This is a genomic window from Sinomicrobium endophyticum (genome assembly GCF_052983315.1).
This window is the reverse complement of the sequence record NZ_JBRKIS010000042.1, coordinates 1-57,671: the sequence shown is the minus strand read 5'-3', so window position 1 is coordinate 57,671 and position 57,671 is coordinate 1. Positions and strand designations below refer to the sequence as shown.

Here is a 57,671-nt window from a genome sequence, read left to right as displayed (position 1 = left end):
AGGAACAGAAACCGGCAACCTTCCGGCGGGGTTATAGTCGCCGAAAAGCACATCGGCAATGGCATTACCACCTTCCTGTCCGGGGTACCACGCATCCAGAATGGCGGGGACATTTTCCGAAGGCCAGTTGAGGAGCAGGGGACGTCCTTTAATGAGAACGAGGATCGTCGGGGTTCCGGTCTTTACAATGGCCCGGAGTAATTCGTTTTGTTTGCCGAGGAGATCGAGGGTAGCCCTGTCATAGCCTTCCCCGCTTTCCATGTCGCTTATAAGGCCTGTGCCTGTGTCCGAATCGATCGTAGCGGCTCCTGTGTCTATGTATTTTGTTTTAAAGTCGCGTGCACTCGAACCACCCAGAACTACTACGGCTACTTCTGCCTGTTTTGCGGCTTGTACGGCACCGGCAATATCCGTTTGCGTGGTATCGCGGATGGCACATCCTTTTACATAAGTGACTTTAGTGGAAGGGGAGACTTTGTTTCTTATACCTTCCAGTACGGTTACGATATTATCTTCTGCCTGTGGCGCCGTATAATCTCCGAGCTGATTGTATATGTTATCGGCATTGGGTCCTATGACAGCTATATTTTTTATGTCTTTGGACAGGGGGAGCAGGTTCTCCTGATTTTTGAGAAGAGTTACGGATTCCCTTGCTACTTTTCGGGCAAGTGCAATATGTTCCGGGCTGCGTACTTCCTTTTCCGCTTTTGCAGGATCTACATAGGGGTTTTCGAACAGTCCCATTTCAAATTTAAGCCGAAGTACGCGGCAAACGGCTTCGTTCAGTGTGTTTTCGGATACTTCTCCGGATTTCAGAGCTTCCAGAAGATATGCTCCGTATCCTTTGCCCCCCAGGTCAGCATCTACTCCGGCATTTATAGCCAGTGCTGCTGCTTCCGGGAAAGTACCTGCGATGTGGTGATTTCCCAAAAGACCTTCTATGCTGCCCAGGTCGGAAACGACAAAACCCCCGAAATTCCATTCGTTGCGAAGGAGGTCGTTTAACAACCAGTGATTGGCAGTACTCGGTACACCGTCAATAGAGCTGTATGCAGTCATTACAGAAAGGGCCCCGGCATTTACCGCAGCCTTAAAAGGAGGGAGGTAACTGTGTTGTAATTCCCGGGTTCCCACATGAACTGCATTGCCGTTATGTCCGCCTTCAGGGACACCGTATGCAGCGAAATGCTTCAGTGTGGAAATAACATTGTATCCGCTTTTCAGGTCATTCCCCTGAAATCCGTGAACCATAGCCTCACCCATTTTACTGTTGAGCACAGGATCTTCGCCATAGGTTTCTTCTACTCGCGACCAACGTGGTTCGCGGGCAAGGTCCAGTACCGGTCCGTAACCGACATGACCGCCCTGGAGGCGTGCTTCTTCGGCAATAACGGCTGCCATTTCTTTGATCAGCTCCGGGTTCCAGGTGCTGCTTTGTCCCATGGAGGTGGGAAATACGGTTGTGCCTATGGCCATGTGGCCGTGGGGACATTCTTCGGAAAGGAGAAGGGGAATGCCAAGTCTTGTTTCCTCTACGGCATATTTTTGTATGGCATTGGTGGCTTTCGCGGCCAGTTCGGGATGGAGTCCCGTTTCCAGTGTTTTCTTTGTCCACGGATCTGCGCGAAGCGTTGCCCACAGCATTCCTATATGTTGTTTTTTTACAGCCTTACGAAAGGCATCGCTTTCCGTGACTTTATTTCTTTTTTTGGTGTACATGTCCCATCCGAGAAGCGTGCTGAGCTGCCCGACTTTTTCCTCGGTGGTCATGCGTTGCAGCAGGTCGTTTACTCTTTGTTCAACGGGAGCCGAACTGTCTTTATAAACGGGAAGAGTAGTATTCTTTTTTTGGGCGGTAACAGGTAAGTGACTTATGAGAAGTGTGATCCATATGGCATGCCGGAGTGCTTTCATTGTCTGTACGGAATTTTTCCAAAATTAATAAGAAAAGAGGTTGTAATTAAAGTAACAACCTCTTTTCGTAGTTAGTAGTTAGGTTATGTGATTCCTTTTTTCATGAGTTAGTCCACATCCCACCACACTCTTGTTGTAAGAACATCCGGGCCTTGAGCTTGTATTACAGCCTCATAATTTTCTCTATTGGTAAGTACTTCTCCCTGAGGATAAGTGAGTCTCCGGGGTATACTGCCATTAGTGACATTACCAGGATAGTTTACCGGAGTTAATTCGGGAAACCCTGTCCTTCGCCAGTTGGCAAAAGCCTCGTATTCGTTGAGGAAGGTTACGATCCAGTATTGTGTGTTGATCTGTTCCAGCGCCTTGTTGGGGTCAAAAGGGTTTTCTGACAGGTATTCTGCAATTTCGGTATTGGAAATAACAGCTTCAGGATCATACATTTCCAGGTATTTCATCGCTGCGGTAACGCCGGCATCGTAATGTGCCTCCACATTTCCTCCGGCAAGCCCCCATCTGAATGCGGCCTCCGCAAGCATAAATTCTACTTCGGCATAGGTCTGGAGGAACATAGGGTCGTTCTCGCCTGTAATATATAAACGATTGGGCTCGGTATATGTATTCAAATTGCTCCCGCCAGGATAGTTCTCTATGGAATTCCCGTCCAGTCCATTAGGTAAACCTTTTTGTGCTGCCGGGTTTAAGCGCGCTTCATTAGTTCTGAGTATATCTTTATCGTCCTCATCTTTTTCACCGGTGTTTTGCGGTAATGCTCCATATATAGTTAACCTTGGATCGTCTTGAAGAAGTGCAACAAAAGTCGTACTTAGTCTTGGACTATTGTCATTGGTAAAGGTTTGGCCGTTACCGTTTTTATTTACTCCGGCCGCAACTTCGTGTGCTACAAAGGCAATATCGTCATTAGATTCCATAACACCACCTTCTATGGCTTTGGTTACCCATTGTTGGGAAGCTGTCGGATCTACTTTAACTAACCTTAGTCCCAGGCGCAGCATCATGGAATATGCATATTTTTTCCATTTGCCCAGATCTCCCTGGAAAATAATATCGGCATTTCCCAGTTCGGAGGTCCCCGTCTCTAATTGCAGTGCAGCTTCTTCAAGTTCCTTCAACATGTCTGCATAGATGTCTTCCTGCCGATCATATTTAGGTCTTACGATTTCTTCTAATACTCCTTTTCCGGCTTCGGTATAAGGGATGTCCCCATATAGATCGGTTAATCTATGATAGATAACCACTCTTAAAATTCTGGCTATGGACATCATTTCTCCCGTATTGCCTTCTTCATTTAGTTGGGCTATGATATCTTCTATACTTTTAACAGCATTAGGGTACATAGCATCGTATAAAGAAGAGGCGTAATCCCGGTTCCAGAAATATTTATCTCCGGACCAATATCCTGCAGTTGTAGCACAATGCTGCATCATAGTGGAGAGATAGATGAGGTTTGCCCTCCAGCTTTCATATTCGTCACCCGAGGTATTAAGCATAGCTGCTGTAAATTTTGGTTCAACAGCTAGGTTTCCCGCTTTTGTGGGGTCTTCATTAAGGTCCTCAAATCCTTTATCACAGGAAGATAACAGGATTGAAACAGATGTAAGTATATATATTATTTTTTTCATGGCCGTTCTTTAGAATTTAATGTTTACACTCAAACCGTAACTTCTGGTTGACGGAACACCAAAACGCTCTAGTCCCTGGGCATTGGAATTGTTAAATGCAGATTCCGGATCTATATTATCGGCATCTCTTTTGATAAAAAACAGGTTTCTGCCTATCAATGAGAAATTGATTGCGGTTAAGAAAGTGTTTTCCAGCATTTCCGACGGTAGGCTGTACCCCAGACTTATTTGGCGAAATTTGATGAAATCCGCACTTTGTATATGTTCTTCTGCGATTTCGTATACTCTTTGGTAGTAATCCTGCAAAGCTATCTCTCCCTCTTCTCCAGCCCGGTCAGGATCGGCGATTGTAGTTGTAAACGCATTTCCCTGCTGATTTACACCAGCAATAGTCAGTCCGTTTTCCCGTCCTTCAAGAGTGTTTTTGCTCAACCCGTTGTATGTAGCCCAGGCACTTGTGCCGGACCATATCTTTCCTCCAAACTTGGCGTCGATTAAAAAATCCAGATTAAAGTTCTTATAGCTAAAACTGTTATTTAATCCCATAGTCCACGGAGGAACACCATCTCCAAGGATATCTCTGTCGCCAACCACAGGTCTGCCGTCATCCTGGTAAATAATCCGATTATTTTCATCCCTGGCATAAGTAGTACCATAGATCTGCCCGTACGGTTTTCCGACTACGTTTCTTACATCGGCAAACCCGTAACCAACTCCCAAAGTAACATCGTTATTGTTTTCGTCGGTTGCTACGACTTTACTTTGATTATATCCCAGATTATAACTTACATTCCATCGTAAGTTCTCATTTCGGACCGGGCTGGCAGTAAGCAGAAGTTCTACTCCTTTATTTTCAAGAACTCCCAGATTCTCCAAGGATTTACGATATCCTGTAGATACAGATCTGTTTACTTCTACAATATCATCTGTAGTCTTGTTATAATACCAGGAAAAGTCTATCCCGATACGATTATTGAAGAATTTTAAGTCAGTCCCTATTTCGTATTCTTCTTTAGTGTAGGGTTTTAAGTATGCATTTGGTATTTGGTCGCCTGATATTTGCCCTATCGGATTTCCCAGGTGATTACCGAAAATTTCATATAACAGACTTAGTCTATAGGGGTCATCAGCTCCGCCTGCTACAGAAGAATAACCTGCCCGGATCTTACCGAAACTGATCCATTCGGGCATTTGAAGCGCATCTGTAAAGACAAAACTGGTATTTGCAGAATAGTAGAAGTCGTTATTCGGTGTTGTCTTGCCAACAGCTGATAGCGTGGAAAACCAATCGTTACGTCCTGTCAGAGTTAAGAACAAAAATTCATCATAAGATAATTCTATCGAAGCATAGAGTGAGTTTATTTTTTTCTCAGTATATTCATAACCCTCATTGGCCGCTACAAGGTTGGCCGTATTACCTATGGTTTCCAGGCCAGGAACTATAAAGTTTTCGCCTCGTCTTTCAAGTTTTTCGAATTTAACCGTATTACTACCTGCACCTAATATGGTATTGGTAGCGATCTTGTCTGTGATATTCTTTTCTATTCCTATCATAAAGTCTGCATCTACCTGGGTAGAATTATATTGGGCTTCACGCATGGCTCCCAATGGTCTGTAAGCTGTACCCCAAGGTTCTACAGTGGTCAGTCGGGTAGTGTAATGGTCCAGACCGGCTCTCCCGGATAAGTATAACCAATCCAGGGCCTGATACCTGAGGGTAGCAGATCCGATGGTCCTGTTTTTTCTATCGTGTGTTTTGAATTTATAAGCGGACCAGTAGGGGTTTTGCTGATAAATGCTTGAGGATATGCGATATTCGGTATCGTCTTCATTATAACCCGGTCGGAAACTTAAAACATCGACGTTTGCCGGTAACAAAGCTACGGAGAAGTTGGCGTTGCCTGGAGCATCTGATAATCTGGGTCTGTTATTTACATCTTCTATGATGTATTTGGCGGAGATATCCGCAGTTAATTTGTCAGCCAGAATGGAACTTGCATTTAAGGAAAATGACTTTCTGTTCATTCCTGAATTTGGTGTGATATCCTTATTGGTCATGTCTGAAGCAGAGAATCGGAAACTTCCCTTTTCTCCTCCACTGCTAATGGCCACAGTATTTATAAAAGTATTTGCAGTCCTGTAAAACCTTTTTACGTTATTGCCTGTATTAGAATATGGCCTGCTGACTCCATCAAACTGAACGACATCCGAGCCGTCCAGTCTGGCGCCCCATGAGGAAAAGGCAGCGTCCAGAGCGGCAGTAGAAGATAAAGGAACCTCTCCTCTTGATCCTTGACCATATTCTTTTTGAAAATCATATATATCGGTGTTTACCGTATCAAAGGTCAGGGAGCTGGAATATTCTACTCCCAGTCCATCCTGGCCTTTTCCGCTCTTAGTGGTTATAATGATCACCCCCCTGGAAGCCCTGGAGCCATATAAAGCACTGGCGGCACCTCCTTTTAAAACACTTACGGATTCAATGTCGTCGGGGTTGATACTGGAAATTCCGTCTCCGAAGTCTGAGCCTCCCCATTCACTGGCAGAACCTATATTGGTATTGTCTATCGGAATACCGTCTATTACATATAAAGGCTGGTTTTCTCCACTCAGTGAACTGGTACCTCTTATAACAACCCTGCTCGACCCAGCTGCTCCACTAGTAGGTGCGGTTACATTTACTCCCGCTACTTTTCCGGCAAGTGAATTTATGGCATTGGTTTGTTTTACCCTGGAAAACTCTTCTCCATCAACTTCGGTAAGGGAATATCCGAGGGCTTTTGCGTCTCTTTTTATCCCCAAGGCAGTTACAACAACTCCTTCCAGTTCTTGTGCATCCGGAGACAGGGCAATATTAATGGTGGTTTTCCCGGCAACGGGTACCTCCTGGGTTGCATATCCCATATTGGAGAAAATCAGAACAGTGTTTTCGGAAACCTGAATGGCAAAATTTCCGTCAAAATCCGTTGAAGCTCCTGTGGTAGTACCTTTAATCACCACATTTACCCCGGGCAATGGCATACCGTCCTCGGCATCCGTAACCACTCCCGTGACCGTCCTGTCCTGGGCAAGCAGTAACTGACTGCAGAGGAGAAGAACAGTAAATACAAAAGTTAATTGTTTTTTACACATTTTAATTTTGAGTTAGTTAAAAATATGGAGCGACCACTTGGGCCACTCCGGAAAATAGTGATTGCCCCTTTCGTTAGAAAAGGGATATAAATGTTATGGTAAAAATGAACATAAGGAAATTTTTTCGACTAATGACAATTCTGAAAAGCCGAAGGAAGTGTTAAGAATGTGTTATTATATTCTTGTAAAAAGGTTGTGTGTAAGAGGTAATTATAAAATGTATGATTTATCTTAAGTGATATTTAATCTTTTTATTTTTTAAATCAACGTGTTTACCTGTGAAAATAAAGGTTGGCCATACGGGGAGATCGTAATAATTAAGCAACTTAATGTAATGATGGTGAAAATAGTAATGAAAAAAGGGTATTAGTGTGGGATGTCTATGGTTTTAACAATAATTAAGGTGCTTTAACTTCTGTGTAACATTAGTGTCCGGATATCCTGTTGAATGGTAAGCACTTTAAAGAGATAATATTTCGAATAAGTATATTTTCCGGTACTGTATATTTAAAAAAAATCACCGGGATAAATTTTGTGTATCCCGGTGATAATAATTTATCTGAATTTTTACCTGTTTATGATTTAGGTCCGGCCCCGTATTCCGGGTTTTCCAGATCGAACCATATCCTTTCCGAGTTTAAGGTGTTCGGATTATTTGTTCCTGTGGTAAAGCCTTGCTCTTGTGCGGCTTTTACCTGGTTTTCGTAATTTTTGCTGTCTTCCGTAGGGGTACCGATTACAAAACGGCGGGGCACGGTAAGTTCAGCTCCCGATGATAGGAAAGGATCCCTCGGAAGGTAAGAGCTACCTGTTCTGGGAATTCCGGAACGGCGAACCAGTGCCCAGAGATCACCGGGTGTACCCGCAAAGTTAACGTATTGTTGAATGTATATTTTTTCCAACGCATCCGTGCCCAGGTCATAGGCCGGTTGTTCCAGCAACTCAGTTATCTCTCCTTCTTTTAATCGGGTGGATGCCCGGGCTGCTTCTGTTTCATCGGTGTAGACCGGGTCTTTTTCATAATAGGGCATGCGGTTATTTGCCGACAAGGCATCCAGTCTTCTTATGGATAATTCCACCCCCCTGTTAAAATATTCCTGGGCGGATTTGGGTAGGTTAGCCCCCAGTAATTTAAACTCGGCCAGATACAGGTTGGTCTCTGCGGAAGATCCCAATATAACATTTAGTCCCGGATAGTTATCTCTTTGTTCAATGACTCTTCCCCCGGGTTTGGTCGGATAGGTGTGGTTGAATCCGGTACGGGTTATCCTTTCGGAATAGCTGGAGGTCGAAGTATAAGTCTTTTCAACCCCACCTATACTTATCCGGTTTAATTCGTTTTGTCTAAAGTACGGATCGTTTGAGGATTCAAACCGGGCATCCGGTGAAAGAGGAGCGCCAAAATACCGTACCCAGGGTTCTCCCGGAGCCTTCCAGGAATCGAAGTCACCGTTTATATCCTTTTCCACATATTGTTCAATATAGGGAGGGAGGTCTTTTCCCGCATCTATAAATGCCTGGATAATTTCGGCATTGAAGTGGTTTTTAGTGAACAGAAAACGGACACGGGGGTCCTTATTGGTTACCAGGAATTCCACAATGTTTTTACCCCCGGTTCCGGGTTGGGTGCCATTGCCGGTGCCGTAGTACAGCACTCCGCGTTTGTAGATAAAATCATCATGGAGGTCGTCCATATAGCCTGCAGGAGAGTTTGCCACATCTTCCGCTATTTGTAAAGCTTTCGGCCTGTCCTTGTTGATAAGTCTTGCGGCTATTTTCAATTTAAGGAGATTACAGAATTTGGCCCATTTGGTATAATTTCCCCCGTAGATAATGTCCTGGGCGTCCATATCGTATTGGTTGGAGGTCATGAGTTCCGGAATAGCATTATCCAGTTCTTCCAGCCAGGTTTCGAACAGACGTTCCTGGTTGTCAAAGACCGGTGTTAAAAGGCGGGGATTGGTATATCCGGCCAGGGCGGCTTCGGTGTAAATACGGGATCCAAGGTTATCGGTTTCTGTAATTGCCGGCTGTATGAGTATGGGATAGGTCATGGCCCTCATCGATCTTCTTACCGCCCTGTTTTCCGCGTCCATAGAATCGATCCTGGCCCGGATATCCCTTACATTCGGAAAAAGGGAAGCGTAAATGTTATGCCCGCCGGAGGGGCCCATTTCTACAAATCTTTCATCGTTTCCAAGTCCCGTGCCGGTAAGCTGGCTCCAGGGAAACGCGTAATCGAAGTTATTGTAAAACCATGTAGTATAATCGTCCTGATACATCTGTTCAATAGATTTGGTAATGGAAAAGCGAAGGTCAGGCTCGATAACGGTTGACGGATCCGTGTTCAAATCGGCAAAATCATCCTTGCTGCATCCTGTTATGGTAAGCAGTAGTACGGATAAATATATAATATGTGATTTTTTCATTGTCATGTCTGTTTACGAATTAAAAATCAATGGCTATAGTCATGGTGTATGACGCAGTATACGGTATAAAACCTCTTTCCCTATAGGAATCACTGCTGCTGGTACCTCTGAAACTTTCGGGGTTTAAGTTGTTGGGCATATTGTTATAGAGATACCCGAGGTTTCTGGCATTGAGTGCGACATAAAAATTACGGGCTCCCAGTTTATCAGAAACTTTTTTGGGAAAATTGTATCCCAGCGAAATATTCCGGAGCGCGATATATTTCACCTCGCTGAACCAATCGTCATTTACAACGCCATTTCCCCACGAATTTTTAAAGTAATGATGAAAACTGGCATGGGTGGGCTCTATATATCCCTGGTCAAAGGCTTCCTGGTAAGTCATTCCCCCGATATCCACGGAAGTTCCGTTCGGAGTGGTTGCCATTTGCCCGGGTGCGAATACCCCTTCGGGAATAACACCGTCATGAAATTGCTGCCCCTGGCTGTCCCCGTATTGAGATGTCCAGCTTAAACCTCCGTATTCCGGGCTTCGTCCTTTCAAAGAAGTGTCGAGCCAGCCATACGCCGTTCCATAGCGATTGGAATAGGAAGCGATATGTCCCCCGAACCTGGCATCCAGGAGTACGGACAGGGAAATCCCTTTGTAAGTAAAGGAATTATTAAGGGAACCTTCGAAATCCGGTTGTATTTTACCTATTCTCTCGGGTTCGTAACTTCTTTCATAAAGAGCACCCCTGCGCGAATCGTTCCAGATTAAAAGATTCATGCCGTTTCTTGGATCGTTGGAGTCATCGGACTGCCATTTTTTAGGATTGCTGTCGGTCATCAGGACGCCGTATTCTCCTCCTTCAAAGGCTACGGAACCTATTCGGAAGTTTCCATATGCAACATCACCTCCAAGGGCTTTGTAAGCGCCGTAATCTTCATGCAGGTCCTTTATCTTGGTCGTATTTTTCCAGTAATTAAAAGTGGCGTTCCATTCGAAATCTTTTGTCTTTACCGGGGTTCCGGTAAGGCTGATCTCCAATCCGTAATTGCTTAAGGTACCGATATTGGTGAATAAGGAGTTGTAACCGGATTCCTGGGGAAGCGGAACTTCGCCGATCTGATTCTTAATGGTTTCGTTATAATATGCCACGTCAAGTCCCAGCCTGCTGTTGAAGAACCGTACATCGGCCCCGATCTCATAGGAGTTTTTCCTTTCGGGCTGGATACTTCTGTCTACAAGAGTTGTGGTAATATCGTTCAGATACACGAATCTTTCTCCGTCCAGTTGATATCTTCCAATTTCATACCCTTTATTAATGGCATAGGGGTCAGTGTCACTACCTACCTGTGCCCAGGATGCCCGGAGTTTCCCGAAGGTGAACCAGTTGGATGTATTCAATGTCTCGGAAAAGAGCCATGAAGTACTTACGGAAGGATAGAAGTAAGAATAATTTCCATTTCCGTTGGAATATACGAGGGAAGAAGACCAGTCGTTCCTCCCGGTTATATCCAGGAAAAGCTGGTCCTTATAGGCAAAACTGGAAAGGAAGTACAGCGAACTGATCTGTTTGGTGCCGTAAATCCTTCCGCTGGATACCGGGACCCGTTTGGAGTTTTCGAGGAAAAATTGTCCCGGAACTATGAGTCCCCCGTCCGTCCGGATATCGGTTTCCGATTTTTCCTGTTTCCAGAACTCTCCGCCCAGGAGCAGTTGTACGGAAAGGTCGGAAGTCAGGTTTTTCCGGAAATTAGCCGTGAGTTTACCGGTATAACTTTTATCGGTATTATTTCTTAACTGGTATTCTCCCCCGTCATTCAGGAATCCGGTCCCCAGATCTTTTCTTTCGTATTTGGTGGTATAGTAATTCATGTTCCCTTCGGCAGTGACCGTAACCCAATCGGCAAGTTCTGCCGTTAAACGAACTACGGGGCGGGTTACCTGTTCGTCACTTTCCGCACTGTTCATGTAATATTGGAACCAGGTATTTGTACTTGGAATAAAGGCGTGTTCATCACCATAGGCATTGGAAGGTGTGCCGCCATGGGAAGCTTGCCAATACTGGCGCTGTTTGTATTTTTTGGGGTCGTACCAGTTTGACCACCCTGCGGTACTTATAAATAATTGGGAAATATCATTTCTGGCATTTCTGGCTCTGGAAGTAGTGAAGGAAATAGATGCATCCGCTTTTAGCCAATTGGCGAGATTGTACGATCCGGAAAACAATAAGGCATCTCTTTTAAAACTATTGTTAGGTAATGTCCCCGTTCTGTCATTATGGGAAAGCGACAGGTAAAAATTTCCCTTTTCGTTTCCTCCCGTAAGGGAAAGGGAAGTGTTGGTGTTCCACCCGGTATCGTAGGCTCTTAATAAATTGTCTTTTACCGGGTCGTACGTTGTCATCTCGCCATCAAGGCCGACAATAGGCCTGCCATCGTACCTGGGGCCAAACCCAAAACCGGCCCACGGATGATTTATTTTTGTCGGTACCCCATCATCATTAGTATAAAACTGGTTTGTGGAAAAACGGTGATAATTTCCATTGGGATCTCTTTCTCCGTAATCCGTATACCCTGCAAGGGCCCCCGGACCGAATTTGTCCTGTATGTCCGGTTGACGATATACATGGTCGACTCCTACGGATTGTTTTACGGAAATTCCCAGTCCCCTGGCCCTGGAACCGTCTTTGCTTTTTATAAGAACCACACCGTTTAATCCTCTGGAACCATACAGGGCTGTGGCAGCGGCTCCTTTCAATACGGAAACACTCTCATAGTCATCCGGATTCAGGTTTTTGAGGATGTTACCATAGTCATTGGCATTTCCGTCCCAGTCCGCACTGGCATTGGATACTTCATTTTCCAGGATCACGCCGTCAATTACAAAAATAGGCTGGTTGTTCTTGGAGTTAAGTGCGGATACCCCGCGTATCTGTATTTTGGAATTCCCGAAAAGTCCGCCGTCGGAAGTTCCGATACTAACCCCTGCCGCCTTTCCTTGCAGGGCCTGGACGGGGTTAACGGTATTTACTTTGGCCAGTTCTTCCCCTTTAACTTCGGTCATGGCGTAGCCCAGTTTTTTGGTTTCTCTTTTAATACCCAGGGCGGTAACCACTACGCCTTCTAATTCCTGGGTGTCGGCAGATAAAGATACATTTATTACCGATTGTCCGTTAACCGGAACTTCCCGCGAAGTATAGGCGATATTGGAAAATATCAAAACAGAATTTTCAGGAACCTCAATGGTGTAATTGCCATCGAAATCGGTGGAGACACCCTTGAAAGTGCCCTTAATTACAATATTTACTCCCGGTAAGGGAATACCATCGTCTGCATCGGTTACCACACCGGTAACGGTCCTTTCCTGTGCCAATACCAATTGACACCAGAAGAAAATTGCAAAAAGCATGTAAGCTGATTTTCTTTTGTACATCATTGTCTTCATTAGTTAGTTAATTACTTGGTTCTAATAATTACGTTATCGAAAACATTTCAAAACAATGAAATTGCCTAAAACGTTTTAGAATCGAATATAAATGTTATGAAAAAGTTAAAATTTAACAATTAAAATCGACGAACGACACTGCTAAAAAGCTAAAGGATTCTTCCGGGACGGTGGCTGATATGAAAAACATATTATGGTCATTATGACCTTTTTGTATTGTGTTTTTAACAATTCTTTTGCATCTTTACGGGCTTAATAAACTATTTATATGTCGGCAAAAAAGAGTTTATGGGGGTTGTTGCTTTTCGTTGTGGTGTCCGCAGGAATAATAAGTTGTTCCGGTGATGATGATAACAAGGGAATGGTCCCGACGGAACCGGATAAAAATTTAAACCGTGAGAAAGTAGGAGATGCTGCGCACGATTTGCTTTCGGCACAGAACTATTCCAGGATTGTTTTAGAATTCATTTATATAGAAGGATACGAACCTTCTTCCCAATCCGTAGAAAACCTCAAGTCCTTTATTGAGGCCCGGATGCATAAACCGGGCGGGATTGTCATTGAAGAAAGGTGGATAGACTCTCCGGGGCTTTCCGAATACAGTGCGGATGCGGTGTTTGAACTGGAAAAGGAGGAGCGGATGCGGTATTCCGATAAAGAAGAAGGAGAAATTACGGTTTTTGCCTTTTTTGCGGATAAAGGATCGGACAAGGACGAAGGAAATAAAGTAGTCCTCGGAGCCGCATATCTGAATACTTCTTTTGTGATCTACGAATCTACGATACGTGAGGTATCGGACAGGGCAGGAGCTCCCAGCAGGGTAACTATGGAAAGCACCGTATTACAACACGAATTCGGACATTTGCTGGGACTGGTTGACCTTGGAACGGAAATGCAGGAAGACCATCTCGACGAAGCGAACGGTCATCACTGCGATGTGGAAGAGTGCCTTATGTTCCACCAGGCGGAATCCGGTGGAAATATTTCCGATCTCATAAGCGGAGGAGAAATTCCGGAACTGGATGCACAATGCCTTGCCGATCTCAGAGCGAACGGCGGAAAATAAAATGTTCAATACAGGATATTACCATGGTTTTGTGCAGGGTAAGGGAGAATATAACCGGGGAAATAGTACTTGGTTGTTCCGTAATTGATTAATTTTGCCGGAGAATCACAATTCAGTATCCATGCACAAAGCAGGTTTTGTAAATATTATAGGGAATCCCAATGTTGGAAAGTCTACCCTGATGAATGCCCTCGTAGGCGAAAAACTATCTATTATCACCTCTAAAGCACAAACTACACGGCACCGGATATTCGGTATTGTGAACGGAGAGGATTTCCAGGTGGTTTTTTCCGATACTCCGGGGGTCATAAAGCCTGCGTATAAATTGCAGGAATCCATGATGGACTTTGTAAAATCCGCTTTTGAAGATGCGGACGTACTTGTCTATATGGTGGAAATAGGCGAGAGGAAACTTAAAGACGAAGCCTTTTTCGCAAAACTCAGTAAAACAAAAATTCCCGTACTGCTATTGCTGAACAAAATAGATACTTCTTCGCAGGAGGAACTGGAAGCCCAGGTAACCTACTGGAAAGAAGAGCTTCCCGGCGTTGAGATATACCCTATTTCGGCCCTGCAGAATTTTAATGTACGGGAAGTGTTCCAACGGATACTGGAATTGCTGCCGGAATCCCCCGCGTTTTATCCCAAGGATATGATAACGGATAAACCGGAACGCTTTTTTGTCAATGAAGCCGTTCGCGAAAAAATACTGCTTTTCTATAAAAAAGAGATCCCGTATTCCGTAGAAGTGGAGACCGAGGAATTCCTGGAAGAAGAAGAGATCATCCGGATACGTTCCGTAATTATGGTAGAACGTGATTCCCAGAAGGGAATTATCATAGGACATAAAGGCAGTGCCCTGAAAAAAGTGGGAATTGAAGCCAGGAAGGACCTTGAAGCCTTTTTTGGCAAGCAGGTGCACCTCGAACTTTTTGTAAAAGTAAACAAAGACTGGAGAAGTAATGACAGGCAGTTGCGCCGGTTCGGGTATAACCGGAAGTAAGGGTAGGGAAATTACATTTTCCGGTCAGTTCAGCAGACTTCGATTGTTCAGAAACTCATAAAAACCGTAAATAAGCGTTTTTCCCTTAGATTTTTTTGACTTCCGGACGACATACAATATTCCCCAGGAGATGATCATCAGGAGGGATAGTGCTGTAATAAGGATATAATCTGTCCCCGTATACCAGTTCAAAAAAGTCCAGGTAATTAATGTGATGGATGCAATACCCGTTGCAAGTTGCAGGTATAGCAGCATGTTCCACAAAGGCGACCGCGGGGCGAACCATCCGGAAAGGACACTTCTGGATTCATCGATCCGGTTTACTTCCAGGTGCAGTTGTGGTGACCACCATTCCTCTTTGCTTTCGGACATGACAATTAGGGTGTCATTGGACCGCGTTACCCTGTAAAGCGGGTTGGAAGTCTGCAAAAAAGCAGATACGACAGAATTTTTGTTCTTGGGGAGTTCGACGGAAAACTGCGGATCAAGGGCAATCTTGTCACCTAGGCTTTTCATTACCTGTTTTTTTAGAATACTAAATATACTCCTTTTTTTAAGAAAAAACACTTTAGTACCTGACAAAAATTAATTTCGTCATACGAGTATGTCTGTGGTCGGGTGTACGTGTTATCCATATCCATCCATATACCCGTATACCCGAATACCAAAGGTCAAGATGCGTTTTGCCTTGTGGCAACACATACGATGTTAATTGAAATAAAAAAATGTCATGTACTGAAAAAAACACCATAAAAGAGCCAAAGGATAAAACTTAGTCGGTCTCTTAAAAAAGGAAGTATTACCTTTGCCCCTTTAAAACTTTTTGCATGAGCAATATAGTAGCGATAGTAGGAAGGCCGAATGTGGGGAAATCAACGCTTTTTAATCGTTTGATCCAGCGCAGGGATGCCATTGTAGATGCCATTAGCGGGGTAACGAGGGACAGGCATTATGGAAAGGCGGACTGGAACGGAAAAGAATTTTCTCTGATAGATACCGGTGGTTATGTCATGGGAAGTGACGATATCTTTGAACAGGAGATCGACAAGCAGGTGGAACTGGCCATAGATGAAGCGGATGCCATTATATTCGTCGTAGATGTGGAGACCGGGGTAACCGGGATGGATGAGGATGTCGCCCAGTTGCTCAGACAAACAGATAAGCCGGTATTGCTGGCCGTCAACAAAGTGGATAATTCCCAACGCGAAGCGGATGCGGTAGAATTCTATTCTCTGGGTCTGGGTGAATATTACACTATTTCGGGGATAAACGGAAGCGGAACAGGTGAATTACTGGATGCCCTGGTAAAAGTCTTACCGGAAAAAGAAGAGGAAGTAGAGGAGGAACTGCCCAGGTTTGCCGTGGTAGGAAGGCCAAATGCGGGGAAATCTTCTTTTATCAATGCCCTTATCGGGGAAGACAGGTATATAGTTACCGACATAGCAGGGACAACCCGCGATAGTAGCGATACCCGTTACAACCGGTTCGGTTTTGAGTTCAGCCTGGTAGATACTGCAGGGATACGACGAAAAGCTAAAGTAAAGGAAGACCTGGAGTTCTATTCGGTGATGCGTTCGGTACGTGCTATTGAACACAGCGATATCTGCCTCCTGCTTGTCGATGCGACCCGGGGATTTGAAGGTCAGGATCAGAATATTTTCTGGCTGGCGGAGCGCAATAGAAAGGGGATTGTTATCCTGGTGAACAAATGGGACCTGGTAGAGAAGGATACTTCCACGACCAAAGAATTTGAGAAGCAAATACGAAAAACGATAGAACCGTTTACCGATGTACCTATTGTCTTTATCTCCGTACTCACCAAACAGCGTATTTTCAAAGCTATAGAAACCGCAGTAGACGTATATAAAAACCGTAGCAAGAGGATATCTACAAGTAAACTCAACGAGGTAATGCTTCCAATAATAGAACATACCCCGCCACCATCGAATAAAGGAAAGTACATAAAGGTCAAGTTTTGTACCCAGCTTCCGACAGCGATACCGCAATTTGTCTTTTTTGCCAATTTGCCGCAATACATCAAAGACCCCTATCGCCGTTTTGTAGAAAACAAACTCAGGGAACACTTTGGGTTTCACGGGGTGCCTATAGATATTTACTTCAGAAAAAAATAAGAAACTGTTTAAATTTATATCCCGGGGCCGGCCCGGCTTCGGGATATAAATTCATGTTTTATTCCATCCGGAAAATAAAATCATAATCTTTCCCTGTCCGAAAGGATTATCGGCGACTTTCTTAGCGCGTATCTGCGATTAAGCCGTGAAGCAAAAAACTACCTGCAAACGTAAATTCTTAATAATTTTTCCTTCTAGGTATTTAAATAGCATTTTTATTGATAAATTAGCATTATTTTGATCCGTTTATTAGTGTTTTGTTGTTTCTGGTATGTTTAAAAATAAGTTAATACCAAGTTAACAGAAGCTTAAACCTCGATTTTTTGCGTGTATTGATTATTTCAATTCATTTGTTCATCCGGTATATTAATAAAAATGAATAGAAAAACTCCCGAACTATCCGACAGAGAATTATTGGCTGAACTCAAAGCGGGAAACAAGTCCGCATTTGAAGAGATATTCAACAGGTATTGGAAGCGCTTGTTTTCCTATGCCTATAAAATCTATGAAGATGAGGTGGTATGTGAGGATATGGTTCAGGAGATTTTTATAAGCCTTTGGGAAAGGTCTGCGGAATTGTCTGTAAATAACCTGGAAGGCTATCTGTTCCGGGCTGTAAAATATAAACTAGCCAATTCTATTCGCAATTTGAAATTTACCGTCCGGCATACGGATGCCCTCTCCGGTCTTCCCGAAATACCACCGGCAACCCGGCAAATGGAATACCAGGAGCTCGAAAAAGAAGTGTTTGTTCTGGTAGACCGGTTGCCACATCGTTGTAAGCAGGTCTTTTGTCTGAGCAGGGTAGACAGTCTCACCAATCCGGAAATCGCTGAAAAACTGGATATTTCCGTTCGCACCGTCGAAACACACATAAGCAATGCTCTCAAGTATCTGAAAATGAATCTTCATATAGCTCACGTATATGCTATTGCTGTTTTTTCCCTCTTCTGATCACTGATTCCTGTTATTTAAAAGAGTATCCTGGTAAAATATAAATGGTAATACTACCCTTTAGGACATTGCCCTTTATGTTATAGTATTCGCCCGTACCATAGCAAATCTCCCTTCCCTGCAAAAAGGATTTTGTGGTGGAAGAAGCTTTGCAATATTTTTTTCTTAACGGAGAAACTGTCTGAGTCTTTCATATGCTTTCTGATGCGTTATGCCTTGTAAAAAGGCTTTGGTTTCGCTTTGTGTTTTGTAATGGAAAATCTAACGTTAGGAAAAGGTTAATACTCTTTCTTCCTTATTACCAAAATATTAAACCCGTGTTTTTTTTCCTTTTCTCTTACGTGTCTGTTGCTTTTTGTGTGACTTGTAGTAAAATGAGTGTCTTGAAAAAACAGGAATTTATAAAACTCGCGGAGAAATATGCCGATGGTCGTTGTACCCAGGAGGAAAGGCAGGTAGTTGAAACTTTTTTCGATATGTTTCAGGAGAAAAAAACGGCGTGGGAATGGAGCGCGGATGAAGAGAGACGCCTGCGAATGCTGATGCGGATCCGAAAAGAGATAGACAGGGGCGATAAAAACAGCGGGATTCCCCGGAACACGCTGCGGTGGTACCGGGTTACCGGTATCGCGGCATCTCTGGTACTTCTGATAGGAGTGGCTTTATTCTACAATGTAAGTTTGGGAGAAAAGTATAAAGAAGAAATAGCTCTGCGCGGAGAGAAGAAAGAAATTACACTGGAAGACGGAACAATGGTTTACCTGAATGCGGAGAGTTCCATACGATATCCACGGCGTTTTTCCGGCGTAAGGGAAGTTACCCTAAAGGGGGAAGCCTTTTTTGAAGTAGCAAAAGATGCCAAAAGACCCTTTATAGTGAGGTCTGGTGATGTGGAAACCAAGGTTTTAGGAACATCTTTTAATATAAATGCATATTCCGGAAAGCAGGTCCGTGTCAGTGTTAACACAGGAAAAGTACAGGTAACCGATACCAGGCCGGAAGGCAAAAAAGCTTTTCTGAAGAGAAATCAGCAGGCACTGTTCCCGGAGAAACCCGGAGAGTTGGAAGTGTCCGGAGCGGATGCCGACAAATACAGGGCCTGGACAGACAATGTTATTGTTATGGAAAACAATACCCTGAAAGAGGTCGGGGATATGCTGGAAAGATGGTACGACGTGGAAATTGTTTTTGCAGATAAAGATCTGGAGAGCAAGACAATTTCGGGTAAATATAAAACCAATGATATCCGGGAAATACTGGAGAGTATCAAGTTCCTGAAACAAGTGGACTACACTTTTACAGCCCCGGGAAAAATACAAATAAGAAATATGTCTAACCAGCAAAAACCAAAGCCCATGTAACAGTTCCCCTAAAAAACAAAACCCATTTCTGTTACAGCAGAAATGGGTGTCTCCTATATCGGTTACAGCCGAAGAACGGAGATTGGACTAATCAAGTAATCACTCCTTACAGGAATTCTGTTTACAGACAGAATCCGTTAAGAAATCCTTTTAGCCAAAAAATGAATACGAAACTACAAAAATTATTATTGAACACGATAAATATCTGTGTTTGCTCTTTAGCATCTCTTTTATCTTGTGTTCAATTGTACGCATTTGCTTCGGAAGTACAGAATCCGAAAGCGATAAATGTCAGCATAAAACTGGAGAATGCCACGATAAAACAGTTGTTTTTCGAAATTGAGAACCAAACCGAATTCACCTTTGTCTATGACGAAAAGGTATTGAACACTACCCGGAAACACACCTTTTTCTATCCGGATAAGAATGTATCGGAAATACTGGAGGACCTGAAATCGAGAGAGAACCTCGTATTTCGGCAAATAAACAATACCATCACCGTCACTTTAATATCCGCTCAGCAAAAAGGTATAGGCGGAATTGTTAAAGATTCGGACGGAACCCCTCTTCCCGGAGCCACCGTAGTGGTGAAAGGAACCAGAAACGGGACGACTTCCGATTTTGACGGGAACTTTCATATCGATGTTCCGGACGGGGCCGAAAGTGTTTTTGTTTCTTTTATCGGGTACAAGACAAAAGAAGTGCCTGTCGGGGGACTTACCTTCCTGGAAATAGTGCTCGAAGAAGATATCAGTTCACTGGATGAAGTAGTTGTTACCGCATTGGGAATTAAACGCGAAGAGAAACAGCTTGGATATGCACAGCAAACCGTCACTTCCGAGCAATTGACCGATGCCAGGCCGAATAACTGGTCGGAGGCCCTGAGAGGGAAAGTACCCGGATTGTCTATAAACGGATTGGGAGGGCCCATAAGTTCGCAACAGATAAAACTACGGGGAGACAGTTCTCTGGATCCTGGTAACAACGGGGCACTTATCGTTATAGACGGGGTGGTGGTACAAAACGAATTCCCCGGTTCCGGAGCTTCCAACGGGTATATGGGGGGAGATGCCTCCAACGATACCCCGGTGGATTTCGGAAATGCCGTTTCCGACCTTAACCCGGAAGACATAGAAAGTATATCCGTACTTAAAGGGGCAGGGGCAGCTGCACTTTATGGATACCAGGCAGCTAACGGTGCCATTATTATCACTACCAAAGCCGGTAAAAAACAAAAGGGACTGGGCGTTACCATAAGTTCCAATACCAAATTCGATGTTATTACCCGCTGGCCCGACTGGCAATACGAATACGGACAGGGAAGCGGTAAAGGAGGATATGTGAAGCCCGGAACAGATGAAAACGGTAACCCGATACCCTATAACGACCGCCTGTATTATACGTATGGGGCATCGGAAGACGGCAACAGTACCGCAGGAAGCAGCAGCGCCTTCGGACCCCGTTTCGACGGACAGTATTATTATCAGTACGATCCGGAAGTAGAAGGGCAATCGCCGGAACGACAGCTCTGGCAACCGTATAAGGATAACAGGAAGTCATTCTGGCGAACCGGAGTTACCAATACGCAAAATATTTCCATCCAGGGCGGTGGAGAAAAAGGCTCTATACGAAGTTCCATTACCCATACCAAAAACGAATGGATCATGCCCAATACCGGCTTTGAACAATTGTCTTTTTCCGTCAACGCCAATTACCAGGTATCCGATCGTATAAAACTCAGCTCCGTAGTAAATTACAGGGATAAGGAGAGCGATAACCTGCCGGGACAGGGATATAACAACCATTCCATCGCATATTTTATGATCTTCCAGAATCCCAATGTAGACCTCGACTGGTACAGACCTATCTGGAAACAGGGGCAGGAACAGGTAGATATGATACGTCCCTACAGTAGTTATATCGATAACCCTTATGCCATGGCCTATGAGATTATCAATACCCTGGACCAGAATGCGGTGACGGGAAACCTGAGAATGGACATAGAGCTCTCTCCCAAATTCAACCTGATGCTCCGCGGAGGGCTGAACATGTACCACAAACGTATGGAACAACGCCGTCCTTATGATATTAACCGCTACGCAAAAGGATATTACAGGAAAACAGGGATCTTTAAAAAAGAAACCAATCTCGATTTTCTGCTGACCTATACCGATACCCTCGGAGAAGACTTTGACATCAGTGTCAATGCCGGGGGAAACACTATGGACTACCAGTATAACCGGCAGGACGGATGGGCCGTAGGATTAGAAATCCCCGGCACATACAATCTAGCCAACGGTTCGGAAACCTTTACCAGTGAATTTGACGGTTACAATAAGGCGAACAGCCTTTACGGAATGATGACACTGGGATGGAAAGACAAGATATACCTGGACCTTACGGCACGTAATGACTGGAACAGCGTACTCCCTAAACACAATTGGTCATTTTTCTATCCTTCGGCCAGTACGGGTATTATTCTCAGCGAGATATTCGAGATGCCCGAAGCGGTTACCTTCGCCAAGTTGAGGGCTTCTGTTGCAGATGTGGGAGGGGCCGGTCAGTATGGCAACCGGTACGGTACCAGAAAATATTACGGAAGAAGCGATTTCGGAGGGTCGGCAGTGGCGCCTACTTCCCTGTACAATATCGATCTCAAACCTGAGCGCACGACCAGTACGGAAATAGGCCTTGACCTTAGGTTCTTCAATAAACGTCTTTCACTGGATGCGGCAGTTTACCAGACGAATAGCCGGAATCAGATTCTCGATATCCCGCTTCCGGAATCTTCAGGATATTACAATGTAACGATCAATGCGGGAGAGGTCCGTAACCAGGGCGTGGAACTGATGCTGAACGCTATCCCTGTAAAATCGAAGAACTGGGAATGGAATACTACCCTGACCTGGTCCAAGAACGAGAGCAAAGTATTGTCCCTTCACGAAAAAATAGAAGGAGGGGAGATGCAGCTATTGAGTTCTTCCGGTGCACGGCTTATGGCAGTAGAAGGTGGCCCGGTGGGCGCCCTTTACGGAAGAGGATTCGAACGCTCTCCCGACGGAGATGTCATTTATGACGACAGTGGCTATCCCGTACTCAGCGATGGCCTTATATACATAGGAGATACACAACCCAAATGGGTAGCCGGTTTTATGAATAGCGTCCGCTTTAAGAATTTCAGGCTCAGTGCGGTTATTGACGGTAAATACGGAGGAACCATATATTCGCACACCCATCACAAACTTACCCAGCAAGGGAAACTGAAACACACGCTTAAAGGAAGAGAAGAAGGAGAACGGGTAGGAAAGGGAGTAGTAGATAATGGTAACGGTACATACTCGCCTAATACCAAGGCAATACCTATAGCAGAATATTACGACACCCATTACCTGCTTGCTAACACCGAAGCTAATTCTTTTGATGCGTCCTTTATAAAACTGAGAGAAGTGACCGTGGAATATAACTTCCCGGCAAAGTTACTGGAAGGTACGTTTTTTAATAAATTCAGCCTTTCTCTGTATGGCAGGAACCTGGCGGTGATCTCCGATTTCCCGATATACGATCCGGAAGTTGCCGGACTGGCAGGCGGCACCAATATGCATCCTGGCGTGGAAGTAGGACAAATGCCCGTACCCACGGAATTCGGGATGAACATTCAACTTGGGTTTTAATTTGAAAAAAATATTTTATGAAAATCTTTAAAGCTTTTGCATTGCTAAGTCTGCTCACCCTGTGGATGAGTTCCTGTACGGGGGATTTTGAGGAGACCAACACGCACCCTAATAATCTGGAAAGTATTACTGCCGGAAGTGTTCTGAACCCGGTGCTATACGAACTGGCCAGCCGGAATGGTATACAGATGCGTAGTGTAGGTGCTCCTTTGACACAGATGTTCTGGGTAACGGACGATTATATCAATTCTCCTTTTTTGTACGATTTTGACGTCAATATAGGAGGGACGACCTGGCGGGATTATTATCGCTGGCTGAATAACCTCAAGGAGATGGAAGCTGCTGCCATTCGCGATGAAATGCATAACTATGAGGCCATTGCCCTGACCTTGAAAGCTTATGCCTTTGCCATGCTTACCGATTGCTTCGGCGATGTGCCATTTGAAGAGGCCCTGCAGGCAGAAGAAGGTATATGGTATGCGGAATTTACTCCCCAGGAAATGATATACGAAACCATACTGAACGATTTGGAGAGGGCCAACACCCTGTATACTCCGGATGAAGGTATGATCTATGTAAGCGATATCCTGTTTAACAATAATCTCAATAAGTGGCGTAAATTTACGAACTCCTTACATCTAAGGCTTTTGCTCCGGGTTTCCGGTCGTGCTGAAACGGATGCTTTCACAAAAATGATAACAATGATCAACAACCCGGCACAATATCCTGTCTTTGAAAGTAATGATGAAGGGGCCGTACTGCATATAGAAGGTGTTGCTCCATTGTTATCTCCCTGGGACCGCCCACAGGATTTCGGTACATTCAGGTATTACAGCGATTTCTTTATAGATAATCTTAAGAATTTTAAAGATCCCCGCCTGTCTCTCTATGCCTCCCAGGCCAAAAACCAGGATACCGATAATGTCGGGTTTATAGGACAACCGGTGGATTTTGAATCGTCCCTGCCCGATAGTATAGCTACACCATCCGGAGTGCGCAACGCTTTGGCCACCGAACCGTTGATTATTCCCTTTATGAGTTACGCCGAAGTGGAGTTTATCAAGGCCGAGCTGGCCCAACGCGGATATATATCCGATGCGGAAGAACATTACGAAAACGGAGTGACCGCCGCCATCGAAATGTGGGGACTGGAGATGCCCGAAGAACGAAATGAAGAAGGAGTGATCATCGATGCCAATGCCTATTTTAATAATGAGTATACTAAATATGACGGTACCCTGGAACGTATTATACTGCAAAAATACTATGCCCTGTTTTTTACGGACTACCAGGCGTGGTTTGAACACCGAAGGACCGGACTTCCTGTGCTGGGGGTGAACTCCCAGATGAGGAACGGGGGAGAAATGCCGTCACGTTTGTATTATCCGTTGAATGAAATAGACAGGAATAACGAAAACTACAAAAAGGTAGTGGAACGAATAGGAGGGGATAAGATCAATGTCAAAGTGTGGTGGGATGTGGATTAAAGTATGAAGTTAGAAGTAAGAAGGATGAAGTAAATAAGCTGATGAAATCATGTGCCAATTCGATAATGAGTTAAAGAATGAGATTTAAAAGATAACTTTCTCCCCCTCAGGGGGAGATACCGAAGGCAGAGGGGGATCACACCTAAAAGCACTAATCACCGAACTACTAACAATAAACCGTAAACAACATATCACAACCATGCAAAACAGAAGAGATTTTCTTAAAAAGGTAGGCCTTGCCACCGGGGGGATTTCCGCTCTCGGCTTTTTCCCCGCCGCGGCATATGGCAATCTGCTGGATCTCGATCTTTACAAGCCGGTAAAGGTTAAGGGAAGAGTGACTTCCGGCAACAAAGGACTGTCCCGCGTAACGGTGACGGATGGTCTGAATGTAGTACAGACCGATTCCGGAGGACACTTTGAATTTATAAGCAATAACGGCAGGAGTTATGTTTATATCAGCCTGCCCTCCGGTTATGGCATAGACCGGATGGAAAACGGTTCGGCCAATTACTTTAAGCCACTTGTAAAGAATAAAGAAAACCAGGAGTTCCATTTTCAGCTCCGGAAATCGGAAACTTCGGATGAAAATCATCACTTTCTTGTTCTGGCTGATACCCAGATACAAAATGAGTACGAGGCGGAGCAATTACTGACCGTATCCACACCTGACCTGGTGAAAACCGTAAAAGAGATTAACGATCCCAACCTGTTCGGAATAGGCTGTGGCGACCTTGTTTTTGACCATCTGGAATTGCTCAAAGATTACAATGCCATGGTAAAACAGACGGACATCCCTTTCTTTCAGGTTATCGGTAACCACGATATGGACCTGGGTGGGCGAAGTGACGAAAGTACAACAGGTACTTTTAACAGCCATTTTGGCCCTACCTATTATTCGTTCAATCGAGGAGAAATTCATTATGTGGTACTTGACGACGTATTTTTTATAGGCAGGAATAAAAAGTATATCGGTTATATCACCGAAGAACAACTGGCCTGGCTGGAAAAGGACCTGAGTTTCGTAGAGCCGGGAACAACTGTGGTGGTATCCCTGCACATACCTACCTACACAGGTTCGGTGAAGCGCTATCCGGATAAAGACCACATAGGCGGAATAGTGAATAACAGAAAACACCTGTACAAACTCCTGGAGCCTTTTACGGCACATATTATGTCCGGGCACACCCACTTTAACGACAATATGAAACTGGCAGATAACCTGTATGAACACTGTCACGGAACCGTATGCGGAGCCTGGTGGAGCGGGCCTGTATGCCATGACGGTACACCGAGCGGATATGGGGTTTACCAGGCGAAAGGTTCCGACCTGTCCTGGCGATATAAGTCCACCGGGATGGATAAAGACTATCAGTTTCGGATATATAAGAAAGGGGAACACCCGGATCACCCGGAAAAATGGGCGGCCAATGTGTGGAACTGGGATGCGGACTGGAATGTAGTTTGGTATGAAGACGGAATGCGCAAAGGGCAACTGGAAAGAGTGACGGCCAGAGACCCGCTCAGCATTAAACTGCACGAAGGCCCCGATCTGCCCGAAAGGAGAAAATGGGTAGAGCCGCAACTTACCGATCATATGTTTTTCTTTGAACCGAATGCTTCGGCTTCAAACATTGTAGTGGAAGCGACAGACCGGTTCGGAAATGTATTTAAAGAAACCGTAAAATAATAAACAAACCAAAAAATTGAGAAACATGAAACCTACTTATCTCATTTCTGCCTTTTTTGCCCTTTCATGCTTTTCCTGTTCCGACCATGATATTACGGAAACGGAAGAAGCTCCTTTAAGCGAGGTCCTTTCCGTCAGCACCCCTGCTGCTGATGTGACGTTTTCCCATACGGATGAAGGCAGCTTCGTCTCCGGATTGTCCTCTTATGGTTTTAAAACACCGGTACAGCTTAATCTCAACCGGACGGCATCCAAAAGCGGTTACAATTCTGTATACGGATTTAACATTCCCGCAAACCGTCAGGTAACAGGGTTTAAGTGGAACAGTGGCGACCAGCAGACCGAAGACTGGAGGCCACAGGGTATTACCGGTTTTCAGTGGGGCGGAAGAAGATTCCTGTTGACCACCTGGTACGGTGTAGGGCCGTCGCAAATACCCGGTGTGGAGAACCAGCACAAAGGTGCCCGGGTGTCACTGGTGGATATTACGGATATGAATAATATTAAATACCGGCATATTCTATTGGTACAGGATAAAAATAACCGGTTTTATAAAGAATCTGATAAATATACCCAGTTGGGTGAATTCGGCCCGGTACGTATTCATGCCGGGGGAGTGGCTTATCACAACCAGAAGATCTATGTTGCCTCCAGTGGTTTGGGAATTCGTGTATTCGACCTTAACAAAATCATCCAGGTATCCGGCGATGCTTCGAAAAGCAGGTTGGGAAAAGAGGCGGACGGCACTCTCAAGGCCTTTAATTACGGATATGTTTTGCCGCAAACCGGGTTTTACGATATCGATGGCGCTTCTCCGTATTCCTGCATCGCACTGGGAGAAGGTACTTCTTCCGAAAGGCGCTTCTGGACAGGGCAGTATATTACATCTTCGGATGGAAGGACCCCAAAGATTTTCGGTTTTCCGGTAAATTCCCAGGGAGAAATAACCCAAAGCCCTTTGCCTGAAGTTATAGAGCCAAAGGATAATGCAACTGGGAATAACGGCCCGGTATTTAATATGCAAGGCGTATACAGAAAGGGGACAACCACTTTAATGGCGGTTACCGGTAAGAGTAAATACGAAGGGTCTACCGCCAGACTGGTGCGTTACCGGGACGGAGATACCTCAGGTGCACGGTACCGATGGCCCCACGGGGCGGAAGACCTGTATTACGAACAAAGTACGGGTTATCTATGGAACCTCACGGAATACGAAACCTCAAAATACGGCAGTGATAACCGCTGTGTTTTTGCCGTCCGGTATTCCGACTACGATTAATTTAATCCCATTAAATGGGTCTTATTCCCCGATGTTCTGTATTGAAATGGGCTAAGGCTTGTTTGTTTGAATACCTCGCAGGCTTGCCCTGAGGTAGTTGATTTTTCTGTGTTTTTTGAATAGCCCCGTAAGCGTTTTAATATGCTTTCGGGGCTTTTTTTGCGATGGATTTAGAAAGAAAACAATCCTGCACGGAACTCCCACATTTTTACAATAAACAATACCAGAAGAACTACAGTCACAACAAGTTTCATAAAAGTTCCGGTAAGAAATCCCAGGAAAGAGCCAAAAGCAGCCCGTAAAGCCGTTTTACTGTCTGCTTTGTTGAACAGTTCCCCGATAAACGCACCGAGAAAGGGTCCGATAAGGATACCAAGAGGAATAGGAGCAATAATACCAACTACCAGCCCTATGGTGGTTCCCCACATTCCGGCCTTACTCCCCCCGAATTTTTTCGTTCCCATAGCGGGAATAATGTAATCCAGAATAGTGATTCCCAAAGCTACAATCAATGTAATGCCAAGAAACCACCAGCTGAGGGTTACGGCTTTGGTGAGGTGGAGTAATAAAAGCCCCACCCAGCTTATGGGCGGTCCGGGGAGTACGGGTAATACACTTCCGGCAATACCGATTATCATACACAGGAGACCGAGAACCGTCAAAGTAACATCCATAGGATTTCTTTTATAATCTAATATTTAGTACATGACAAAAATTGTTTTTGATACCATTTAACCGGAAAATCAGCTTGACCCCTCCCGATAATTATCGGGACTAGAGGGAGCCTGATTTTCCTCTCCCGATATTTATCGGGATCATCCTTTAGGGCCGGGGTCAAAGATTGAGGAGTCATCGAAAGTCAGTTTTTGTCATGTAATTAAAAGCTAATGTAATAAAAAAACACCATTGTACGGATTTTTTGGATCCTGCCGGAAAATTTTTAACTAAAAAATTAGTTTAAACTAAAAGTTTAGTTATATTTGTATTTATAAACTAAAAAATTAGTTCAATAATATGTCGAATATGAAGCAGTTAACCAAGGCCGAAGAAGAGGTCATGCAGATATTATGGGAGCTGGAAAGAGCGAATGTTGCTGCCGTTATAGAACAATATGAAGGTCCTAAACCGGCTTATAATACGGTATCTACCATTGTGCGGATATTGGAAAGCAAAGGTTTTGTAGGGCATGAAAAAGAAGGGAAGGGGTATTTGTATTTTCCGCTGTTGAAAAAATCGGAATACAGTAATCAGACTATCAACAAACTGGTGAACAATTACTTTCAGGGGTCATTTAAAAGTATGGTTTCCTTTTTTATGAAAAAGAATGACATAAGCATGGAAGAACTCGAAGAGATATTAAAAGAAGTTAACGATAAAGAACCGGAAAAATGATACACTATTTATTGCAGACCATCGCATTTCAGTTGTTTTTTCTGATCGTATACGATCTGTTCCTGAAAAAAGAGACGTTTTTTAACTGGAACCGGCTATACTTATGGGTCACGCCGTTGCTGTCCTGTATTATTCCGCTGATTAAGATAGAAAGGCTGGGCAAAGTAATGCCGCAGGAGTATGTCGTGATGCTCCCGGAGGTCATTGTAGGCCCGGGGGCAAATCAGGCGAGGGAGATTGAAGTGACAGCCACGGTCCCTTTCTGGCAGTGGATACTGCTTGCCGGGATAGTGTTGAGCCTGGTGCTGTTCGTAGTGAAAATTGCCAGGGTTTACCGGTTGCGGCATAAAGGAAAAATCATAAGAAAACAGACACATGAAGAGGTGGTACTTCCGGACAGTAACACGGCATTTTCCTTTTTCAGAAGTATTTACCTGGGAGATAAGGTATATCGTAAAGACCATAAACATATCATAGCCCATGAGCTGGTCCATATCCGGGAAAAACACACCATAGACCTTTTGTTCTTTGAGCTGCTTCGCGTCCTGTTCTGGTTTAATCCGCTGGTGTATATTTTCCAGGCCCGTATGGCCGAACTGCATGAATTTATCGCCGATGCCAAAACCGCCGGCCCGGATAAGAAGGAAAGCTACCGGTTGCTTTTACAAGAGGTTTTTAAGACAGAAAAAATATCATTCATCAATCCATTTTTTAAATCATCATTAATCAAAAAACGAATAGTTATGTTACAAAAATCAAAATCCAGAAAAATCTGGCAGTTTAAATACCTCGTACTGGTCCCCCTGGTGATCGGGATGCTGGTGTACAGTTCCTGCGAAAATGAAGAAACCGTAGTTCCGGAGGGCAATGCTTCTATTTCTTCACAGGTACAGCAGTTAAAAGCGGCCATAGCAAAGAAAGGGGATATTACCGAACAGGAAAGAGAAGAGATAATGACACTCAGTGAAATAGTCGTTGTAGGTTATGAAGGAAAGGCTAAAACAAAGATTGAAATAGATTATCCGGATGTGGAATATTCTTCTTCTGATTTAGATGTTCCTTTTGCTGTTGTAGATCAAGTCCCGGTATTCCCCGGTTGTGAGAGTTCTGCCGACCCCAGGGCGTGTTTCCAGGAAAGCATGCAGAAACACATCCGGAAATATTTCCGGTACCCGGAAGAAGCCCAGGACCAGGGTATCCAGGGGAGGGTGGCCATAATGTTTACCATAGATAAAGAAGGGAACATTGTGCATATCCGGAAAAGAGGCCCTTCGCCTATACTGGAACAGGAAGCGGTGCGGATCATAGAGACGCTTCCGAAAATGACTCCCGGAAAACACAGGGGTGAGGCCGTTAATATTCCGTTCTCCATCCCGATAACCTTCAGGCTGGCATCGGATTCCGTGGAAGATAAGAGACATTCCGGTGTTAGTAAAAGTCCGGATAATGGTAAGGTTTTAGCTTCCGGTGATATGACGAAAGGTGACGGGTATGTCTACGGGACCGTGGTAAACAGTTCCATGAGTCTACCCGGGGTCAATGTGGCTGTCAAAGGGACGGGCAGGGGAACGATAACCGATTTTAACGGAAGTTTTAAGATCAAAGCAGCAAAAGGAGATGTTTTACATATGAGTTACATTGGCCTGACCGATGTGGAGTTTACTGTAAATGACCACAATAATTATGAGGTAATGATGTAGTGAGCCTGTATGGTATAATAACACAATATGGAAAGTCAATTATGCAGACAAGGTGTCTTAATAAATTATTTTTGCTGATTTTAGGTTTTTTGGTAAGCACTTTAGTGGCCGGGGCGCAGTCCCCGGCCTTGCACATTGCAGACAGCCTGTATGCCCTGGGTAATTATACCGGGGCTATAAACATGTATGCAAAAGTTCCTTCGGCGAAAAGCAGCCTGCAGATTGCCCGTGCCTATAATGCCATTGGTAATTACGATAAAGCGATGCTGCAATATGAAAACCTGCTTCACGAACATCCGGATATGCTGCTGGCCCGGAATGAACTCGGAAAATTGTATCTCCGGACAAAGCAGTTTGAAAAAGCGAAAACGGTGTTTGGTGAACTCACGGAAAAGGACAATGAAAATGCCGACAATTTCTACTGGTTGGGAAAAAGCTACCAGGGTATAATACCGGAAATGCAGTATGCCCTTCCGAACTTTAAGAAAGCATTCCGGAGCGATGAAACCCATTTGAAAAGTATCTATGAGATCGGGAAATATTACCTGAAACACAGGGAAAAGGATTCCGTATTGAAATATGTGGATAAAGGACTGGAGTTTTATGCCAATTCCGTGGAACTGATCAACCTGAAGGCACTTGTTCTTTTTAACAATGGCAATCATCGGGAAGCCGCCCTGTTATTTGAGCGTCTTGTGGAACTGGGAGAAGAAAAAGCCTATATCTATGAGAGACTGGGAGATTGCTACGTGCGTAAAATCGAATACGAAAAAGCTATTACGGCATACGAAAGCGCCCTGAAGTTAAACGGTATGGAGCCCAACCCGAAAACCTTGCTGGCTTTGAGTAAATCTTATCTCAAACTAAAAAATTACGAAAAAGCGGATGTTTTTGCCAAAGAAGCCATTGCGGTACAGCAGGTAACCTTTGAGAACGAATACGAAATCCTGGCCAATATAGCACTCGAACAAAAAGAGGTGAAGACCGGACTGGATTATTTAAAAAAAGCTTATGAAGAAAACCCCTCCAGCACCCATTTGCACTATAGAATATGTCTTGTCGCCGATAATTATTATGCCGATCCGGAACTGAAACTCCGGTATTATGAAGATTTTTTGGGAAAAATCGGCGATTCCGGTATGGATAGGATGTACAGGGACTTTACTACAAAGCGGATATCTGCCATTAAAAAGGAAATGCATATGAATGCCGGTGTGGAATAACCGCTCGGATCCTCTTCAAAAACAGAGAAACCACAATAAGATTGTTTATTTTTCTCAAAAAGTCGTAATTTTCAGCATTCAACGGGTGTTTTATGCGAAGATCAGAAGGCTTTTTCTTTTGTACGTTTCATATCGGGTTTACTGGCGTTAATTTTTTGCGCATTTTGACGGGTATGATTTTGTTTGTCGTAATGTCTTCGTGTAACAGGGGGAAGGAAGAAAAACCTTCTTCGGACAAACTTGTACAGGATGAGATCAGGAACATCAATTGGAATGAAGTAGACCAGTATCCCTTGTTTGAGACCTGTGATGAAACAGCGGAGAAAATCCGGCAGAAAGCGTGTTTCGAAAAAACGTTTGTCCGGTACCTGTATGCGGGAATAGAGGACCAGCAGGTGGTTATGCACGGTAGTGTGGATGATACCATCTATGTTCGCTTTCTCATTTCCGGGACCGGAAAGATTTCTGTGGCCGAAATAGAGCAAAAAGAAAAATGGGAAAAACACGTTCCCGGCCTGGATAGTATCGTAGCGGTCAGTTTGAAGAAAATGCCGGTACTTCATCCCGCACTAAAACGAAATATTCCGGTAGCCACCAAATACCGGTTACCCGTGGTACTTCAATCAGCAACGGTTTCTTCCCCGGGGCAAACGCATTAAAGAATTATAAATATTTGCAGGTTACAAGTTTCAGGTTGCAGGTTTGGGCGAGCCAAAAGGCACCTGGTTTCCCTTACAATCTCTATCCTCTCATTTCCCAAGCCCCTTACCCCATTCTCACATTCTCACATACTGTACCCCTGATGCGTTTCCCCCCCAGTACTCCATAAAACCCGTTCTATCTTCGTACCTTTGCTCCGAATAGCCTTGTAATTTTTAAAATTTTGGCAGAAGAGAGAATAATATTGGGCATAGATCCGGGAACGACTATCATGGGATTCGGGCTGATCCGGGTTACCGGAAAAAAGATGTCCTTTATGCAACTGAATGAATTGCAGTTACAGAAATACAGCGATCACTATCTGAAACTCAAACTTATTTTTGAGCGTACGGTAGAACTGATAGATACGTACCACCCGGATGAAATAGCCATAGAAGCCCCTTTTTTCGGTAAAAACGTACAATCCATGCTCAAGCTGGGCAGGGCCCAGGGAGTAGCAATGGCGGCAGGATTATCCAGGGAAATACCCATAACCGAATATTCGCCGAAAAAGATAAAGATGGCCATTACCGGAAATGGAAATGCCAGTAAAGAACAGGTGGCCGGAATGTTACAAAATCTCCTGGGACTTAAAGAACTTCCTAAAAACCTCGATTCCACCGACGGACTGGCAGCGGCGGTCTGTCATTTTTTTAATTCCGGAAAAAGCGTGGGGGAAAAGTCATACAACAGCTGGAATGCTTTTGTAAAACAGAACGAGGGACGTATTAAAAAATAGATGCCAGCATTCTTTTTTTTCGGGTGATATTGAACCCGGACAATAACAGTTTAGTTTATTTTGGGAGCCATATACATTCACATACCGTTTTGTAAGCAAGCCTGTCATTATTGCGATTTTCACTTTTCCACTTCCACAGGAAAGAAGGCGGAGATGCTCCTGGCATTGCAAAAGGAGCTGGAACTCCGCAAAGAAGAGTTCCGGGATGAGGTGGTGGAAACCATTTACTTTGGAGGAGGTACCCCCTCCTTACTATCCGTAGATGAATTACACCGTATCATTGAAGCTGTTTATGCCAATTATACGGTAGATGAAAACCCCGAAATTACCCTGGAGGCCAATCCGGACGATCTTTCACAGGACAAGATCATCGGTTTGGACAGTTCACCGATAAACCGGCTGAGTATAGGTGTACAATCGTTCTTTGACCGGGACCTGCAATGGATGAACCGGGCGCATAACGGAGGGGAGGCTCATAAATGTCTGTCAGTCGCCAGGGAGTATTTTGACAATATTACCATAGATCTCATTTATGGTATACCCGGAATGGACCATATACGCTGGAGAAAAAACCTGGATATGGCATTGGAGTATGACATTTCTCACATCTCCGCATATGCCCTCACCGTAGAACCCAAGACGGCACTGGATAAATTTATCCGAAGCGGAAAAGCATCTGCTCCGGACGAAACGCATGCGGGAGAGCAGTTCACTATCCTGACGGATGTCCTTCAACAGAAGGGGTTTGTGCACTATGAACTTTCCAATTTCGGGAAAGAAGGCTATTTTTCCAGGAATAATACCTCTTACTGGCTGGGTAAAAAATACCTGGGAATCGGCCCGTCGGCGCACAGTTATGACGGAAGGAGCAGAAGCTGGAACGTAGCCAATAATGTCCTCTATCTGAAATCTTTGAGCAGGGGAGAATTACCACAGGAAACCGAGATGCTTACCACAACCGACCGCTACAACGAGTATATTATGACCGGTCTCCGTACGATATGGGGAGTTTCCCTCAAACGTCTGGCAGAGGATTTCGGTACAAAATATCACGATTATCTGTTAAAGCAAACGACAAAATATCTGGATAATGGTCTGCTGGATATCCGGGAAGATATATTGCGGACTACGCCTAAAGGTAAATTCCTGACCGACGGGATTGCCTCCGATCTTTTTTATGTAGATTAATACCTTTAGGAGATGACAGGAATTGTTTCTGTACAATTTGACCGGAAAAGCAATCCGGATTGAATTCCATTAAATGGGTCTTATTCCCCAACGCCTGTCCTGATCCTGATAATTATCGGGACGCGAGGCAGTTGATTTTTGTCATGTATTAGCATCTTAACCTTTCACTTCCGTGAACGGCAGTTTTTCCCTTTTCATGGCATTTTCTATGATCTGTATTTCCAGGTCAATGATTTTTGCCTCGGCTTCGGCATTTACTTTATCGGCATCGTCGGAGGGCATATGATAGTCCGGATGCCCGCCGGTGTGAAAAAACAGTACGGGGATCTGTCTGGTATAAAAAGAACCGTGATCGGAGCCACCGCTTCCGGCATTGTCCGTAAAGAATTTTACCCCGGCCTGTACATCTTCAAAAACAGAAGGCCAGTCGCTGCTCGTACCATACCCACCGATACCGATACCACGTTCGGGATCATAACGGCCTATCATGTCCATATTCAGCATGAAATGGATGTCTTTTAATGGTAATACAGGGTGTTCCACAAAATATCCGGACCCCAATAAACCAAGTTCTTCGGCAGAAAAAGCGATGAACAGAAAATTATACGGTTCGGTTTCTCCGTTTCCGGAAAAATAACGGGCGAGTTCCAGCAGGCCGGCCACACCGGAAGCATTGTCGTCCGCCCCGTTGTGAATAAGCCCTTCCGGTTCCGGGTGTTTGGAACTTCCCTGTTCTCCCAGGCCCAGGTGATCGTAATGTGCTCCGATAACAATAGTATAAGGGGCTTTGTTATCCAGGAACCCGATAATGTTATTCGCCTTGCGCAAACTATCTTTAACCACCACTTTTTTTACCCTGGCAATGAACGGTTGTTTATATTTCCGGGTACCTGCGGGCGATAATCCGTATTTCTTGTATTGACGCTCGATATACCGGGCGGCCTTTTTCAGTTCTTTACTGCCGGTACCCCTCCCTTTCATTTTGTCCGCGGCCAGGATGTTTATATGCTGTTGTATGATTGTGGCATCGGGCCGGACAGAGGTATCCTGGGCAAATGTTTGGAAATAACCGCTAAGGAATAATAAAACGGAACAGAACAATACTATTTTGCGTGTGGTCATCGGGATAAAAATTTACGGAAAGCAAATCTATACGTTTTGCCGGTAAGCTACAAAAAAATAACCTCGAAACCTGAAACCCGGGGCTTCGGTACATTCCGGCGGAGCCGGAACACTCAGCCACCTACGCTCTGTCCTAAAACCTAAAATTGAACTTGTAAACCTGCAACCTGGAACTTGTAAACCTGTAAGCTGTAACCCTGGACCTGCAACTTTAAGCCATTATTCCTAAATTGCAGTATGCAAACGACTATACAACACCGGGGAGTTACATACCGAACCGACCTGGACGAACCGATAGATATTTCTATCCCTTTACGAGCCTCGGAAGATAATCCTGTGGCGTGGTACCTCGGAACTCCCGAAATAACCCCCGTACAATCCGGCGACTGGACGGGGAGTGTGGAACAGGGCGCTTCCACCAACTTTAATAATATATTTTTTAATCCGCATGCACATGGCACCCATACGGAGTGTGTCGGGCATATTACCAGGGAGTTTTACAGTGTCAACGAAGTGCTGCAAAAGTTTTTTTTTATTGCGGAACTGATCTCCGTACAACCGGAAGCGGTTGGCGAAGACCGGGCGATCTTACGCAAGCAGGTGGAAAGTGCACTTTCGGGAAAAGATCCGGAAGCGGTTATTATCCGCACCCTGCCCAACGACAAAGGCAAGCTCACCCGGAAATATTCCCATACCAATCCGCCTTATCTCAAAGAAGAGGTAGCCCTGTACCTTAGAGAAACAGGGGTGAAGCACCTTTTAATCGATCTTCCTTCCGTAGACAGGGAGAAAGATGAAGGGAAATTACTGGCTCATAAGGCATTCTGGGATATAAACGGTAAAATAAGGCTGGATGCTACCATCACAGAATTTATTTTTGTCCCTGATTTCGTACCGGATGGAACATATTTGTTAAATTTACAGATAGCATCTTTTGAAAATGATGCTTCCCCGAGCAAACCGGTACTCTATAAAATACGGTGACATGAAACGGACCATACAGCTTGAAGAGTTATTAATGCTTATCCTGGGAATATATTTATTCCGGCAGACCGATTATTCCTGGTGGTGGTTTTTCGGGCTTTTTCTGGTGCCGGATATAGGAATGATAGGATATATATGGGGCGCCAGGACGGGAGCGGTTACCTATAATCTTTTGCATCATAAGGGAATGGCAATAATCTTATATTTGCTCGGGATATTGTTACAGTCACAGGCTTTACAAATGGCCGGAGCCATATGTTTTGCCCATTCCTGTTTTGATCGCGTGCTGGGATACGGATTGAAATACGGGAATTCCTTTAACAATACGCACCTGGGATTAATTGGGAAAGAGAAAAAATCAAATAATTTATGAACGATATTTTTACCTTGATGGTTGGCCTGGTATTGGGGGTTATTGCCACATACTGGTTGTATACTTACCTCAAGAGAAGACAAAGCAAGGAACTCACACAAAAGCAGTCGGTAGTATTACTGGAAAAAATACGTAGAGTGTGTAAACTGACTACAGTAGAAGGCGACTTTGCTGAGATCTATCATTATGAAAATACCAGGCAACATCTCTTAAGCCTTATATCCAGCAGAAAGAAAGCACTGATCATTATCAATGCCAAAGTGCATATAGGTTTTGATCTCCGTAAGGTGAAGATGCGGGCCGATAACAATGGAAAACGCATTGTTCTGACCGATTTTCCGCAACCACAGGTCCTGTCCATAGAGCCCGATCTCAAGTATTACGATGTGAAGAACGGCCTGTTCAACAGGTTTGCTTCTACAGACCTTACCGAACTCAACAAGGAGGCAAAACAGCATATCCTGGACAAGATCCCCGAGAGCGGACTTATGGAAACAGCCCGAAAGGAAGTTCTGGAAGCCGTTTTGCTGATAGAAACCATTGTACAGACCATTGGCTGGAAAGTGGATTACTCTGCGCTGGAAATAAAAGAAGGAGAGAAAGAGAAGATTGAAGAAAAGACAAAAGACGATTGAGGTTTATATATCTGACCAATCCTGGAGAAACAAAATGGCACCATACCCCGGAGAACCAAGTAAACACTAACATAACATCCGACATATGACTATAGACAAATTGAGGAATTATTGTCTGAATAAAAAGGGAGCTACCGAAGACAACCCGTTCGGAGAAGATACCATAGTTTTTAAAGTAATGGGAAAAATGTTTGCCCTGACTTCGCTCGACAAGTGGGAGGCAGGAGATCATTCCGTTAACCTGAAGTGCGATCCGGAAAGGACGGAAGAACTGAGAGCGGAATACGACAGCATACAGCCGGGATATCACATGAATAAAAGGCATTGGAATACGGTAGACGTGGACAGTGGCGAACTTTCGGAAGAACTCATCGGTGAACTCATAGATGCATCCTATAACCTGGTGGTGAAAGGACTTACCAAAAAACAACGCGAAAATCTCGGATCCCTCTAAAGGTGTCCGTACCGGTGAAGTGGAAAATCATCAGGAATATTCCTGCCGCAACTACCTGTAAAACGGCAGGAAGATATCGGAAACCCGATGAACAGTCATTTCGCGCAAATTCCGGAAATAGAGGTTTCCGGCTTTTATAGAGTGAGGGCTTTTTAAACATGCTCTTATGCGTTTCCTTCAGTCCTGAACAATTCCGTGAAATATTTGTAGAACAGGGGAATGGTTTCTATTCCCTTCAGGTAGTTAAAAATACCGAAATGCTCGTTGGGCGAATGTATGGCATCCGTATCCAGCCCGAAGCCCATTAATATGGTTTTGCTGTGCAATTCTTTTTCGAACAGGGATATGATAGGAATACTTCCCCCGCTTCTTTGTGGAATTGGAGTTACGCCAAAAGTATCGCTATAAGCTTTGCTCGCAGCCTGGTAACCGATATTGTCAATGGGAGTAACATACGCCTGTCCGCCATGATGTGGTTTTACAAGTACTTTCGCACCATTCGGAGCGATATTCTCAAAATGTTTTTTAAATAATTCCGTGATCTCCACCCAATCCTGGTCCGGAACCAGCCGCATGGATATTTTGGCATACGCTTTTGCAGGTATCACGGTTTTGGCACCTTCACCGGTATATCCACCCCATATTCCGTTGACATCCAGTGTCGGACGAATGGAATTGCGTTCGTTGGTCGTATAACCGCTTTCTCCGTAAACATCATCTATGTTCAGAGCGTTTTTATACTTTTCCAGGGAAAAAGGAGCTTTGGCCATTTCAGTCCTTTCCTCCGGCGAAATTTCTTCTACCTTGTCGTAAAAACCGGGAATGGTAATATGATTGTTTTCATCGTGCATGGAGGCGATCATTTTGGTCAGGATATTTATGGGATTTGCCACAGCCCCGCCATAGAGCCCCGAATGCAGATCGCGATTAGGTCCTGTAACTTCCACTTCCACGTAGCTCAAACCTCTTAACCCGGTGGTAATGGAGGGTTGTTCGTTACTTATCATTCCCGTATCGGAAATAAGGATGACATCGTTTTTCAGTTTTTCCTGGTTGCGTGCAATAAACCATCCGAGGCTTTCCGAACCTACTTCTTCCTCGCCTTCTATCATAAATTTGACGTTACAGGGAAGTACATGATTTTTTACCATGTATTCCAGGGCCTTTACATGCATAAACATCTGTCCTTTGTCATCGCAGGCACCTCTGGCGAAAATGGCACCTTCCGGATGGACATTCGTGTTTTTGATGACCGGCTCAAACGGACCGCTTTCCCAGAGCTCTACCGGATCGGGCGGTTGTACGTCATAGTGGCCATAGACCAGTACGGTGGGGAGTTCCGGATTGATGATCTTTTCCCCGTAAACAATAGGATAACCGGGGGTATCACAGATTTCCGCATGGTCGCAACCGGCCTTTAAAAGGCTCTCTTTTACGGCTTCGGCGGTGTTAAGGACGTCCTGTGAAAAAGCGGGATCGGCACTTACGGAGGGGATTCTGAGGAGTTCTATAAGTTCCTCGATAAACCGTTCTTTATTTTTTTGAACGTATGATGAAATATCTTCCATGAAGCAGAATAACTTTTAGTAATCTGATCAAAAGTACAAAAAAGATATTTTTTAAGGGACTGTCGTCTTTTATCCGAAAAATAAATTATATTTGCACCCCGATACCAAACTGTATTGTTTTGCGGGTGTGGTGGAATTGGTAGACACGCTAGACTTAGGATCTAGTGCCGCAAGGTGTGAAGGTTCGAGTCCTTTCACCCGCACTTTTTCAACTGCAAATTTGCAGTTATAAAACCTCTCAATTTTGAGAGGTTTTTTTGTTTGGGTACAACATAGGTACAACATTTTGCCATTTTTGAGTTTAGAATATGGTTTGATGCGTATTGATATTTTTTGAGATTCAAGAATATTATAGGAGTTAACCACAATAATATTTACCTTAATTTCATATTCACTCTGTCCCAAAAATAGAATGAATTTGGGACAGGAAAGCTTCCTTTAGTAGAGTACATTCTTCAAAATCTCAACTAATTCATCATATTTTGACTGGTTATTGTTTTTAAGTTTAATAAGATTTTGTAGCTTCCATTGCACAGCAGGGAATCTTTCAAAATTGTAAACGCTCCAATCCGGTGTAAGACTCTTGAAGCCCAATAAGAAATCTTTGTCTTCTTTTGTTAGGCACTCTTTGACGGCCGTTATAAGTTGATGCCTGGTTTTTTCAAAATCTTCATAGGTAAACGGGACATAGCTCATACCAGCAAAATGATTTTCCATAGCGTGCCTTTGATCTGTGAGGTTAGGATTGAGCATTTTGTGCAAAGGACGGTTGCTTCCCAATAGACAAAGTAAAAAACCTTTTTTTATTTCATCTGTAAATCCTTCGTTTTCCATTAAGTATTTGATATCGAACAAATCCCTAGGGTGCAACGATTCAACACCCCTCGAATTAGAAAGGATAACAGGATAACCTGCATTCACCAATTTTTTTGCAAGAGCTTTGCCTACTTGCCCTGACCCAATAATTCCTATTGTCATACCTTTTTTTAACAGTTAAAATTTGATAGAGTTAAATCGAAGTGGCTGAAAACATATATTCTCAGCCACTTCGTTTATTAAAACATGTAATTATTCTAAACTAAAGTTGTTTCCATGAGCTCTCTGAAAGTTTTTGTCTTTCTACCTAATAACCGCTCCAAATCACCTGATTGATATTCGAATTCACCTCCTTCAATGGCCAGTACCCAACCCGTTATAAATTCGGCAACATGACGAGCAACCCCTTGGGCAACTATCCCATCAATATATTCATCGGCTGTAATGGTGGTAAAAGAAACAGGTTGTCCTTTTATTTCCGAAAGAGTTTTTGCTATGTTGGAAAACGAAATGGAATGGGATCCACCTAATGAATAAGTTTTATTTTCGTGTCCTGGAGTAGAAAGTATTTCAGCGTGGGCTTCTGCCAATTCATCTCTTGTCGCAGGTACCATTTTTCCATTGTTTGCTGGAACTTTTATTCCAATTTCATAAGGATTGGGACCATAGTAGAACGATAAAAGGTCGGCAAAAGGCGGATGATATAAAATAGTATAATCAAGCCCAGAAGATTTAAGTACTTGTTCTGTAAAACGGTCCGATTCCGTAACTTCAGGCATAATACGTCCCGAACCTTCTTTACGCATAATTGACATATAAACCACGTGCTTTACGCCCATTTGTCGGGCAGCGGTAATTACATTATAATGCTGAGTAGATCGATCTGTAAAAGCAATTGCACTCGTTAGCATGATTTTGTCAACACCTTCAAATGCACGTAGTAATGAATTGTAATCCATATAATCACCTTCACGTACTTCTACGCCTTTCGCAGCTAAGTCTTCTAGATTTTCTTTTTTTCGAGAAAGTCCAATAACTTGACTTGCAGGAACATTTTTTTTTAACAAATGCTCAACCGTACTTTTTCCTACTACTCCTGTGGCTCCTGTTACTAAAATTTTTGTCATGATGTAATATTTTTTATTTCAAATGATTAAATTTGCTTTTACTTTGCAAGTAGTAGCCAGGACTAATTACTTGTAAAATGCAAGTATAAAAGTAAATAATTACTTTTAATATGCAAGTAAAAAAAATGTAAAATTTATGAAAACAACTGAAATGCGATCCAATTGTCCAATAAGTTCATCATTGGATATTTTCGGAGACAAATGGTCGTTATTAATTGTGAGGGATTTAATGTTACATAAATCTCGTACTTACGGAGATTTTACAAAATCTGCAGAAAAAATAGCAACGAATATATTAGCGAACAGGTTACAGCTATTGGAGGATAATGGAATAATCACCAAATTGCCATATCCAGGCAATAAGGTAAAAGGACTGTATAGGCTTAGCCCAAAAGGTATTGAGTTAATACCTGCTTTGATAGAAATAGCTCTCTGGGGAGGGAAAAATATATCTAACACTGATGATTGTTCGCCGTTCCTCAAAGAAGTAAAAAAGAACAAAACAAAATTTCTAAAAAAGATTATGGATAACCTGTTGGAGGAGGAGACGAATATCAATTAGGCTCGCTATAAAGCAAAAACAGCCCCTCTGAAAATGACCATTTTTTACAAATCCCTTTTTTTGCAGGTAATATACCAAAACCGTTGTGAGGGTTTATTATCCATAGCTTTTGTTGGTTCACTAATCTCTCTGGCATCTATTAAGCCGTAATTACGAAAATCTATTTCAATTGAATCTAAATCATAAAAGAACAAGGTGACCCCGTTATTTTTCTTAAATGTATCCGGACTGATTTCTTCCCCTTCGCCATATCTAAAGTCTTTTTTCGAGATGGATACAAAAACCATATCCCCACCGGGTCTAAGCTGGTTATAGCAATTCTTTATCAACTTTGTTCGTTCTTTGTGGTTTAATAAATGGATTAAAGAATAACTGAATATTCCATCATACACTTCTTGGTCAAACGGCATTGAACTGGTAGAGCCGTGGTGTATTTTTATGCTTTCTCCAAAATACTCTTTTGCTATACCAATTGCTGTTTCGGAAATCTCTATCCCAGCTACCTTGAGTCCATTGTCAAAAAAAATCTTGGCATTTCTACCGTAACCAAACCCGGGTATCAAGATTTTATTTAAGCCATTTTTTTTAAATAATTCCACTGTTTCAACAGCAGAATCCGCAGGTTCCCATCCCCACATTTCTTGTCTATCCTGAAAACTTCTCTCCCAAAATTCTGCCATATTACCTTTACTTTATTTACAAGTTTTGTCTTCCATAACTTCACATTTAAACTCTTGTTCGTTTGCGATTGCTATAAACAGTTACTTATTCAAATATGCTCATATTTTCATCGTAAATAGGACTTTCTATTGCTAAGAAATTCAAGATACTATGAAAAACATGATTTTGTGATAGTGTTTCGTTGGACTTCAGTTTTTTAGAGCCATCTGATAACCATACTATAAAAGGAATTTCTAATTGTTCTTTAGGTGCAAAAGCTGCTGGTATTCCATGCATGTACAAATTATTTTCTCCTAAAGATTCACCATGATCTGAAACGAACAACATCGTACTGTTATATTCCTTTAATTCCTTTAAATCGTTAATTAAACTTGCAAGTATATAATCTGTATAAACAATGGTATTGTCATAGGCGTTTACAAGCTCTTCTTGGGTACATTCTCCTAGTTCAACACTTTTACAAACTGGCGTGAACTTTTCAAATTCGGGTGGGTATTTGTTGTTATACGATGGCCCATGACTTGTACTTGTATGTAAAACAATTAATATTTTATCTTTTTTACTTGCTAAAATTTGCTCTTTTAACCCTTTTAAAAGAATTTCATCATAATTACAAACTTGTCCCTCACAAACTGCTTTTAAATCCTCTTTTTTTAAAAAGTTTTTGATATGAACAGGAGGTTCTCCCCAATTTGTGGTTCTCCAAATAACTTCTACATTATTTCTAAATAAATAATTAGGCAAAATCTCATAAAGCTTACCAGAATTTGTGTGTTCCAATATACACTTTACACCTGCTGTTGTGTATGTGGCGCAAGAAGTTGCATTAAAACTGTGAAGACTTTCAACCTTAGACAATAGCGGATTAGTAAGTTTTTCATATCCATAAAGTGAAAAGTTTTCACTCCTTGCAGACTCTCCAATAACTAAAACTGCAATAGACTTTACATTGTCCTTTATTTTCGCATCGGGCAATAAAATCTCTTTTTCATTTTCTTTACTCTTATTAATATAGAATCTTGAGGTGTTTACCATATACGACCAAGGCATTGCCAAGGCACCTAACTTGGTTGAATTTTTATCAATCCATCGCCAATTGCCACCATTAACAAAAACAAAAACGATAAGAAAAAGCAATGTCAAAGAAAAATTAATTAAAAATCTCTTGACTGTTTCTTTAATAATTTTAACCTTAATTATAAAGATTACAGGAATAAGACCTAATAAAATTAAATACACAATCAATTTAAAAAAAAAGAAACTACTGGCTTCTTCGTAATTGGTGTTCAAGATATTACCAACCATTGTAATATCCATTATAACATGATAGGTATTTACAAAATAGGCAACAATAGCATTGACAATGAAAAAGAAAACCAATAAAATTTTTCCAATAAATCGAGAAAGAAAAAATATAAGATATAATACAAAAGCATTTACAACGAGCATTGCAATTACTAAAGAGACAATAATGGTAATTCCGCTAAAACTTTTATAATCGAGTGCATTAAAAACGTACTTAAAAAAAGGATAGTGAAATAATAAGAAATTAACAAAACTTGCTATTAATACAAAATGAACTAATTTGACACTATTTTTTAACATAAATACAAGTGATTATTATTAATGTTGCCACCAAACTAACTAATGAAAAATAAAATATCATTAAATTTATAGCGACTATTTTGTTTATTAAAGCAATCGCTAAGGCAGAAAACAAAACTATAGATATAGGGTAATATTTTTTATTTGTTATCCATGTCCACGGATTAAATTTTTTAGTAATAAAAATACCTGTAAGAGCCGCTAAATAACCTAAAATACTTCCAACTATAACATCTAAAGGATAATGCGCTCCCACACCAACTCTTGTAAACGCAATAATTAATCCTGTGCTGAAAATGAAAAGGAACCATGCTATTTTGAATTCCATTTTTTTTGGCATAAATGCAAAGAATACAGATACAAGTATTGTAAAAGTCGTAATGGAATGTCCTGAGGGTAAGCTATTGCTTCCAGAAAGTGTTCTTCCGATAATTACAAAACTATCCCTATCAAACATAGCAGCAGGTCTAGGAACAGCAAGTATTTTTTTAAATAGGTTTGAAAAAATACTTGAAACAATTAGAGCCGTTATTAATGACTGCCAAAATTTAGGTGCTTTAACCATAAATAAAGTCAAAAAAGGCAGAAATATAAGTACGTTTCCTAGCTGGTTTAAGTTATATTGTAAACTCGAAAATTGTGATAATTTAGAATTTAGATAAAAGAATAAATCCTTTTGAATATGAGCATAAGCCTCAACGGAAAAGGCATCTTCTTTAAAGAGAAACAAAGCAATTAACAACAATAAAAATAGAGGAAGAAAAAGAGAATTTAATCTTAAATTATTAAAATTATTATTTACGCAAGCATCCAATTCGGGATTGTTTAACAGTAAAGAATTTAATCTTTTATTCATTTCAGTTTATTTAAATTAGTAACTTTATTACAACCCTGTCAATCCAATAAAGGATAGACTAGGCAGTGACTTGATTGGTTGCTATTAACCAAGCTAGGGAGTAATTTTATACATAGGTTTTAAGTAGAAGGTCTAAAACATTTGAAACACCCAACCTATTGGTTTTGAAAACATACTTTTCCAGCTCGGTGCTCATTTTTTCTGAGAATTATGTTTTCTTTGAGGTTTAATTTGTATAACTATAATCTTAGAAAGTAAGGTGTGTTCTTGCTTGGATTTGTTCTTTACCCAATGCTGCTCAAAAAATTCCAAATAAAAATTTCCTCCAGATATTGTTTCACGCTTAAGGGCTTTCGACCCAATAGTTTTTCCATTTGTAAACCGTCACTTTCCAATTCCCCTTGTCTTGTAGCTGCGGAGAACCCACCAATCATTTTAGCACATCTTTTAGACATTCCTTGGTCAATTACAGTATTGAAAAATGCATCTAAACCAGGGCTTAAATAGGTGATGTTTTTACCTGTGATTTGAGAAATATACTCTGCAATTTCTGAAAACGAATAACTATCTCCAGATACACTATACGTCTTATTTTTATGCCCCGTTGAGGTTAAAACCTTGGCTGCCGTTTCCGCCATTTCACTTCGTAGTGCAAATCCTATTTTCCCATTACCGGCTGGCAGGTAAATACCATATTTAAAAATGTTCTCACCCAAAAATGAAGGCAATATGTCCATATATAGCCCATTTCGCAATATGGTATAACTCATACCACTTGCTTTAATGGCATTTTCTGTTGCTAAATGGGAACTTAGTATAAACTCAATAAGGGAAAAATTAACTTCTTTATGCTCCTGGCTTGTGTAAAGGATATACTTAATTCCAGATTCCATGGCCGCATTCACAACTTGGATATGCTGCTCACTACGATTTTCCAGTTCGTCACTTGAAACAAAAAGTAGTTTGTCAATACCAGAAAAGGCCTTCAACATTGAACTGTAGTTGTTATAATCGCCAAATACAATATTTACATGCAAAGACATTAATTTCTCTACCTTGGTATAATCCCTTACCATGGCATAAATCAAACTTTCATTCACCCCATTTTCAATCAATGATTCAATAACGGCATACCCATAATTACCAGTAGCTCCTGTCACTATTATTTTATCTTTATTTTTCATTTGTTCATTCACTTTTTAATCAGTTAAGATTCGTCATAATCTTCATAATCTTCATCATCACCATCATGATGTTCTATGGTATTTTTAAATCTATAAGTAAACGTAAGGTTGATTTGACGCTCAAAGTATTGGTATTCAGATTTAGAGAAGAAATTTGTATTATAGGCTTCTCGGCGACTAATTCTTGAGTTGAATAAATCGGAAACATTAAGGTTTATGGCTCCTCTGCCCTTAAATAATTCTTTGTTTACCGATACATTTGCCACAAGAATACCGCGTCTTGTGGTGTTGGCTTCTTTAAAGGGAGCATCATATTGAATGCCTATTTGCAAATCGACATCCTTGGGCAAAGAAATCTTTGGCGATAATCGCGCAAACCAACTGGATGAAGAGGTATTTAGTGATTGCCTTTGCGTAATAAGGTCACTGTTGTCATTAGGATCTGGAATAGTATTATCAAAGCTGGCGTCTTGTTCAAAACGATACCAGTTTATAGTACCATTGACTCGTAACCAATTTGCTGGGCTGTAAATGGACGATACTTCAATACCATATCTGTTTTCCGTACCTACATTTAATGGTCTGGTAATCAAAATGGGGATGTTTTCTTCATTTACCCTACCTGAATTGGTAGTTATGAGTTGAACAATATCTTCGGAATATTGAAAATACCCTATAGTTTCCAACGATACTTGACCCCAGTTTTTAGAATACCCTAACTCAAAAGAATTTGTAAAAACAGGGTCTAAATCCGGGTTTCCTGACAGAAGGTTCAAATCGTTGGAATAGCCTGAAAACGGATTTAATTCACGAAAGCTAGGGCGACTTATACGTCTGCCATAGCTCGTTTTGAGTTCACTGGTTTCAGTAAGTTGATAGCCCAAATGGAATGATGGAAACAGGTTGCTGTAGTTTTTACCAAAGCTAACATCGGACGTAAATTGCGTAACATCGATATTGGTAATTTCTAAACGCAGACCGGCAAGTACATTAAACTTGCCAAAGGTATTGGCGTATTGCGAGTAAGCGGCGTAAATATCTTCGCCATAATCCATTCGATTACTTAAGTTGGTGTCAAGTTCCCATATATTAGTGTTGGTATTAAAATTTTCAACTATTGAATTGAATTTTATGGTACGCATAGTACTGCGGTAGCCTGCTTCAAAACTGCCAGTTTCAGAAAACGGAAACACATAATCCGCTTGTATCAATAAGTTGTTTTGACGTTCGTCGCTTGCGGTACGGTCTTGAGCATCTTCAAAATTTCCAAAGCTATAGGTATCGTTAAAGATTGCCGATTCTATTTCTGTATTGCTGTCATACTTGGCTTCAACAATCAAAAAATGTTCTTTATCTTCATCAAAAATAGATTTATAAGTTAGTGTGTACTCGTCACTGGCATCTTCTTCCAATTCTCTCTCGTCACGTAATCTTGTACTTATCAATGTTCTATCAACATCAAAGGTGCTAAAAGTGGAAAGCCCGTTGTTGTCATTATCTTCGTTGGCATACAAGCCCATAAAAGTGAGTGTGTTTTTTTCGTTAAAATAGTAATCGACTCCTAGAGCTAATGTATATTCTGATCCGCCACGAGTGATGCCCTGATTTTGGGTTAAAAATCCTGTTGCTTTGCCTGTGGATTCGTCTAAAAATGTCGTGTTTACTGATTCGTTACCCGGTCGTTTTGAATCTTCGAAATTGACGTTTGTAAATACGTTAAATTTATTTGTTCGGTAGTTTAAGTTACCTCCAATACCGAAGGTTTCGGGTACTCCTATAACTGTCTGAACCGAACCATTAAATCCTAGATTCCTTCCTTTTTTGAGAATGATATTGATGATCCCTGAAGCACCTTCGGCATCGTACCGTGCGGATGGGTTGGTTATAATTTCGATACTCTCTACAGCATTGGAGGATAGGCGTTCCAACCCTTGGGCGCCACTAATGCCTATCACCCCTGAAGGTTTGCCATTTACCAAAATACGTACATTGGTATTACCTCTAAGCGTAATACCACCATCTACCGAAACCGAAACTGAAGGCACATTATTTAAAGCTTGAAGTACATTTGTGCTTTGCGCTGTTAAGTCTTGACCAATGTTATAAATCTTTTTGTCAAGTTTGTTTTCAAATAGACCTTTCTCGCCTTTTACAATGACTTCACTTAGCGACTGCGCATCTTCTGAAAGATAGAGTATCCCCAAATCCAGATCATTCTCAATCCTTTTATTATCCAGAAAAAATGGTTTGAAACCAATAAACTCAATTTCTATGGTGTACGTTCCTTTCTCCACTTCAATCGAGAAGATCCCATTTTCGTCTGTGATTCCCCCATATTTTGGGTTTGGCTGTCCTGTTTCTGTAAAGGAAACAGTAGCGTACTCTAAAGGGGTATTGGTTTCCTTTTGCAGGATTTTTCCTGTTACTATGATTTGAGCATAGCCGTACATCAATGATGTAGTTAAAAAAAGCAAGAGTGTTATTGTCCTAATCATTGATTTATGATATTTTGTGTGTTGTTCTTTTCCTCATTGTATATTGGAATCATTATGACCCACTCCAGATGTTTCTCCATATCAGTTATTTTTTAAGTAATATTTCTCAATAGACATTAAAATTTGTAGGTTAAACCTATTGTAGGTGTGTTTTCAATAAAGCCTGAAGAAATTCCTAATTTCTTTTTCCCATCATACCGTTTGGTGAACAAATAACTCATTCCAACACCTATCGCAGCACCCGCTAGCACATCCACGCCATCGTGCTTGTTTGCTTCGATCCTTGTATATCCAACATATCCTGCCAAGAGGTAGGCAGGAACGCCATATTCCCAACCGTATCTTTTTTGTACAAATACAGCACTGGCAAATGCAACAGAAGTATGACCAGATGGAAAACTATTGTTATTTTCACCATTCGGCCGCTCTTTGTTTATGGCTAGTTTTAAACCATACGTTAATGCAATAGTACCAGCTAGGGCTTTGGAAAATTGATAAGTTCCTTTTTGACCATCTTTCCAAATAAGTGTAGAACTCAAAGCCAAAGCTGGCATTGCAACAAGCAAAACATCTCCTACAATCTTATGGGTCTTTTGAGATGAGGTCAGAGGCTCCATCTGCCCATACGTTAGTGACGAACTCAAAAATAAAAGTGCAACTAGAGCTCTAAAATCGTACATACTTCTCTGTAAAATTTTGATGTTACCCATAAGCCTCAAGCTGAAGTGTTTGGATTTGGATAAAGCGCATTTTCAACAAGTACTATCAACTCTTCGATTTCTACCTCATTGGTTTTTATGGCAACACTACCCTCGTTGTAAGGCTTGTATTTTTCTGTATCTGTAACTGAGAATAAACCAATGGTAGGGGTAAGGGACGAGCTGGCCAAATGCATTACTCCGCTATCGGCTCCGATGAAAACATCTGTGCTTGCAATCATAGCCGCCAATTCCCTTACATCGTTGGAATACAAAGCAGGGGCTCTGAAACCAATCTTAGAGATATTTTCTTTTGGAAGTACTTCAATAATGTTTGCATCTGGAAATGCTTTCTGTAAATGTTCATATAGATTAAGCCACCATCTTTCTGTATGGCATTTGGTATCAGGGATATATGTGTATAAGCAAATGGTTGGTTGTGCGTTTTGAACTATGTCATATACCAAACTACCACCATGTATCAGTTCATCATTCGCAAGTCTCAAGTCCAAGCTAGCTGGAATCGCATCATTTGTCCTAACTCCTATAGTGGGCAAAAACTCCCTCAAGGAATAGATCACTTGCTTTGCAATATGTCTTTCTTTTTTATCCGTACCCCTATCACCTACAAACTTGAAGCTTGCATTGGAAATGCTCGTAAATAATCTTCCAGAACAAGATTCCATCACGGCATTTATGGCCAGATCATATTTCTTGCTTCTGAACCCTACAAATGTTCTTAAGTACTTTATGGGGTTTTTGAAGGGATTCCGCGGAAGTTCAATAACTTGGTCAATGTTATCATAATTTTGATACAGTTGGATTGCGCAGGATTGGTTTACCAGCAGATCGATCTCGCTATTCGGGAATGTGGATTCCAACTCCTGGACCAAAGGGGAAAGTAACAGTAAGTTTCCTAATCTATGATTCGGTCTGCAAATTAGGATCCTTTCTATAGCATCATTGGTACTGACCGTTTTACCTATCTTGTTTTTAAAACTACCAGTAAGATGTCTAAATGCTTTCCTCTTTATAGCGTTGATGAATTTTTTCGGATTCATTTATAAAATTTTTGTGTTGAGCTTCCTGAGAGTTCATCGGATTCTCAGGCATTTTAATGCAAACCTGTCTGCGGAAAATGGCTAGAAAAATAAAGGTGGTTCGGGATGCGTATTCAAAATTTATTGGTGTAAATAAATTTTATTCATTTGATCATCAATAGTTCCAAATACGCATTTTTGTACCTTAAAACTGCCTTTTTATCCTATTGCTAATTAATCGTATATGATGTAGTATCAAATTCACCTAGCCTAAAATATCCCAATACTTCTTCGTTGGAATCATTGACATTAGTGCAGTTTCCTTTTAACTGTACAGGGGTAGTTGGGAAAGGTCCGTTTTCATCACTTCCAGATTGTTGAATCAATATCTTTAAATAGTCATAATATCGTTGTGAAATACCATATACATTAATACCTACAGTTGCTCCAGCAACATAGTTTTCATTATCGTTCTCAATAAAATTTTCGTTGCCATCTGTAAATTCATCGCTAATAACTGCAAGAGACGGCAGTGGTAAATTGGACGGAATAAATTCGCCTAAATAATAATTTTCAACATCTCCGGGGTCGTCAAAAAATACTTGAAGCTGAATTTCTGTGTCATCACCAGAACCTTCAATGCCTTGCTCAACTCGATTAATAACAGGTGCTGCAATTAAGGTTTCGGTTGCTGTGTAGGAGTTGCCGTTGTATAGGATTTCCAAAGTGTACGATGCGTTGAATTCCGGAACAAAATCGGTTGCAGTGTAACTACCATTATTCTGGTCGGCAAACACAAATATTGATCCGTCGTTTTCTTTGGTTACCGTTACTGATGCACCCGTAACAGGGACATTTGGATCCTTATCAAAAAAAGCGGTTGATTCTCTCAGATTAATGGTTTGTGTTTCTCCCAAAGTACCTTTTTGCCAGTTAATAGACGCATCAACCACCAATCGTGCGCCGCCGTTTGGGACATTAACATCTATGACATCGGTACACGAGTTTAATAATCCAAGTATTAAAAGGAGTGCCCCTAATTTGTTATATATATTTATATTTTTCATTGTTTTAAAATTTAAAGTTGTATGTTACTGAAGGAACAATACCAAATATGGAAGTACGAGTGGCTTCAGTTACGCCTGTCTTTTGATTTTGACCAAAAGAAATAGAGGCTGCATTGCTTCGGTTATAAGCGTTGTATATGCCAAATACCCATTCGCCCTGCCAGTCTCTGTTTTTATTTTTTCGAGGTGTTAAGGTTGCAGAAAGGTCTAGTCTGTGGTAGGCAGGCAATCGGTCTGCATTCCTATCAGAATAAGTCGCTATGGATAATCCGTTGTATATAAACTGTCCGTTAGGATAGGTAACAGGTCGTCCTGTTTGGAATACCATATTAGCCCCAAATCGCCATTTTTCGTTGAGTTTGTAACTTCCGGTAAACGAAAAGTCGTGGGTTCTGTCCCAGTTCGAGTTATACCATTCCCCGTTGTTGATGCCCAATCCGCCTGCTGCTCCGCCGGGTGTGCGCTGTTGCGATTTTGACCATGTATATGCCAGCCAACCTGTAAAATCGCCTTTGTTTTTTCGCAATAAAAATTCTAATCCATAGGCACGGGCTTCACCACTTAAAATTTCGGTTTCAATGGTGTTTTGTGCTATAAGTTCTGCGCCATTGATATAATCTACCCTATTGTCGATTGTTTTGTAATAGGCTTCGGCTTCAATGGAAAACATATTTTCCCTGAAATTTCTGAAGTAGCCCACAGCATATTGGTCTGCAATCTGTGGTTCAATAAATTTTCCGCTAGGTGCCCAAACATCCAATGGCGTGGCTGATGTGGTGTTGGAAATTAAATGTAGGTATTGGGCCATTCGGTTATAACTTGCCTTAAAGGAAGACTTCTCGTTAAGCTGATATGAAAGTGCAAACCGAGGTTCTAAATTATTGAAGGTAGCTATGCTTTTTCCCTTACCGTAATTGGTATTGGAAATAGGTTCGGCACGTTCATAAATGCCTAATTCTTCGTTGTAAACTACGGGTAAATTATTGGAGTAATTGTTCAAGGTTTGCTCCCCTAGTCGATTGAAGTAACTGAAACGCAAGCCATATTGAGTGGTGAGCTTATCAGAAATTTTATGTTCCAAACCTGCATATACTCCGGTTTCCAAAGCAAATTTGTTGTCCAATTTCTCTGGATTTACGCCCGAATCTGCATCTAAAGGGTTGAGTTTTCCAGGATTAAAGTTGTAATAAATACCATTTACCCCAAAATCAAATTTTAATTTATCGCTGGCATAATACCCTAAGTCATAGCGCACATTATAATTGCTGATATCCGAGGTCCAATCAATTCCTTCAATGGGAATTTCCAGGTTGTAATTATATCGACTGTATATTAAGGATACATTGGAGAATAACTTGTTATTGAAAATATGGTTCCATCGCAAGTTTCCTGAGAGGTTTCCGTATGAATTCGTGAAAATTCCTGTCAGGTTAAAGTTGTCATTGCCTAGATAACCGGATAGGTACAACCTGTTCTTTTCATCAATTTCATAATTTGTCTTCAGGTTCAAATCGTAGAATCCGGCCCTACTATCTTCTCCGGCCAAGGCTAAGAATATATTGGCATAAGCAGCTCTACCAGCCATTAGAAACGAACCTTTGTCCTTGAACATTGGCCCTTCCGCCGCCAAACGACTGGAAATAGCACCAATACCGCCAGTGAGTTCAAACTCTTTACTATTTCCGTCTTTTTGACGTATATCCAGTACCGAAGAAGCTCGCCCTCCAAAACGCGCAGGAATGCCTCCTTTATAAAGTTTAACATCCTTAATGGCATCAGCATTGAAGACTGAGAAGAAACCAAACAAATGGGAGGCGTTGTAAATAATTGCTTCATCCAAAAGAATTAGGTTTTGGTCTTCTGCACCACCGCGTACATTGAAGCCCGATGCGCCTTCGCCAGCGTTGGTAACACCTGGCAGCAATTGAATGGACTTGATCAAATCTACCTCACCCAAAACAACAGGTATCTGTTTGATGTCGGTAGTTGAGAGTTTTGCTACACTCATTTGTGGTGTGCGAAGGTCAACTTTCTTGGATTCTTCAGCTGTGATGACCACTTCATCCAATTGAGCGGCATCCTCTTTGAGCTCAATGTTGAGGTTTTGATCAGAGCTAAGGTTTATAGCCCTTTCAAAAGTTGTAAATCCTAAATAGGAAATGGTTAAGGTATAAGTACCTTCAGGCGCTGTGATAGAATAAAAACCATATTCGTTGGTCGTGCTTCCAATGGAAGTACCTTTTAAAAGGACAGTTGCCCCCAAGAGTGTTTCACCGTTGGCAACATCCTTGACTGCACCACTAATTGTATATTTTGTTTGTGCAAAAAAGAATACTGGACACAACATTATCACCACAAATAAGGCCTGCCTTTTTCTAGACCTAAAGGGTTTTAATTGCTTTGTTTTTGTCATAATTACTAGAAATTTTAGATTAAGGTTTTCATTCAACCGGGGTAAAATTAGACTTGCATGCATAGCGGTTAAAATGAAGTAGGTTTTGAATCCGCTTTCAGTACCTGTTTGTTACCATAGTGATTTTAACACTCTGATTATTAGATTGTTAAATTCTGATAATTGTGTAGTTTCAAAAGGTTCTAAATGCGCTTCTCGCACTTAGAAAGCCGCCAACTGTAAAATTTGTGGCTTTTTTTCGTTTTTAGAGTCGTGAGGATTTGTCAGTTTAAGTTTTGGCTCAAAAGCCATGGTAATGCAAAAAACCCGTTGCAGATTGGGCAATACTATTTTAGGCTATCGATTCCAAATAGCCCTCATAAATACTGCCATAGTATCAATATTTGGAAATTGTATTTAAGGAAATAATCCGATTTTTATCAGAAAGTGGAGGCTTCTTTAATTTCTAAGAGGTTTTCTGAAAGCGGATTTGGAACGTAATTCTTCTATGAAGAATAAGGAGAAAAGGTAATGTCTAAACTACTGAAGGTAATGTCTTTTTAAACTCACTAGGGGTAACCCCGTATATTTTTTTAAAGGTAGTGTTGAAAGAGGATTTGGATTTGAAACCAACTTCGTTGGCAATGCCCATAATGGAGTAATTCTTGAACTTGTCATCCTTGAGACATTCTACAAATTCTTCAGCCCTGTACTTGTTCATGTAGTCCTGAAAATTGGATTTTAAGTACACATTTAAGACTTCAGATAAGTACTGTCTTGGAATACCCATCTTTTGAGCTACTTGGTTAACCGTTATATTGCTATTAGTAAAAAGCTTCTCTTTATCCATGAGCCTTAAAAACTCCCTTTTATATACCTCTGCTTTGGGTTTACTAAGACTTGAAGTTTTATAAGCCTTGGTATCAGCCTTTGGTAGTATAGATTTTGGTGATACAACAAGCTTAAATAAAATCATGTAGAGAAGTACTGCTGATAATCCAATAATTCCATAGGTTTCTATGAAGGGGAAATAATCATGGTTTTTTGTTATAATAAATGAAATTTCGTCTATTAAGTTCAATAAAGCATAAGGCACTATAAAAAACAGCATCCATCTTTCCTTTTTGTTTTTGATGATATCATAGATGGTATAACCTAAATAAACTAATAGCGTTACGCCTATCAGAATTTCTCCTATTATTAACCATATGTTATTAACTAAGCCGTTAACGTCTTCTGCGATTTGAAGCGTAATAAAAAACAAATACGGAATAAAATAAAGAAAATCTCTAAGTTGAAATTTATTTTGTTTAGAATTGTGATATTTTATAAGTAAAAAGAACAGTGTAATGATTAATGGAGATTGGAAAAAATACCAATTAGCATTAAAAAAAAACATGTTAAAATCATCATCTCCGACAACGTTCAAAAGTAATGCAATAATTGACCCTAGAAGCAATAAGAAATTTACCCGCTTGTAACTTTCTTGTTTAACGAGCAGAACACTTAAAAGAAACAAGCCCTGAATAAGGGCGATTATTTGAATTATTTCTAACATAAATAACGGAACACTTTCTCTGAACTGGCTAAAATAATTCAAAAAAAAACTAAAATCGATTGAAAATTAATTAAAAAATACCAAAATCTAACATTCCGCCACAAGCCTAATCACCAATCAAATTTCTTGAACTATTTTACATTTTTCAGATTTATTTATAGATTAGATAACGAAAATTTTGACGGATGATTATTGTTGGCCTTCAATATTTTTTGCAACTTGAACTTAATTTCTTTTCCATCTCAAAAGCAATAAACTCACCTTGCTAGAAAACCTTATACACTTGTAAAGGAACTTGATATCAACAATCTATCCCCTTTCAGGATGGATTTATCGTTTTCTATTTTTAATTCAATTAAAACTAGCCCTAAACTCCATCGGACTGACCCCGCTTTTACTCTTAAACAGTCGGCTAAAACTTTGCGGATATTCAAAACCCAATTGATATGCTATTTCGTTTACTGTCAATTCTGATATTGAGAGCATTTCTTTTGCTTTTTCGACAAGTTTATTGTGTATATGGTGCTGTGCACTTAGACCGGTAAGCGTTCTCAACATATCACTTAAATAGCTGGGGGAAATATTTAATTCTTCGGATAGAAATTGCACGGTTGGGATTCCTTCCTTCAATGGTGTGGAGTCATTAAAATAGTTGTCTAAAATTTCTTCTATTTTTTGTAATGAATCGTTATTTACGACTTTTCGAGTTATGAATTGTCGTTTGTAAAAACGGTTACAGTAATTTAATAATAGTTCAAGTTGTGCTATCATTACATCCTGACTAAAATCATCTATCCTACTTTTTAATTCGTCGTCGATGATTTCAAAAATGGATAAGATTGTTTTTCTTTCATTTTCTGATAAATGCAGTGCTTCATTAGTGGCATAGGAAAAGAAACCATATTCCTTAATCTTCTTTGCCAATGGATAGGTTAAAAGGAAATCGGGGTGAACCAGTAATAAACTACCACTTGCGTGATTGCCACTGGGACTTTCAAACACTTGATTTGGAGAGGTAAGTACCAAGCCACCTTCTCCAAAATCATAATAGTTTTGTCCGTATTTTGCCTGTCCGCACATTCCCGTTTTATAGGAAATCTTATAAAAGTTCATTACCATAGATTTCGGAAAATCGTAGGGCAGTGCTTCTAAGTCCGTTATATCTACAAAACTAATCATCGGGTGCATAGGCTTTGACAAACCAAACACCCGATGAAAGTCCGTTAACGATTCAAATTTATAAAGTGTATTCTCTTCCTTTTTCATTCTCAAATTTACAAAATTCAAAAGCAATAATTTTTACCAGGGGCAGTCGCCAGTTTCCGGATTGTGTTCTTCGCTGATAAACTTTCCTGTTGGTCCATCCGCGCCAATCATTGCATATTTGGCAATTCGGGTACCTGCTTCTTGAACGGTTCCCGTTCCACGATGACCATTAAAGTCCGTTGCTACGAATCCCGGACATACTGCATTTACTTTAAATGGCGTATCCCTTAATTCATAAGCCAAATTGATAGTGTACATATTGAGAGCGGCTTTTGATGCGGGATAAACAGCCGCTTTATGTGAATAATATTTCCAAGTGGGGTCGCAATGCAAAGTTAGCGAACAGCCACTTGATGATACATTTACAATACGTGGTTCTTCTGCTTTATGCATCATATCAATAAATGCTTGTGTCACTCTTGCCACACCATATACATTGGTTTCAAATACCTGTTTAAACTGGTCTATGCTTGCCTCTAAAGCAGCTTGAGGCCAACCGCCATTGATACCTGCATTGTTGATAAGCACATCCAGGACTTCCGTTTTTTTTCCGATTTCAATTCTTGCTGATTTAACTGAATCATCATTGGTAACATCCAATTGTACGACTTTAACATTAGGTAGTCCTTCGGCTTTAAGTTTTTCGACAGCTGTCACTCCGTTTTCCAGATTTCGGCTGCCCAGGAAAACGTAGAAGCCTTTTTGTAAGAGTTGCCGTGCGGTTTCATAGCCAATACTTTTGTTGGCCCCGGTAATTAATACTTTTTTCATTTCCATTTTTTTAATTATTGAACTCGTTTAAACTTTTTTGATTTTTCTTAGTTTGAACTTCTTTAAGGCTAACACAATAAAAGCAAGGTAATTAAACCCTGTCCAGCTTGCCACGGTAGTATCAAACCTGTTTAGTAATGACCGGAAACTGTCCATCCAGGCATTGGTTCGCTCGATGGCATATCGCTGGTCATAAAGTTCTTTGTCGAAATAGTCATCTCTGTCCTTGTTTGCGTTACGTCTGTTGAAACAGATATTGGCATTAATTTGCTCTTGGGCACA

The 57,671-nt window shown here is 41.7% G+C and carries 43 protein-coding genes, 1 tRNA gene and 1 pseudogene (1 of these 45 running past the window's edge); 21 read left to right on the top strand and 24 right to left on the bottom strand.

The window, feature by feature from the left end:
- The 5 genes from ACVBDU_RS16620 to ACVBDU_RS16600 all read right to left on the bottom strand — a co-directional run.
- A protein-coding gene (locus tag ACVBDU_RS16620; protein ID WP_447180853.1) for a glycoside hydrolase family 3 N-terminal domain-containing protein crosses the window boundary here: on the bottom strand, positions 1-1,914 show its 5' portion. It extends 492 nt beyond the left edge of the window; 1,914 of the gene's 2,406 nt are visible here — the first part of the coding sequence; the start codon lies at positions 1,912-1,914; the stop codon falls past the left edge of the window.
- Between the two features lie 107 nt (positions 1,915-2,021).
- Positions 2,022-3,557 (bottom strand): SusD/RagB family nutrient-binding outer membrane lipoprotein, encoded by a 1,536-nt coding sequence (locus tag ACVBDU_RS16615; RefSeq protein WP_447180852.1) that lies wholly within the window; start codon positions 3,555-3,557, stop codon positions 2,022-2,024.
- 9 nt (positions 3,558-3,566) lie between these two features.
- The gene (locus ACVBDU_RS16610) at positions 3,567-6,689 is read right to left on the bottom strand and encodes a SusC/RagA family TonB-linked outer membrane protein (RefSeq protein ID WP_447180851.1); all 3,123 of its coding nucleotides are present in this window, start codon (positions 6,687-6,689) and stop codon (positions 3,567-3,569) included.
- 575 nt (positions 6,690-7,264) lie between these two features.
- Entirely contained in the window at positions 7,265-9,118 is a 1,854-nt protein-coding gene (locus ACVBDU_RS16605) for a SusD/RagB family nutrient-binding outer membrane lipoprotein (protein ID WP_447180850.1), read from the bottom strand.
- A gap of 19 nt (positions 9,119-9,137) precedes the next feature.
- Positions 9,138-12,515 carry a SusC/RagA family TonB-linked outer membrane protein gene (locus ACVBDU_RS16600; protein WP_447180849.1) on the bottom strand — a complete coding sequence of 1,126 codons (3,378 nt, stop codon included), beginning with the start codon at positions 12,513-12,515 and terminating at the stop codon, positions 9,138-9,140.
- A 304-nt stretch (positions 12,516-12,819) separates the two neighbouring features.
- On the opposite strand from ACVBDU_RS16600, the gene ACVBDU_RS16595 reads away from it, so the two are divergent.
- Both ACVBDU_RS16595 and era read left to right on the top strand, forming a co-directional pair.
- Positions 12,820-13,617, top strand: a complete 798-nt coding sequence (locus tag ACVBDU_RS16595; protein ID WP_447180848.1) for a membrane metalloprotease — start codon at positions 12,820-12,822, stop codon at positions 13,615-13,617.
- A gap of 121 nt (positions 13,618-13,738) precedes the next feature.
- On the top strand, positions 13,739-14,620 hold the full coding sequence (gene era / locus ACVBDU_RS16590; protein ID WP_447180847.1) for a GTPase Era: 882 nt from the start codon (positions 13,739-13,741) through the stop codon (positions 14,618-14,620).
- A gap of 24 nt (positions 14,621-14,644) precedes the next feature.
- Here the strand turns inward: era and ACVBDU_RS16585 are convergent, their stop codons facing one another.
- A complete protein-coding gene (locus tag ACVBDU_RS16585; RefSeq protein WP_447180846.1) occupies positions 14,645-15,136 on the bottom strand; it encodes a hypothetical protein in 492 nt (163 codons plus the stop codon).
- A gap of 311 nt (positions 15,137-15,447) precedes the next feature.
- Here ACVBDU_RS16585 and der point away from each other — a divergent pair, with 311 nt between their 5' ends.
- The 7 genes from der to ACVBDU_RS16550 all read left to right on the top strand — a co-directional run bounded on the left by der (position 15,448) and on the right by ACVBDU_RS16550 (position 27,194).
- A complete protein-coding gene (gene der / locus ACVBDU_RS16580) occupies positions 15,448-16,752 on the top strand; it encodes a ribosome biogenesis GTPase Der (RefSeq protein WP_447180845.1) in 1,305 nt (434 codons plus the stop codon).
- Between the two features lie 375 nt (positions 16,753-17,127).
- Positions 17,128-17,706 (top strand): RNA polymerase sigma factor, encoded by a 579-nt coding sequence (locus ACVBDU_RS16575; RefSeq protein ID WP_447180844.1) that lies wholly within the window; start codon positions 17,128-17,130, stop codon positions 17,704-17,706.
- Between the two features lie 383 nt (positions 17,707-18,089).
- Entirely contained in the window at positions 18,090-19,067 is a 978-nt protein-coding gene (locus ACVBDU_RS16570; RefSeq protein ID WP_447180843.1) for a FecR family protein, read from the top strand.
- Positions 19,068-19,228: 161 nt separating this feature from the next.
- Positions 19,229-22,738, top strand: coding sequence for a SusC/RagA family TonB-linked outer membrane protein (locus tag ACVBDU_RS16565; protein ID WP_447180842.1), 3,510 nt, complete (start codon positions 19,229-19,231; stop codon positions 22,736-22,738).
- Between the two features lie 17 nt (positions 22,739-22,755).
- Positions 22,756-24,225, top strand: a complete 1,470-nt coding sequence (locus ACVBDU_RS16560) for a SusD/RagB family nutrient-binding outer membrane lipoprotein (RefSeq protein ID WP_447180841.1) — start codon at positions 22,756-22,758, stop codon at positions 24,223-24,225.
- 199 nt (positions 24,226-24,424) lie between these two features.
- Complete coding sequence (locus ACVBDU_RS16555; protein WP_447180840.1) at positions 24,425-25,915, top strand: calcineurin-like phosphoesterase C-terminal domain-containing protein; 1,491 nt, start codon at positions 24,425-24,427, stop codon at positions 25,913-25,915.
- 25 nt (positions 25,916-25,940) lie between these two features.
- Positions 25,941-27,194 (top strand): hypothetical protein, encoded by a 1,254-nt coding sequence (locus ACVBDU_RS16550; protein ID WP_447180839.1) that lies wholly within the window; start codon positions 25,941-25,943, stop codon positions 27,192-27,194.
- A gap of 170 nt (positions 27,195-27,364) precedes the next feature.
- On the opposite strand, the gene ACVBDU_RS16545 is transcribed toward ACVBDU_RS16550, so the two are convergent.
- Positions 27,365-27,868, bottom strand: a complete 504-nt coding sequence (locus ACVBDU_RS16545; RefSeq protein WP_447180838.1) for a DUF456 domain-containing protein — start codon at positions 27,866-27,868, stop codon at positions 27,365-27,367.
- A gap of 349 nt (positions 27,869-28,217) precedes the next feature.
- On the opposite strand from ACVBDU_RS16545, the gene ACVBDU_RS16540 reads away from it, so the two are divergent.
- From ACVBDU_RS16540 to hemW, 6 genes are all read left to right on the top strand, one after another.
- Entirely contained in the window at positions 28,218-28,586 is a 369-nt protein-coding gene (locus tag ACVBDU_RS16540; protein WP_447180837.1) for a BlaI/MecI/CopY family transcriptional regulator, read from the top strand.
- The gene (locus tag ACVBDU_RS16535) at positions 28,583-30,286 is read left to right on the top strand and encodes a TonB family protein (RefSeq protein WP_447180836.1); all 1,704 of its coding nucleotides are present in this window, start codon (positions 28,583-28,585) and stop codon (positions 30,284-30,286) included. The genes ACVBDU_RS16540 and ACVBDU_RS16535 overlap by 4 nt, the downstream gene beginning before the upstream one ends.
- 71 nt (positions 30,287-30,357) lie before the next feature.
- Positions 30,358-31,509 (top strand): tetratricopeptide repeat protein, encoded by a 1,152-nt coding sequence (locus ACVBDU_RS16530; protein WP_447180835.1) that lies wholly within the window; start codon positions 30,358-30,360, stop codon positions 31,507-31,509.
- Between the two features lie 92 nt (positions 31,510-31,601).
- The gene (locus tag ACVBDU_RS16525; protein WP_447180834.1) at positions 31,602-32,168 is read left to right on the top strand and encodes a hypothetical protein; all 567 of its coding nucleotides are present in this window, start codon (positions 31,602-31,604) and stop codon (positions 32,166-32,168) included.
- A 224-nt stretch (positions 32,169-32,392) separates the two neighbouring features.
- A complete protein-coding gene (gene ruvC, locus ACVBDU_RS16520; RefSeq protein ID WP_447180833.1) occupies positions 32,393-32,947 on the top strand; it encodes a crossover junction endodeoxyribonuclease RuvC in 555 nt (184 codons plus the stop codon).
- Positions 32,948-33,007: 60 nt separating this feature from the next.
- On the top strand, positions 33,008-34,135 hold the full coding sequence (hemW, locus tag ACVBDU_RS16515) for a radical SAM family heme chaperone HemW (RefSeq protein WP_447180832.1): 1,128 nt from the start codon (positions 33,008-33,010) through the stop codon (positions 34,133-34,135).
- A 156-nt stretch (positions 34,136-34,291) separates the two neighbouring features.
- On the opposite strand, the gene ACVBDU_RS16510 is transcribed toward hemW, so the two are convergent.
- Positions 34,292-35,257 carry a M20/M25/M40 family metallo-hydrolase gene (locus ACVBDU_RS16510; RefSeq protein ID WP_447180831.1) on the bottom strand — a complete coding sequence of 322 codons (966 nt, stop codon included), beginning with the start codon at positions 35,255-35,257 and terminating at the stop codon, positions 34,292-34,294.
- A gap of 237 nt (positions 35,258-35,494) precedes the next feature.
- On the opposite strand from ACVBDU_RS16510, the gene ACVBDU_RS16505 reads away from it, so the two are divergent.
- The 4 genes from ACVBDU_RS16505 (at position 35,495) to ACVBDU_RS16490 (ending at position 37,703) form a co-directional block, all read left to right on the top strand.
- A complete protein-coding gene (locus ACVBDU_RS16505; RefSeq protein ID WP_447180830.1) occupies positions 35,495-36,241 on the top strand; it encodes a cyclase family protein in 747 nt (248 codons plus the stop codon).
- A gap of 1 nt (position 36,242) precedes the next feature.
- Positions 36,243-36,614 (top strand): DUF4260 domain-containing protein, encoded by a 372-nt coding sequence (locus ACVBDU_RS16500; RefSeq protein WP_447180829.1) that lies wholly within the window; start codon positions 36,243-36,245, stop codon positions 36,612-36,614.
- The gene (locus ACVBDU_RS16495; protein WP_447180828.1) at positions 36,611-37,249 is read left to right on the top strand and encodes a DUF4230 domain-containing protein; all 639 of its coding nucleotides are present in this window, start codon (positions 36,611-36,613) and stop codon (positions 37,247-37,249) included. Before ACVBDU_RS16500 ends, ACVBDU_RS16495 begins: the two co-directional genes overlap by 4 nt.
- Before the next feature lie 85 nt (positions 37,250-37,334).
- A complete protein-coding gene (locus ACVBDU_RS16490) occupies positions 37,335-37,703 on the top strand; it encodes an MmcQ/YjbR family DNA-binding protein (protein WP_447180827.1) in 369 nt (122 codons plus the stop codon).
- Positions 37,704-37,867: 164 nt separating this feature from the next.
- Here the strand turns inward: ACVBDU_RS16490 and ACVBDU_RS16485 are convergent, their stop codons facing one another.
- Positions 37,868-39,271 (bottom strand): dipeptidase, encoded by a 1,404-nt coding sequence (locus ACVBDU_RS16485; RefSeq protein WP_447180826.1) that lies wholly within the window; start codon positions 39,269-39,271, stop codon positions 37,868-37,870.
- A 121-nt stretch (positions 39,272-39,392) separates the two neighbouring features.
- On the opposite strand from ACVBDU_RS16485, the gene ACVBDU_RS16480 reads away from it, so the two are divergent.
- Positions 39,393-39,474: transfer RNA gene (locus ACVBDU_RS16480), tRNA-Leu, on the top strand.
- A 235-nt stretch (positions 39,475-39,709) separates the two neighbouring features.
- On the opposite strand, the gene ACVBDU_RS16475 is transcribed toward ACVBDU_RS16480, so the two are convergent.
- Together ACVBDU_RS16475 and ACVBDU_RS16470 are read right to left on the bottom strand one after the other, a co-directional pair.
- Entirely contained in the window at positions 39,710-40,249 is a 540-nt protein-coding gene (locus ACVBDU_RS16475; protein WP_447180825.1) for an NAD(P)-binding domain-containing protein, read from the bottom strand.
- Between the two features lie 95 nt (positions 40,250-40,344).
- On the bottom strand, positions 40,345-41,214 hold the full coding sequence (locus ACVBDU_RS16470) for an NAD(P)H-binding protein (protein ID WP_447180824.1): 870 nt from the start codon (positions 41,212-41,214) through the stop codon (positions 40,345-40,347).
- 136 nt (positions 41,215-41,350) lie between these two features.
- On the opposite strand from ACVBDU_RS16470, the gene ACVBDU_RS16465 reads away from it, so the two are divergent.
- Positions 41,351-41,776, top strand: a complete 426-nt coding sequence (locus ACVBDU_RS16465) for a winged helix-turn-helix transcriptional regulator (RefSeq protein ID WP_447180823.1) — start codon at positions 41,351-41,353, stop codon at positions 41,774-41,776.
- A gap of 44 nt (positions 41,777-41,820) precedes the next feature.
- Here ACVBDU_RS16465 and ACVBDU_RS16460 read toward each other — a convergent pair whose 3' ends face one another.
- The 13 genes and pseudogenes from ACVBDU_RS16460 to ACVBDU_RS16400 form a co-directional block, all read right to left on the bottom strand.
- Positions 41,821-42,456, bottom strand: coding sequence for a methyltransferase domain-containing protein (locus ACVBDU_RS16460; RefSeq protein WP_447180822.1), 636 nt, complete (start codon positions 42,454-42,456; stop codon positions 41,821-41,823).
- Positions 42,457-42,541: 85 nt separating this feature from the next.
- Complete coding sequence (gene eptA / locus ACVBDU_RS16455; protein WP_447180821.1) at positions 42,542-44,062, bottom strand: phosphoethanolamine--lipid A transferase EptA; 1,521 nt, start codon at positions 44,060-44,062, stop codon at positions 42,542-42,544.
- Positions 44,049-44,918 carry a phosphatase PAP2 family protein gene (locus ACVBDU_RS16450; protein WP_447180820.1) on the bottom strand — a complete coding sequence of 290 codons (870 nt, stop codon included), beginning with the start codon at positions 44,916-44,918 and terminating at the stop codon, positions 44,049-44,051. Before ACVBDU_RS16450 ends, eptA begins: the two co-directional genes overlap by 14 nt.
- 284 nt (positions 44,919-45,202) lie before the next feature.
- Entirely contained in the window at positions 45,203-46,102 is a 900-nt protein-coding gene (locus tag ACVBDU_RS16445) for an SDR family oxidoreductase (RefSeq protein ID WP_447180819.1), read from the bottom strand.
- Positions 46,103-46,125: 23 nt separating this feature from the next.
- Positions 46,126-48,597 (bottom strand): TonB-dependent receptor domain-containing protein, encoded by a 2,472-nt coding sequence (locus ACVBDU_RS16440; RefSeq protein ID WP_447180818.1) that lies wholly within the window; start codon positions 48,595-48,597, stop codon positions 46,126-46,128.
- A gap of 116 nt (positions 48,598-48,713) precedes the next feature.
- Positions 48,714-49,277 carry a phosphatase PAP2 family protein gene (locus ACVBDU_RS16435; protein WP_447180817.1) on the bottom strand — a complete coding sequence of 188 codons (564 nt, stop codon included), beginning with the start codon at positions 49,275-49,277 and terminating at the stop codon, positions 48,714-48,716.
- A 35-nt stretch (positions 49,278-49,312) separates the two neighbouring features.
- On the bottom strand, positions 49,313-50,356 hold the full coding sequence (locus tag ACVBDU_RS16430) for a glycosyltransferase family 9 protein (protein ID WP_447180816.1): 1,044 nt from the start codon (positions 50,354-50,356) through the stop codon (positions 49,313-49,315).
- A 209-nt stretch (positions 50,357-50,565) separates the two neighbouring features.
- Complete coding sequence (locus tag ACVBDU_RS16425; RefSeq protein ID WP_447180815.1) at positions 50,566-51,402, bottom strand: DUF4249 domain-containing protein; 837 nt, start codon at positions 51,400-51,402, stop codon at positions 50,566-50,568.
- A 4-nt stretch (positions 51,403-51,406) separates the two neighbouring features.
- Positions 51,407-53,815 carry a TonB-dependent receptor gene (locus ACVBDU_RS16420; protein WP_447180814.1) on the bottom strand — a complete coding sequence of 803 codons (2,409 nt, stop codon included), beginning with the start codon at positions 53,813-53,815 and terminating at the stop codon, positions 51,407-51,409.
- A 514-nt stretch (positions 53,816-54,329) separates the two neighbouring features.
- Positions 54,330-55,352: a helix-turn-helix domain-containing protein gene (locus ACVBDU_RS16415; RefSeq protein WP_447180813.1), complete on the bottom strand. Its 1,023-nt coding sequence runs from the start codon at positions 55,350-55,352 to the stop codon at positions 54,330-54,332.
- 351 nt (positions 55,353-55,703) lie between these two features.
- Positions 55,704-56,618, bottom strand: a complete 915-nt coding sequence (locus ACVBDU_RS16410) for a helix-turn-helix domain-containing protein (RefSeq protein ID WP_447180812.1) — start codon at positions 56,616-56,618, stop codon at positions 55,704-55,706.
- Between the two features lie 33 nt (positions 56,619-56,651).
- Positions 56,652-57,389 carry an SDR family oxidoreductase gene (locus ACVBDU_RS16405; RefSeq protein WP_447180811.1) on the bottom strand — a complete coding sequence of 246 codons (738 nt, stop codon included), beginning with the start codon at positions 57,387-57,389 and terminating at the stop codon, positions 56,652-56,654.
- Positions 57,390-57,416: 27 nt separating this feature from the next.
- Positions 57,417-57,671 (bottom strand): annotated as a pseudogene (locus tag ACVBDU_RS16400) (IS5 family transposase); the annotation flags it as partial.

Bases quoted from the DNA above. Each gene is read 5' to 3' on its own strand.
- ACVBDU_RS16505 (WP_447180830.1), top strand. From the start codon at position 35,495: ATGCAAACGACTATACAACACCGGGGAGTTACATACCGAACCGACCTG.
- ACVBDU_RS16415 (WP_447180813.1), bottom strand. From the start codon at position 55,352: ATGTTAGAAATAATTCAAATAATCGCCCTTATTCAGGGCTTGTTTCTT.
- ACVBDU_RS16535 (WP_447180836.1), top strand. From the start codon at position 28,583: ATGATACACTATTTATTGCAGACCATCGCATTTCAGTTGTTTTTTCTG.
- ACVBDU_RS16460 (WP_447180822.1), bottom strand. From the start codon at position 42,456: ATGGCAGAATTTTGGGAGAGAAGTTTTCAGGATAGACAAGAAATGTGG.
- ACVBDU_RS16610 (WP_447180851.1), bottom strand. From the start codon at position 6,689: ATGTGTAAAAAACAATTAACTTTTGTATTTACTGTTCTTCTCCTCTGC.
- ACVBDU_RS16565 (WP_447180842.1), top strand. From the start codon at position 19,229: ATGAATACGAAACTACAAAAATTATTATTGAACACGATAAATATCTGT.
- ACVBDU_RS16410 (WP_447180812.1), bottom strand. From the start codon at position 56,618: ATGAAAAAGGAAGAGAATACACTTTATAAATTTGAATCGTTAACGGAC.
- ACVBDU_RS16600 (WP_447180849.1), bottom strand. From the start codon at position 12,515: ATGCTTTTTGCAATTTTCTTCTGGTGTCAATTGGTATTGGCACAGGAA.
- der (WP_447180845.1), top strand. From the start codon at position 15,448: ATGAGCAATATAGTAGCGATAGTAGGAAGGCCGAATGTGGGGAAATCA.
- ACVBDU_RS16560 (WP_447180841.1), top strand. From the start codon at position 22,756: ATGAAAATCTTTAAAGCTTTTGCATTGCTAAGTCTGCTCACCCTGTGG.
- ACVBDU_RS16585 (WP_447180846.1), bottom strand. From the start codon at position 15,136: ATGAAAAGCCTAGGTGACAAGATTGCCCTTGATCCGCAGTTTTCCGTC.
- ACVBDU_RS16450 (WP_447180820.1), bottom strand. From the start codon at position 44,918: ATGAATAAAAGATTAAATTCTTTACTGTTAAACAATCCCGAATTGGAT.
- ACVBDU_RS16405 (WP_447180811.1), bottom strand. From the start codon at position 57,389: ATGAAAAAAGTATTAATTACCGGGGCCAACAAAAGTATTGGCTATGAA.
- ACVBDU_RS16470 (WP_447180824.1), bottom strand. From the start codon at position 41,214: ATGACAAAAATTTTAGTAACAGGAGCCACAGGAGTAGTAGGAAAAAGT.
- ACVBDU_RS16440 (WP_447180818.1), bottom strand. From the start codon at position 48,597: ATGATTAGGACAATAACACTCTTGCTTTTTTTAACTACATCATTGATG.
- ACVBDU_RS16435 (WP_447180817.1), bottom strand. From the start codon at position 49,277: ATGTACGATTTTAGAGCTCTAGTTGCACTTTTATTTTTGAGTTCGTCA.
- ACVBDU_RS16475 (WP_447180825.1), bottom strand. From the start codon at position 40,249: ATGACAATAGGAATTATTGGGTCAGGGCAAGTAGGCAAAGCTCTTGCA.
- ACVBDU_RS16465 (WP_447180823.1), top strand. From the start codon at position 41,351: ATGAAAACAACTGAAATGCGATCCAATTGTCCAATAAGTTCATCATTG.
- ACVBDU_RS16615 (WP_447180852.1), bottom strand. From the start codon at position 3,557: ATGAAAAAAATAATATATATACTTACATCTGTTTCAATCCTGTTATCT.
- ACVBDU_RS16430 (WP_447180816.1), bottom strand. From the start codon at position 50,356: ATGAATCCGAAAAAATTCATCAACGCTATAAAGAGGAAAGCATTTAGA.
- ACVBDU_RS16525 (WP_447180834.1), top strand. From the start codon at position 31,602: ATGCGAAGATCAGAAGGCTTTTTCTTTTGTACGTTTCATATCGGGTTT.
- ACVBDU_RS16545 (WP_447180838.1), bottom strand. From the start codon at position 27,868: ATGGATGTTACTTTGACGGTTCTCGGTCTCCTGTGTATGATAATCGGT.
- ACVBDU_RS16445 (WP_447180819.1), bottom strand. From the start codon at position 46,102: ATGAAAAATAAAGATAAAATAATAGTGACAGGAGCTACTGGTAATTAT.
- era (WP_447180847.1), top strand. From the start codon at position 13,739: ATGCACAAAGCAGGTTTTGTAAATATTATAGGGAATCCCAATGTTGGA.
- eptA (WP_447180821.1), bottom strand. From the start codon at position 44,062: ATGTTAAAAAATAGTGTCAAATTAGTTCATTTTGTATTAATAGCAAGT.
- ACVBDU_RS16490 (WP_447180827.1), top strand. From the start codon at position 37,335: ATGACTATAGACAAATTGAGGAATTATTGTCTGAATAAAAAGGGAGCT.
- ACVBDU_RS16555 (WP_447180840.1), top strand. From the start codon at position 24,425: ATGCAAAACAGAAGAGATTTTCTTAAAAAGGTAGGCCTTGCCACCGGG.
- ACVBDU_RS16510 (WP_447180831.1), bottom strand. From the start codon at position 35,257: ATGACCACACGCAAAATAGTATTGTTCTGTTCCGTTTTATTATTCCTT.
- ACVBDU_RS16495 (WP_447180828.1), top strand. From the start codon at position 36,611: ATGAACGATATTTTTACCTTGATGGTTGGCCTGGTATTGGGGGTTATT.
- ACVBDU_RS16500 (WP_447180829.1), top strand. From the start codon at position 36,243: ATGAAACGGACCATACAGCTTGAAGAGTTATTAATGCTTATCCTGGGA.
- ACVBDU_RS16595 (WP_447180848.1), top strand. From the start codon at position 12,820: ATGTCGGCAAAAAAGAGTTTATGGGGGTTGTTGCTTTTCGTTGTGGTG.
- ACVBDU_RS16540 (WP_447180837.1), top strand. From the start codon at position 28,218: ATGAAGCAGTTAACCAAGGCCGAAGAAGAGGTCATGCAGATATTATGG.
- ACVBDU_RS16425 (WP_447180815.1), bottom strand. From the start codon at position 51,402: ATGAAAAATATAAATATATATAACAAATTAGGGGCACTCCTTTTAATA.
- ACVBDU_RS16605 (WP_447180850.1), bottom strand. From the start codon at position 9,118: ATGAAAAAATCACATATTATATATTTATCCGTACTACTGCTTACCATA.
- ACVBDU_RS16485 (WP_447180826.1), bottom strand. From the start codon at position 39,271: ATGGAAGATATTTCATCATACGTTCAAAAAAATAAAGAACGGTTTATC.
- ACVBDU_RS16575 (WP_447180844.1), top strand. From the start codon at position 17,128: ATGAATAGAAAAACTCCCGAACTATCCGACAGAGAATTATTGGCTGAA.
- ACVBDU_RS16550 (WP_447180839.1), top strand. From the start codon at position 25,941: ATGAAACCTACTTATCTCATTTCTGCCTTTTTTGCCCTTTCATGCTTT.
- ACVBDU_RS16420 (WP_447180814.1), bottom strand. From the start codon at position 53,815: ATGACAAAAACAAAGCAATTAAAACCCTTTAGGTCTAGAAAAAGGCAG.